Annotated in this window: 47 protein-coding genes (1 of these 47 running past the window's edge); 23 read left to right on the forward strand and 24 right to left on the reverse strand. The window is 43.1% G+C overall.

The window, feature by feature from the left end:
- Both R8N46_RS17335 and R8N46_RS17340 read right to left on the reverse strand, forming a co-directional pair.
- Positions 1 to 118 carry the beginning of a tripartite tricarboxylate transporter TctB family protein gene (locus tag R8N46_RS17335; protein WP_065274568.1) on the reverse strand. Its footprint begins 377 nt before the window's first position, so the window shows 118 of its 495 coding nt (coding positions 1-118); it begins with the start codon at positions 116 to 118; its stop codon lies beyond the left edge, outside the window.
- 238 nt (positions 119 to 356) lie between these two features.
- Positions 357 to 1,328, reverse strand: coding sequence for a tripartite tricarboxylate transporter substrate binding protein (locus R8N46_RS17340; RefSeq protein ID WP_005388181.1), 972 nt, complete (start codon positions 1,326 to 1,328; stop codon positions 357 to 359).
- Positions 1,329 to 1,594: 266 nt separating this feature from the next.
- On the opposite strand from R8N46_RS17340, the gene R8N46_RS17345 reads away from it, so the two are divergent.
- The 10 genes from R8N46_RS17345 to R8N46_RS17390 all read left to right on the forward strand — a co-directional run bounded on the left by R8N46_RS17345 (position 1,595) and on the right by R8N46_RS17390 (position 15,087).
- A complete protein-coding gene (locus R8N46_RS17345; RefSeq protein WP_005377278.1) occupies positions 1,595 to 1,993 on the forward strand; it encodes a GFA family protein in 399 nt (132 codons plus the stop codon).
- Between the two features lie 264 nt (positions 1,994 to 2,257).
- Positions 2,258 to 2,971, forward strand: coding sequence for a GntR family transcriptional regulator (locus tag R8N46_RS17350; protein ID WP_005377279.1), 714 nt, complete (start codon positions 2,258 to 2,260; stop codon positions 2,969 to 2,971).
- Positions 2,972 to 2,983: 12 nt separating this feature from the next.
- A complete protein-coding gene (gene prpB / locus R8N46_RS17355; RefSeq protein WP_005388185.1) occupies positions 2,984 to 3,880 on the forward strand; it encodes a methylisocitrate lyase in 897 nt (298 codons plus the stop codon).
- A 132-nt stretch (positions 3,881 to 4,012) separates the two neighbouring features.
- Complete coding sequence (prpC, locus tag R8N46_RS17360; protein ID WP_005377283.1) at positions 4,013 to 5,155, forward strand: 2-methylcitrate synthase; 1,143 nt, start codon at positions 4,013 to 4,015, stop codon at positions 5,153 to 5,155.
- A 156-nt stretch (positions 5,156 to 5,311) separates the two neighbouring features.
- Entirely contained in the window at positions 5,312 to 7,903 is a 2,592-nt protein-coding gene (gene acnD / locus R8N46_RS17365; RefSeq protein ID WP_161445865.1) for a Fe/S-dependent 2-methylisocitrate dehydratase AcnD, read from the forward strand.
- Between the two features lie 9 nt (positions 7,904 to 7,912).
- Complete coding sequence (prpF, locus tag R8N46_RS17370) at positions 7,913 to 9,109, forward strand: 2-methylaconitate cis-trans isomerase PrpF (protein WP_005377286.1); 1,197 nt, start codon at positions 7,913 to 7,915, stop codon at positions 9,107 to 9,109.
- A gap of 77 nt (positions 9,110 to 9,186) precedes the next feature.
- Positions 9,187 to 11,064, forward strand: coding sequence for a propionyl-CoA synthetase (locus R8N46_RS17375; RefSeq protein WP_085569999.1), 1,878 nt, complete (start codon positions 9,187 to 9,189; stop codon positions 11,062 to 11,064).
- 189 nt (positions 11,065 to 11,253) lie between these two features.
- Positions 11,254 to 11,733, forward strand: a complete 480-nt coding sequence (locus R8N46_RS17380) for a GNAT family N-acetyltransferase (RefSeq protein WP_005377290.1) — start codon at positions 11,254 to 11,256, stop codon at positions 11,731 to 11,733.
- 191 nt (positions 11,734 to 11,924) lie between these two features.
- Positions 11,925 to 13,256: a trypsin-like serine protease gene (locus tag R8N46_RS17385; protein ID WP_213972514.1), complete on the forward strand. Its 1,332-nt coding sequence runs from the start codon at positions 11,925 to 11,927 to the stop codon at positions 13,254 to 13,256.
- A gap of 385 nt (positions 13,257 to 13,641) precedes the next feature.
- Positions 13,642 to 15,087: a bifunctional NUDIX hydrolase/phosphatase PAP2 family protein gene (locus tag R8N46_RS17390; protein ID WP_005377292.1), complete on the forward strand. Its 1,446-nt coding sequence runs from the start codon at positions 13,642 to 13,644 to the stop codon at positions 15,085 to 15,087.
- Positions 15,088 to 15,247: 160 nt separating this feature from the next.
- Here the strand turns inward: R8N46_RS17390 and R8N46_RS17395 are convergent, their stop codons facing one another.
- Positions 15,248 to 16,057: a Cof-type HAD-IIB family hydrolase gene (locus R8N46_RS17395; RefSeq protein WP_005377294.1), complete on the reverse strand. Its 810-nt coding sequence runs from the start codon at positions 16,055 to 16,057 to the stop codon at positions 15,248 to 15,250.
- 216 nt (positions 16,058 to 16,273) lie between these two features.
- Here R8N46_RS17395 and queE point away from each other — a divergent pair, with 216 nt between their 5' ends.
- Positions 16,274 to 16,924 carry a 7-carboxy-7-deazaguanine synthase QueE gene (gene queE, locus R8N46_RS17400; protein ID WP_053307054.1) on the forward strand — a complete coding sequence of 217 codons (651 nt, stop codon included), beginning with the start codon at positions 16,274 to 16,276 and terminating at the stop codon, positions 16,922 to 16,924.
- Positions 16,925 to 17,234: 310 nt separating this feature from the next.
- On the opposite strand, the gene queC is transcribed toward queE, so the two are convergent.
- From queC to eamB, 3 genes are all read right to left on the reverse strand, one after another.
- Entirely contained in the window at positions 17,235 to 17,891 is a 657-nt protein-coding gene (gene queC, locus R8N46_RS17405) for a 7-cyano-7-deazaguanine synthase QueC (protein WP_005377298.1), read from the reverse strand.
- 67 nt (positions 17,892 to 17,958) lie between these two features.
- Positions 17,959 to 18,297: a helix-turn-helix domain-containing protein gene (locus R8N46_RS17410; protein ID WP_005388200.1), complete on the reverse strand. Its 339-nt coding sequence runs from the start codon at positions 18,295 to 18,297 to the stop codon at positions 17,959 to 17,961.
- Between the two features lie 307 nt (positions 18,298 to 18,604).
- Complete coding sequence (gene eamB / locus R8N46_RS17415) at positions 18,605 to 19,189, reverse strand: cysteine/O-acetylserine transporter (RefSeq protein WP_115386016.1); 585 nt, start codon at positions 19,187 to 19,189, stop codon at positions 18,605 to 18,607.
- Positions 19,190 to 19,301: 112 nt separating this feature from the next.
- On the opposite strand from eamB, the gene R8N46_RS17420 reads away from it, so the two are divergent.
- Complete coding sequence (locus R8N46_RS17420; protein WP_033906147.1) at positions 19,302 to 20,201, forward strand: LysR family transcriptional regulator; 900 nt, start codon at positions 19,302 to 19,304, stop codon at positions 20,199 to 20,201.
- Between the two features lie 1,231 nt (positions 20,202 to 21,432).
- Here the strand turns inward: R8N46_RS17420 and R8N46_RS17425 are convergent.
- From R8N46_RS17425 to R8N46_RS17435, 3 genes are all read right to left on the reverse strand, one after another.
- The gene (locus R8N46_RS17425; RefSeq protein ID WP_025768139.1) at positions 21,433 to 22,362 is read right to left on the reverse strand and encodes a LysR family transcriptional regulator; all 930 of its coding nucleotides are present in this window, start codon (positions 22,360 to 22,362) and stop codon (positions 21,433 to 21,435) included.
- A 145-nt stretch (positions 22,363 to 22,507) separates the two neighbouring features.
- Positions 22,508 to 25,648, reverse strand: a complete 3,141-nt coding sequence (locus R8N46_RS17430; RefSeq protein ID WP_025768140.1) for an efflux RND transporter permease subunit — start codon at positions 25,646 to 25,648, stop codon at positions 22,508 to 22,510.
- Between the two features lie 12 nt (positions 25,649 to 25,660).
- Positions 25,661 to 26,830, reverse strand: coding sequence for an efflux RND transporter periplasmic adaptor subunit (locus tag R8N46_RS17435; RefSeq protein WP_025768141.1), 1,170 nt, complete (start codon positions 26,828 to 26,830; stop codon positions 25,661 to 25,663).
- A gap of 378 nt (positions 26,831 to 27,208) precedes the next feature.
- Between R8N46_RS17435 and R8N46_RS17440 the strand changes: the two genes are divergently transcribed.
- Both R8N46_RS17440 and R8N46_RS17445 read left to right on the forward strand, forming a co-directional pair.
- Positions 27,209 to 28,132, forward strand: a complete 924-nt coding sequence (locus R8N46_RS17440) for a LysR family transcriptional regulator (protein ID WP_005377321.1) — start codon at positions 27,209 to 27,211, stop codon at positions 28,130 to 28,132.
- A 140-nt stretch (positions 28,133 to 28,272) separates the two neighbouring features.
- A complete protein-coding gene (locus tag R8N46_RS17445) occupies positions 28,273 to 29,247 on the forward strand; it encodes a porin (RefSeq protein ID WP_025768142.1) in 975 nt (324 codons plus the stop codon).
- A gap of 610 nt (positions 29,248 to 29,857) precedes the next feature.
- On the opposite strand, the gene R8N46_RS17450 is transcribed toward R8N46_RS17445, so the two are convergent.
- Positions 29,858 to 30,202, reverse strand: coding sequence for a DUF3316 domain-containing protein (locus tag R8N46_RS17450; RefSeq protein ID WP_005377323.1), 345 nt, complete (start codon positions 30,200 to 30,202; stop codon positions 29,858 to 29,860).
- A gap of 461 nt (positions 30,203 to 30,663) precedes the next feature.
- Between R8N46_RS17450 and R8N46_RS17455 the strand changes: the two genes are divergently transcribed.
- The 4 genes from R8N46_RS17455 to R8N46_RS17470 all read left to right on the forward strand — a co-directional run bounded on the left by R8N46_RS17455 (position 30,664) and on the right by R8N46_RS17470 (position 34,463).
- A complete protein-coding gene (locus tag R8N46_RS17455; RefSeq protein WP_115386014.1) occupies positions 30,664 to 31,452 on the forward strand; it encodes a transporter substrate-binding domain-containing protein in 789 nt (262 codons plus the stop codon).
- A 135-nt stretch (positions 31,453 to 31,587) separates the two neighbouring features.
- Complete coding sequence (locus tag R8N46_RS17460; protein ID WP_318098484.1) at positions 31,588 to 32,535, forward strand: amino acid ABC transporter permease; 948 nt, start codon at positions 31,588 to 31,590, stop codon at positions 32,533 to 32,535.
- A gap of 14 nt (positions 32,536 to 32,549) precedes the next feature.
- Positions 32,550 to 33,284, forward strand: a complete 735-nt coding sequence (locus R8N46_RS17465) for an amino acid ABC transporter ATP-binding protein (protein WP_005377326.1) — start codon at positions 32,550 to 32,552, stop codon at positions 33,282 to 33,284.
- Positions 33,285 to 33,560: 276 nt separating this feature from the next.
- The gene (locus tag R8N46_RS17470) at positions 33,561 to 34,463 is read left to right on the forward strand and encodes a homocysteine S-methyltransferase family protein (protein WP_033906141.1); all 903 of its coding nucleotides are present in this window, start codon (positions 33,561 to 33,563) and stop codon (positions 34,461 to 34,463) included.
- Positions 34,464 to 34,610: 147 nt separating this feature from the next.
- Here R8N46_RS17470 and R8N46_RS17475 read toward each other — a convergent pair whose 3' ends face one another.
- Complete coding sequence (locus tag R8N46_RS17475; RefSeq protein ID WP_104975339.1) at positions 34,611 to 35,603, reverse strand: zinc-binding dehydrogenase; 993 nt, start codon at positions 35,601 to 35,603, stop codon at positions 34,611 to 34,613.
- 337 nt (positions 35,604 to 35,940) lie between these two features.
- Here R8N46_RS17475 and R8N46_RS17480 point away from each other — a divergent pair, with 337 nt between their 5' ends.
- A complete protein-coding gene (locus tag R8N46_RS17480) occupies positions 35,941 to 37,014 on the forward strand; it encodes a permease (RefSeq protein ID WP_250156743.1) in 1,074 nt (357 codons plus the stop codon).
- A 98-nt stretch (positions 37,015 to 37,112) separates the two neighbouring features.
- On the opposite strand, the gene R8N46_RS17485 is transcribed toward R8N46_RS17480, so the two are convergent.
- Positions 37,113 to 37,874: a transporter substrate-binding domain-containing protein gene (locus R8N46_RS17485; RefSeq protein WP_115386012.1), complete on the reverse strand. Its 762-nt coding sequence runs from the start codon at positions 37,872 to 37,874 to the stop codon at positions 37,113 to 37,115.
- A gap of 120 nt (positions 37,875 to 37,994) precedes the next feature.
- The gene (locus R8N46_RS17490; protein ID WP_115386011.1) at positions 37,995 to 38,513 is read right to left on the reverse strand and encodes a cysteine hydrolase family protein; all 519 of its coding nucleotides are present in this window, start codon (positions 38,511 to 38,513) and stop codon (positions 37,995 to 37,997) included.
- 114 nt (positions 38,514 to 38,627) lie between these two features.
- Between R8N46_RS17490 and R8N46_RS17495 the strand changes: the two genes are divergently transcribed.
- A complete protein-coding gene (locus R8N46_RS17495; RefSeq protein ID WP_115386010.1) occupies positions 38,628 to 39,539 on the forward strand; it encodes a GlxA family transcriptional regulator in 912 nt (303 codons plus the stop codon).
- Positions 39,540 to 39,744: 205 nt separating this feature from the next.
- Here the strand turns inward: R8N46_RS17495 and R8N46_RS17500 are convergent, their stop codons facing one another.
- The 3 genes from R8N46_RS17500 to R8N46_RS17510 all read right to left on the reverse strand — a co-directional run bounded on the left by R8N46_RS17500 (position 39,745) and on the right by R8N46_RS17510 (position 42,637).
- Positions 39,745 to 40,794 carry an alcohol dehydrogenase family protein gene (locus tag R8N46_RS17500; protein WP_182039736.1) on the reverse strand — a complete coding sequence of 350 codons (1,050 nt, stop codon included), beginning with the start codon at positions 40,792 to 40,794 and terminating at the stop codon, positions 39,745 to 39,747.
- The gene (locus tag R8N46_RS17505) at positions 40,791 to 41,312 is read right to left on the reverse strand and encodes a TetR/AcrR family transcriptional regulator (RefSeq protein WP_031777252.1); all 522 of its coding nucleotides are present in this window, start codon (positions 41,310 to 41,312) and stop codon (positions 40,791 to 40,793) included. Before R8N46_RS17505 ends, R8N46_RS17500 begins: the two co-directional genes overlap by 4 nt.
- A gap of 143 nt (positions 41,313 to 41,455) precedes the next feature.
- Entirely contained in the window at positions 41,456 to 42,637 is a 1,182-nt protein-coding gene (locus R8N46_RS17510; protein ID WP_017635963.1) for an MFS transporter, read from the reverse strand.
- A 159-nt stretch (positions 42,638 to 42,796) separates the two neighbouring features.
- On the opposite strand from R8N46_RS17510, the gene R8N46_RS17515 reads away from it, so the two are divergent.
- Positions 42,797 to 43,681 (forward strand): LysR family transcriptional regulator, encoded by an 885-nt coding sequence (locus R8N46_RS17515; protein WP_005377338.1) that lies wholly within the window; start codon positions 42,797 to 42,799, stop codon positions 43,679 to 43,681.
- 115 nt (positions 43,682 to 43,796) lie between these two features.
- Here R8N46_RS17515 and R8N46_RS17520 read toward each other — a convergent pair whose 3' ends face one another.
- Both R8N46_RS17520 and R8N46_RS17525 read right to left on the reverse strand, forming a co-directional pair.
- The gene (locus R8N46_RS17520; protein WP_086046771.1) at positions 43,797 to 44,702 is read right to left on the reverse strand and encodes a TIGR03571 family LLM class oxidoreductase; all 906 of its coding nucleotides are present in this window, start codon (positions 44,700 to 44,702) and stop codon (positions 43,797 to 43,799) included.
- Between the two features lie 132 nt (positions 44,703 to 44,834).
- Entirely contained in the window at positions 44,835 to 45,740 is a 906-nt protein-coding gene (locus tag R8N46_RS17525; protein WP_005377343.1) for a LysR family transcriptional regulator, read from the reverse strand.
- Between the two features lie 112 nt (positions 45,741 to 45,852).
- On the opposite strand from R8N46_RS17525, the gene dkgB reads away from it, so the two are divergent.
- Positions 45,853 to 46,653: a 2,5-didehydrogluconate reductase DkgB gene (gene dkgB, locus R8N46_RS17530; protein WP_017821668.1), complete on the forward strand. Its 801-nt coding sequence runs from the start codon at positions 45,853 to 45,855 to the stop codon at positions 46,651 to 46,653.
- A 198-nt stretch (positions 46,654 to 46,851) separates the two neighbouring features.
- Here dkgB and R8N46_RS17535 read toward each other — a convergent pair whose 3' ends face one another.
- From R8N46_RS17535 to R8N46_RS17560, 6 genes are all read right to left on the reverse strand, one after another.
- Entirely contained in the window at positions 46,852 to 47,544 is a 693-nt protein-coding gene (locus R8N46_RS17535; RefSeq protein ID WP_033906133.1) for an SDR family oxidoreductase, read from the reverse strand.
- A 106-nt stretch (positions 47,545 to 47,650) separates the two neighbouring features.
- On the reverse strand, positions 47,651 to 48,349 hold the full coding sequence (locus tag R8N46_RS17540) for an IclR family transcriptional regulator (protein ID WP_017635969.1): 699 nt from the start codon (positions 48,347 to 48,349) through the stop codon (positions 47,651 to 47,653).
- Between the two features lie 87 nt (positions 48,350 to 48,436).
- Positions 48,437 to 50,407: a tetratricopeptide repeat-containing diguanylate cyclase gene (locus R8N46_RS17545; RefSeq protein WP_318098483.1), complete on the reverse strand. Its 1,971-nt coding sequence runs from the start codon at positions 50,405 to 50,407 to the stop codon at positions 48,437 to 48,439.
- Between the two features lie 187 nt (positions 50,408 to 50,594).
- The gene (locus tag R8N46_RS17550) at positions 50,595 to 50,948 is read right to left on the reverse strand and encodes a DUF2750 domain-containing protein (protein ID WP_005377352.1); all 354 of its coding nucleotides are present in this window, start codon (positions 50,946 to 50,948) and stop codon (positions 50,595 to 50,597) included.
- 175 nt (positions 50,949 to 51,123) lie between these two features.
- Positions 51,124 to 51,738: an OmpA family protein gene (locus R8N46_RS17555; protein WP_005377354.1), complete on the reverse strand. Its 615-nt coding sequence runs from the start codon at positions 51,736 to 51,738 to the stop codon at positions 51,124 to 51,126.
- Between the two features lie 2 nt (positions 51,739 to 51,740).
- A complete protein-coding gene (locus tag R8N46_RS17560) occupies positions 51,741 to 53,051 on the reverse strand; it encodes a TolC family outer membrane protein (RefSeq protein WP_213972517.1) in 1,311 nt (436 codons plus the stop codon).
- A 400-nt stretch (positions 53,052 to 53,451) separates the two neighbouring features.
- Here R8N46_RS17560 and R8N46_RS17565 point away from each other — a divergent pair.
- On the forward strand, positions 53,452 to 55,766 hold a 2,315-nt coding region (locus R8N46_RS17565), incomplete at its 3' end, for a tandem-95 repeat protein (RefSeq protein WP_318189659.1).

Here is a 55,766-nt window from a genome sequence, read left to right on the forward strand (position 1 = left end):
ATGGAATCTGCGAGGTTTGATAACCGTAGCAAAGACAGAAGAGTAGAAAGATCATTGCGCCGACGCGGTCACGACAGAGCAAATACTCTTTGGTGAAAAAGTTGGTTGAACGAGGCATATTCAACTCCTAACAAAAGTAAAAAAGACCGCATATGGACGTCAATGAATAAACTAAACCATTAACAATTAAGCATTTCGCTGCTAGTCGAGCCGCTTTGGGTATATAAACAAAGGAGTGTGCATGCCGATTGTCGACAATGTCCAGATGCGGTGAAACTTAGAGTGCAAATACAATGGGGAAATACCAACCTACGTTATTCATTGAGGTTGGTATCTGAGGGACCCCAATTCGACTGTTACTTCAGGAAGCCTAACTCGCGCATTAAGTCACCCATCTGTTGCTCTTGATCTTCAAGAAACGCGAAGAATGCTTTATCCGCTTTATAGTTGTCGATCCAACCATTGCGGTCTCGAACGACTTGCCATTCGTCGGTGTTATACATTTTAGTAAATGCGGCATTCCATTCATCTAGCTTTTCTTGGCTTGTGCCTGGTGCTGCAAAGAATCCACGCCAGTTAGCAAAGACAGTTTCATTACCATATTCGGTGAGAGTTGGAATGTTAGGCGCAGCTTCTAAACGTTTTGGTGCTGTAATCGCTAACACTTTCACTTGCCCAGACTTAGACATTTCGAGTACTTCACCTAGCCCTGTAGAGAGCAGTTGTGTTTCGCCTGAAAGTAGGGCTGCCATGGCTTTTCCACCTGCATCATAGGCAATGTAACGAACTTTACGCGCATCAAAACCTTCACCTTTGAAAGCCGCTGCTATAACCAAATGATCCATAGAACCACGAGCAGAGCCACCAGCAACCTTCACCTTACGTGGGTTTTCTTTAAAAGCTTTAACGACATCTTCCCAAGAGCTATAAGGAGAATCGGCTGATGTAACAATGGCGCCATAATCGGCAACCGTTGCGGCAACAGGAGTCAAGTCGCGGAAAGATTGTGGGAAGATCCCACTGAGCGAGCGAACGACGATCGGTGTTGAGTTCACCATGAGTGTATCTTCTTGACGATCAGCCGTTTCAATCAAATGTGCGATTGCTTTGCCACCGCCACCACCAGATAGGTTTTGAAATGATACGGTTTCGACGATGTCTGATTTTATTAATACATCACCAGTACCTCGGGCGGTCATGTCCCAACCGCCACCGGCACCTCCAGGGATAAGAAAGTGCATTTTTTCAATATCTGCAGCAAGAGCGTTGAATGAAAATGAAGCTGCGATGATTGAAGCGGCGAGCGTTGGTTTGAGTACCTTTAACATGTTCACGTTCCTTATGTTAGCGACTCTATTTAGTTGAGCCTTATTGTTTTTGCTCAGTTGTCATGCCTTGTAAGCGTTAAAGCTGAACTTGGTGTAAAGGTTAATTAAGTGTTAAATATCTGTCTGTAAAAGAGATATAAAGAGAATATTGAGCATTTCGGTTATTTTGTTCATAAAGTTCACGGCGAGAAGTTGGTGTTAGGTCACGCGGCTTTACGCTTTGGTAGGCCATAATAAAATGACGGAAAATGAACGAGGAAAAGAGAATGAAAGGGACGTGTTTGTGCGGCGCAATTGAAGTCATCGCTGAGGTTAAAAATGAGGTTAGCCTGTGCCATTGCTCTATGTGTCGAAAATGGTCGAGTGGCGCACTCCATGCGGTGCATTGTGGTCCTAACGTAACGTTTAAGGGGGCCGAGCCAAAGCGTTATCAATCGTCTGACTGGGCGGTGAGAGGTTTTTGTGGCGAATGCGGCACAAACCTTTTCTATCATTTGTTGCCGACAGGTGAGTACATTCTTTCCGCTGGTTTGTTCGATAACCCAGATTTCAAACTCACTTTAGAGATTTTTACCGATGAAAAGCCTGCTTATTATGACCTCAATTCCGCTTCACAAAAGATGACTTCGCAACAAGTCTTTGATCAATTTGTACCTAAAGAATAGTTTTTTATCCGATTATTGTTCGACAGCTGAGCTTTTAGTTTTTAGATCATAAGCTTAAAGGTTTATAAGTTGTCGACAATATGAATTCCCCATTCTTGATTTCTGCTAAAAACGGCACTTAATAGGCATTTTTGGCCCATTTAAATTACGACCTTAGTCTAAATTGTCGACAATTTACTTGATTGTCGACACTTTGATCGACTACTTTATATTCAGGTTAAGAAATTGTAGACATTTCGATGTCGGTAACAAGAGTATCTGAATATGAACTCTGAGTTGAAAGCTCGTTATAAAGTGCTGGGTTCTGAGAAAGAACACACCAAATCCGAAACGCTGACCGAAACACTGATTGAAGTCATTGTTAATGGCGACGTGAAGCCTGGCCATAAGATATCAGAGCCAGAGCTAGCAAAGAAATATCAAGTCAGTCGTGGGCCTTTGCGTGAAGCATTGATGCGCTTAGAGGGGCTAGGGCTCATCGAGCGAATTCCTCATGTTGGGGCTAGAGTGACCACTTTTTCTCCGGAAAAGCTGATAGAACTTTATGCCGTTCGAGAAGCATTGGAAGGCATGGCGGCAAGGTTAGCTGCGCGACACATTACGCAAGAAGAGCTCTTAAGCTTGGAAATGCTATTGTCGACACATTCCAAGCATATAGACCAAATGGAAGGCGCGTCTTACTTCCATCAACATGGTGACTTTGATTTTCACTATCGCATCATCCAAGCGAGCAGAAACAGTAAGTTAATATCTCTGCTGTGTGATGAACTCTATCACTTATTACGGATGTATCGTTACCAGTCGCCACGTGCACAATCTCGCCCGAATGAGGCGCTCACCGAACACAAATTCATTTTGGAAGCCATTCGCAATCGCGATGAAGAGCTTGCAGAAATGTTGATGAGAAGACACATATCAGGAAGTCGAAAGCTCATCCAATCTCAAATTATACATACAGAAAGTTTAGACAAAGACTAGAAGGAATTCGTCATGAGCTTAACACCGGGAGCGAAATTCAGACTCGCCATTGAACAAAATAATCCACTACAAATTGTCGGCACTATAAACCCGTATTGCGCCATGATGGCAAAAAACTTGGGTCACCAAGCGATCTACTTGTCTGGTGGTGGTATCGCAAATGCGTCATACGGATTGCCGGATCTCGGTATCACAACATTAAACGACGTTTTGGTTGATGTTGACCGTATTACTAACGCATGTGATTTGCCTCTTTTGGTTGATATCGACACGGGCTTTGGCGGTGCATTTAACATTGCTCGCACGATCAAAGCGATGGAAAAAGCGGGCGCGGCAGCGGTGCACATGGAAGACCAAGTCGCACAGAAACGTTGTGGTCATCGTCCGAACAAAGCAATAGTCAGCCAGCAAGAGATGGTTGATCGTGTAAAAGCCGCGGTTGATGCACGCAATGATGAAAGTTTCGTGATTATGGCTCGTACTGACGCGTTAGCTGTTGAAGGCATGGACAGCGCAATCGAGCGCGCGATTGCGTGTGTGGAAGCTGGCGCAGACATGATCTTCCCAGAAGCGATGAACAAGCTGGACCAGTACCTTCAGTTTTCAAATGCGCTTGAGCAAGCGACCGGAAAGCACGTTCCTATTCTGGCGAATATTACAGAATTTGGCGCGACACCGCTGTATGGCTGCGATGAGCTAGCGAAAGCAAAAGTGGACATGGTGCTTTATCCATTAAGTGCGTTCCGTGCCATGAACAAAGCTGCTGAAACGGTCTACAAACATTTGCTAGAAGTGGGTAATCAGGAAGCACTGGTTGATTCGATGCAAACACGTAAAGAGTTGTATCAGCACCTGAATTACCACGACTACGAAGACAAACTTGACCAGTTATTCTCTGAAGGGAAATAGCGGGGGAAAAGCAAAAATAAACGGAAGCCCAAGAAAAAGATAATCGGAATTTATCTCATCTAATAACGTGAAATTCGTTTGGCTAAAAACACCCCAGAGAGGGAAAAGTCAGACAGAAAAGGAGTTCAAACAATGTCTCAAACTGCAGAAAAGAAAGCAGAATTAGGTGGCGCAGGCCTTCGTGGTCAAAGCGCAGGAAGCACAGCTTTATGTACTGTCGGAAAAACGGGAACTGGTTTAACTTATCGTGGATACGATATTACTGATCTTGCGAACAACGCACAGTTTGAAGAAGTGGCTCACCTTCTGTTACGCGGTCACTTGCCGAATCAACAAGAACTCGATGCATACAAGACACACCTACTCAGCCTTAGAGGTTTGCCAGCCGAGCTAAAACAAGCTTTAGAGTTAATTCCTGCAAGCGCACACCCAATGGACGTAATGCGCACGGGTTGTTCTGTATTGGGTAACCTAGAGCAAGAAATGAGCTTCGAGGAGCAACTGAAAGCAACCGAACGTATGCTAGCCTTGTTCCCTGCCATCATCTGTTACTGGTACCGCTTTAGTCATGATGGCGTGCGTATCAACACCGAGGATCAGACTGAAGATTGCATCGGTGGTTACTTCTTACGATTACTTACAGACAAAGCGCCATCTGCGCTGCACAAACAAGTGATGCATTGCTCGCTCATTCTTTATGCTGAACATGAGTTTAATGCTTCTACATTCGCAGCACGCGTTTGTGCATCAACGTTGTCAGACATCCATTCTTGTATCACGGCAGCAATCGGTACGCTTCGTGGGCCACTTCACGGTGGTGCGAACGAAGCGGCGATGGAAATGATTGAAGATTGGCAAACGCCCGACGAGGCGGAAGCGAACATCATGAAAATGCTAGCCAATAAAGACAAGATCATGGGATTTGGTCATGCGATTTATCGTGAAAGTGACCCTCGCAACGCCTTAATAAAACGCTGGTCCAAAGAGCTATCGAAACAAGTTGGTGATACACATCTATATGCGGTTTCTGAGCGTGTTGAATCAGTGATGAAACGAGAGAAAGGTCTGTTCTGTAATGCGGACTTCTTCCATGCATCGGCTTACCACTTCATGGACATTCCAACCAAACTATTTACCCCAATCTTTGTGATGAGTCGTTTAACGGGCTGGGCTGCACACGTTTATGAACAGCGTGCCAATAACCGTATTATTCGCCCAAGTGCCGATTATACGGGCCCAGATCATCAAGAATGGGTGCCTATCGAAAATCGCTAGCGCGAAGGTCAACGAGGGCATTATATGCTTTGGTTGACCACCTCCTTCCTTTGTCATTCTCTCTAACAGAGGAAGGAGATCCTCTCATCACTGTGTTTCTGGAGCAATGGAAAACCTTGATGAAGGCAAGATGTAAAGACTGAATGGAAGCAAACCATGAACACAAATATTAATACTCAATATCGTAAGCCGCTTCCGGGAACTCAACTGGATTATTTTGATGCACGCGAAGCCGTCAATGCCATTTCTCCTGGAGCCTATGAAACACTCCCTTATACCTCTCGCGTGCTAGCTGAGCAACTGGTCCGCCGCTGTGACCCGAACACATTGACAGATAGCCTGAAACAGTTAATTGAACGCAAACGCGATCTTGATTTTCCTTGGTATCCAGCACGCGTTGTTTGTCATGACATTCTTGGTCAGACCGCTCTAGTCGATTTAGCGGGTCTGCGCGATGCCATTTCAGATCAGGGCGGCGATCCTGCAAAAGTGAACCCAGTGGTTGAGACACAATTGATCGTTGACCACTCTTTAGCGGTTGAACATGCGGGCTTTGATCCTGATGCCTTCGACAAAAACCGCGCGATTGAAGAGCGCCGTAATGAAGACCGATTCCACTTTATCGAGTGGTGCAAAACAGCGTTTGAAAACGTCAGCGTGATTCCAGCTGGGAATGGCATCATGCACCAAATCAACTTGGAAAAAATGTCTCCTGTGGTACAAGCAAAGCAGGGCATTGCCTACCCAGACACCTGTGTGGGTACGGACAGTCACACACCTCACGTAGACGCTCTTGGTGTTATTGCGATAGGTGTCGGTGGTCTGGAAGCAGAAACCGTCATGCTTGGCCGACCATCAATGATGCGTCTACCAGATATTGTCGGTGTCAAACTGACGGGTAAACGTCAACCGGGCATTACCGCAACGGATATTGTCCTCGCGATTACTGAGTTTCTGCGTAATGAGCGTGTGGTATCTTCATATCTTGAATTCTTCGGAGAAGGCGCACGTGATCTAACGATCGGAGACCGCGCAACGATTTCAAACATGACACCAGAATACGGCGCAACAGCTGGCATGTTTTATATTGATGAGCAGACCATCAATTACTTGAAACTAACTGGTCGAGATGAAGAACAAGTTGCTCTAGTAGAAAATTACGCAAAACAAACCGGTCTTTGGGCAGACGATCTTGATAGCGCCGTTTACGAGCGCGTACTTGAGTTCGATTTATCATCAGTTAGCCGTAACTTGGCTGGTCCGTCAAACCCTCATCGTCGTTTACCAACTTCTGAGTTGGCACAGCGCGGCATTTCTGGAGCGTGGGAAGAGAAAGAAGGCGAGTTGCCAGATGGTGCAGTGATCATCGCTGCTATTACCTCATGTACGAATACCAGTAACCCAAGAAACGTGGTTGCTGCTGGCCTTGTGGCGAAGAAAGCCAACGAACTTGGTCTTGTACGTAAACCTTGGGTGAAATCGTCTTTTGCTCCGGGTTCTAAAGTTGCACGCTTGTATCTGGAAGAAGCGGGCTTATTACCAGAGCTAGAGAAGCTTGGCTTTGGCATTGTTGGTTACGCATGTACAACTTGTAACGGTATGAGTGGTGCGCTGGATCCAAAAATCCAACAAGAGATCATCGACCGTGATTTATATGCGACAGCGGTGCTTTCTGGTAACCGTAACTTTGATGGTCGAATCCATCCGTACGCCAAACAAGCTTTCTTGGCTTCACCACCATTGGTTGTCGCTTATGCGCTGGCCGGTACCATTCGTTTTGATATCGAGCGCGATGCACTGGGCACTGACCAACATGGCAAACCAATTTACTTAAATGATTTGTGGCCAAGCGATGAAGAGATCGATGCAGTTGTCGGTACTCATGTTAAACCTGAGCAGTTTAAGCAAGTTTACATTCAGATGTTTAAGCTGAATGATCAAGAGCAAAATCCCAACCCGCTGTACGACTGGCGTCCGATGAGTACCTATATCCGCCGACCACCGTACTGGGAAGGTGCGCTAGCGGGAGAAAGAACATTGTCTGGTATGCGTCCATTGGCGATTCTGGGCGACAACATCACCACTGATCACTTATCACCATCCAACGCGATTCTCGCAAGCAGCGCAGCAGGTGAATACTTAGCGAAAATGGGTGTGCCAGAAGAAGATTTCAACTCTTACGCGACTCACCGTGGTGACCACTTAACGGCGCAACGCGCGACCTTCGCTAACCCAAAGTTGTTCAATGAAATGGTGAAGGAAAACGGCGAAGTCGTGCAGGGATCTCTGGCGCGTGTAGAGCCAGAAGGGCAGGTGGTTCGTATGTGGGAAGCGATTGAAACCTACATGAATCGTAAACAACCATTGATCGTGGTGGCTGGCGCGGATTACGGTCAGGGGTCATCCCGTGACTGGGCAGCAAAAGGCGTTCGACTGGCAGGCGTAGAAGCCATTGTTGCTGAAGGCTTTGAGCGTATTCACCGTACTAACTTGGTTGGCATGGGCGTACTACCACTGCAATTTAAGCCAGGCGTTAACCGCAATACGCTAGAGCTGGATGGTACGGAACTTTACGACGTGGTTGGAGAAATCAAGCCGGGCGCTGATTTAGCGCTGGTTATCACACGCAGCAACGGCGATAAAGTCGATGTTCCGGTTACTTGTCGCTTAGATACCGCTGACGAAGTTCACGTGTACAACGCAGGCGGTGTTCTGCAGCGTTTCGCGCAAGATTTCTTGGCACAATAAGGAGTGCGTATGTCAAATAATACTCCGAATCAAACAAGCCAAATAAAAGTGCCCGCGACGTACATGCGTGGCGGCACGAGTAAAGGTGTCTTTTTCAACCTAGAGGATTTGCCTCAAGAAGCGCAAGTGGCTGGAGCCGCACGTGACAAACTGTTGCTACGCGTTATTGGCAGCCCTGATCCGTACGCGAAGCAAATTGATGGTATGGGGGGCGCGACGTCAAGCACCAGTAAAACAGTGATTGTTTCGCGCAGCAGCAGAGCCGATCACGATGTTGACTACTTATTTGGTCAAGTGTCGATCGACAAACCATTCGTCGATTGGAGCGGTAACTGCGGCAACTTGTCTGCCGCTGTCGGTCCTTTCGCCATTCATGCTGGTCTGATCCCACAAGACCGTATTCCAGAAAATGGCATTGTGACGGTGCGTGTTTGGCAAGTGAACATAAGCAAAACGATTTTGATTCACGTGCCAATCGTCAATGGTTTCGTCCAAGAAACCGGAGAGTTTGAACTCGATGGTGTCACGTTTCCAGCGGCAGAGATTCAAGTGGATTTTGTTGATCCTTCCGATGGCGAAGGAAGTATGTTCCCAACGGGCAACTTAGTTGATGATTTAGTGGTGCCGGATGTGGGTACGTTCAACGCGACCTTTATTAACGCGGGCATACCAACCATTTTTATTGATGCTGAATCGATAGGATATCAGGGCACCGAGCTGCAAGACGATATCAACAACGATGACACAGCATTAGCAATGTTCGAATCCATCCGTGCATATGGCGCGTTAAAAATGGGCCTGATTTCTGATTTAGAAGAAGCTCAAACACGCCAACATACGCCGAAAATAGCGTTTGTTTCTAAACCGAAAAGTTACCTGTCTTCAAGTGGTAAAGCCGTTAATGAGTCGGATATTGATGTGCTCGTTCGCGCGCTGTCGATGGGCAAACTTCACCATGCAATGATGGGAACAGCAGCCGTTGCTATCGCTTCTGCTGCGTGTGTGCCCGGAACGTTAGTGAATTTAGCCGCTGGTGGCGGTGAAAAAGAGTCCGTGACTTTTGGTCACCCGTCAGGAACGTTAAAAGTTGGGGCACAAGCGAAGCAAACTGAGCAGGGCTGGGTGGTGCAAAAAGCCATTATGAGCCGAAGTGCGAGAATACTGATGGAGGGATTTGTGCGTGTACCCTTCTATGTCTTCGATTAAAAGAGACGATCTTTGGATTAAAAGAGCGATCTTTGAGTAGAACGAGAGCAATGTCAGGACATACTGGAGGAAGCAATATGTCTTCATACGAAAAAGAATACTTATGGGCGAAGAATGAACCGGAGAGTTTTTGGCGCGCTCAAGCGGAGAATATCGATTGGTTCGAATCTCCTAAAACTATCTTGAAATCTGATGAAAACGGCATAGAACGTTGGTTTCCAGATGGTGTAATGAATACGTGCTGGTTAGCATTAGATTACCATTGCGAGCAAGGACGCGGTGATAATACTGCACTCATTTATGACTCGCCAGTGACAGGTCGTAAAGCCACGTACACCTATAGCGACCTACGTGACCAAGTAGCAAAAATTGCTGGCATGCTGTCTGCTCAAGGTGTTGAAAAAGGAGACCGAGTCGTTATTTACATGCCGATGATCCCAGAAGCCGCAATGGCGATGCTTGCCTGCGCGCGTTTGGGGGCGATTCATTCCGTAGTATTCGGCGGTTTTGCTCCTAATGAGCTTGCTGTACGAATTGAAGATGCAGAGCCGAAAGTGATCATGACGGCGTCGTGCGGGATTGAGATCAACAAAGTCATTCCATACAAACCAATGGTAGACAAAGCCATTATGGACAGCCGTTGGAAGCCTGAGAAAGTGTTTGTTTTCCAACGTCCAGAGTGCGACGCTGAGCTAAACCAAGATAGAGACTTAGATTGGCAGCGAGAGTACAACCAAGCGCTGCCACATGGTTGTGTTCCGGTGTTAGCAACCGATCCGCTCTACATACTTTATACATCGGGTACGACAGGTAAGCCGAAAGGCGTTGTGCGTGATAACGGTGGCCATGCTGTCGCGATGAAGTACTCCATGAGCGCAATCTATAACATTCCTCAAGATGGCGTCTTTTGGGCGGCATCTGATGTGGGCTGGGTAGTAGGGCACTCTTACATTGTTTACGCTCCACTGATTCACGGTTGCACTACTATCCTATTCGAAGGCAAGCCTGTTCGAACACCGGATCCTGGCGCATTTTGGCGAGTGTGTGATGAATATAAAGTAGATGCGTTGTTCTCTGCACCAACGGCGTTTCGTGCGATTAAGAAAGAGGACCCGGAAGGCGAGCACTTAAAACAGTACGACTTGTCGAATCTGAAAACCATCTTTATGGCGGGAGAACGCCTTGACCCTCCGACACTGGAGTGGGTTCAGAGCAAAGCGGACAAGCCCGTTATTGACCACTGGTGGCAAACCGAGACGGGCTGGGCCATCGCTGGCAACCCGACAGGTGTCGAAATGATGCCAGTTAAAGCTGGTTCTTCGACGAAGCCCATTCCGGGTTATCAGGTCGAAATTCTGAATGAACTTGGAGAGGCTGTCGGGCCTAACCAACAAGGCTTTGTCGCATTAAAACGTCCGCTACCACCAAGTTGTCTGCCAACGGTTTGGCGTAATCATGACCGTTTTGAAACTGGTTATCTTAGCCAGTTCCCAGGCTACTACGTGTCAGGTGATGGTGGCTATCTGGATGAAGACGGTTACCTGTTTATTATGGGACGTATTGATGACGTGATTAATGTCGCGGGACATCGATTGTCGACAGGTGAAATGGAAGAAATAGTAGGAGGCCACCCAGCGATTGCAGAATGTGCGGTGGTTGGTATCCACGATGATCTAAAAGGTCAGCTTCCACTTGGTTTTGTTGTACTGAAAGACGGCGTCAAAGTGGATGAGCTAGACCTTGAAGGTGAGCTTGTTGGCAAAGTGCGTAGTGAGATAGGTGCAGTTGCTTGCTTCAAGCATGCGTTGGTTGTAGACCGTTTACCGAAAACACGTTCAGGTAAAATTTTGCGTCGAACTATACGTCAAATAGCTGATGGTGAAAAATACACCGTTCCGTCAACGATTGATGACCCAAGTAGCTTGAACGAAATTGAGCGAGTGCTACGACGCTGAGAAAAACTCAATTCTAACTAACCCCTGATCCTCGAACTCTGTTGGTTGGTTCTGCCTCTGTACGTTTATTAAGTGCAGGGGCCTTTTTGTTGTTCAAACAGTACAAACGTATCGTGAAAGCATTTGTGACTTGCCAATACGACGTTTTCCTCACAAACTACAGCCATTCCGTTTTTAGTGACCCTTTGTATGACCACGTTTGCGATTAAACCTGCGTGTTTTAGCGACCTAGAGTTGCTCAACGATCTTATGTTCGAGCTTCATGATGAGCATCATCTTCAATCTCCTGAGCTTTTCAAAACGGCAGAGGAGATAGAACAAGAAAAAAGCATTGCTCGATATATTGACGACCCTGAGTGCCTTGTTTACGTAGCAAAACAAGGAGATGAAATTATTGGCTTTATCTCTGGTCACTTCTGTGAACTTATTTCTACCGTCAGCCAGCCAGTTATGATGGGAAGTGTGGATGAGCTCTATGTGCTGCCTGAATATCGAAAACAAGGTACGGCGCAGGCATTGATTAATAAAATTGAGTCAACGTTCTCTGATTACGGTGCAAAACAGATGTTTGTTGAAGTATGGCATTTTAACCAGGGCGCAATATCTTTGTATGAAAAACAAGGATTTGCACATCATATCCACTATTTAAGAAAACCGCTGAACGAATAATCGTATTTAACTTTAATATTGTGATTTAGGTTCTATCGAATTGAAATCATTCAGTTCGTCAATAGACTTTTCTCTATAAGTTGCTCGCAATGTTAACAAATTGATATGCACCCACATTGGTATCGGCGTTTTTGTCTGCTTGTTTATTAGTAGCACGAGGATCGTGCTTACAAAAACAAGAGGACAATATTTTGAAACTAACAAAATCGTTACTTGCTTTAGCCGTTTTGCCAATGTTCGCAAGTGCTGATGATTTGTCTCAGACGCAAAATCACACTATCCAACCCCAGATCGTAGGCGGAGTAACTGCCGACCCACGTGACTGGAAATTCTACACCCAAATTGTTAGTCGTTATGGTAACCGATCGTATTGTGGGGCCAGTTATATCGGGAATGGTTACGTCCTGACTGCTGCACATTGTGTTGAGGGTGATTCTCCGAGTCAGATTGCGGTTAAAATCGGTGGCGTTGTTTATAACGGTAGTGATGGTGTTCGTGCAAACGTCAGTGAGATCCATATGCACCCGGCATATCGCCGCGCGACGCTTTCTCATGACCTCGCGGTATTGAAGCTCGACTCTGTGCCTCAAGGTGTTTCTTCAGTTGAGATTGCGAATGGTAGTCTAACGCAATACGCGAGCATCGGAGATTGGCTTAGTGTTGCTGGCTTAGGGCGAACTTCTGAAGGAGAAAGCTCTCCGTCTCGATTGCAGGAGGTTGACGTCCCACTTGTGTCGGATATGACTTGCCGTCAAGCCGGTGGCAACTACACAACGGTTGGAGAAGTGTCATTCTGTGCGGGTATTCCTCAAGGTGGGATAGATTCTTGTCAGGGAGATAGTGGTGGTCCAATCGTTATTAATCGCAGTGGTGTAATTACTCAACTTGGTGTGGTCAGTTGGGGAATAGGTTGTGCTCGTCCTGGTATGTATGGGGTTTATAGCGATATCGCTGCTATGCGCAATTTTGTCGATGGTGTTATCGGAACAGCAACACCACAAAAAGAAAATGTTTCTGTTGGATACACCACCGAACAGACACTGGCATCATTTAATGTTGGGGAGTTACAGCAACATAGCTTTGTTATCCAGAATTCAGGGAACACCACGTTCACTGTGGAAAATGTTCGCGCGTTTGCTTCGGGTGTTACTGATGCAGCTGTTATTGCCAATGATCAGTGCTCTCAGGCGACGTTAGCAATGAATGCAAGTTGTCGTGTTGATGTTGAATTTGGTGCTACTCAGAGCGGAGAAGCAAGAGTGGCTTTGAACTTCAACGTTGATAAGACCAGCACACAATACCAAGCGTTAGTATCCGCTCAAGCGAAAACGGTGACAACGCCTCCCACAGATAGCTGTAAAACTGTATGGCAAGCCAGCTTAGTGTATCTCAAAGGAGATACGGTTACTTGGAATGGTAAAGTTTGGCAAGCGCAGTGGTGGACTCAAGGTGATAATCCAGCAGACTCAGGGCCTTGGGGTGTTTGGCAAAAAGTAGGCGATGCGAATTGCACGTCTAACTAACTATCGGGCCAGTGAACTTGATTCGTTGACCATGAGATAAGATTCATTCTTGGTTTCAACGATCAGTACATAGTTATCATAACTAGGGTTTATTGTTTGCGAATAATAAGCCCTTTTTTATTGTGTCAACTATGAGAACCCACAAAATGTGTATGACTTTGTCCTGACGTTATCTTTATATAACTGGCAGAATTGCGATCAACATTTTATGTTTTGTCTGATTTTTGTCAGGTTTGCATTAAATTATTCTCCAGTGAGCGTTGAGATCAGGTTTTACGCGATCAACTCAGTTTGGCATAACTCGTTACTTAATTTTTGTCGAAAAAGATAAGATTAACTGCCATGATTCATTGGTTATCATTATGTTTATTTAAGGTCATATTTTGTGTTGAGACAGCTGTTATTACTCATCCTTTGTTTTATTTTGTTACCTGTTTCACCGATCTCTACGGCTAAAGCCACTGCGAGCGAAGTTAAAGGAGCGCTCTGTATTGTTCGCGCTGATGACAAGTTAGTGTTAGTTCATGAAGTATTAACGGATAAGATTTCTCTACCTGGCGGAACCATTATTGATGGTGAGTCTCCACAAGTTGCTGCTCAACGAGAAACGTGGGAAGAAACCGGTATAGTGGTTACGGTTGGAGAGGAGCTTGGCAGAACGGACACTGCGGTTTTTTACGACTGTATATCAGACTCTGACATTATCGCTTTTTCTATGAATAATTCTTTAGGTGGAAATGAACTGCCTATTTGGTTTGCCCCTCATTATGGAGTAGAAGTTGCGTCAGCGATGTTGCTTAGCCCATCTGAATTACCATCATCTTTATATCGTTATCCTGAGCAATGGCCACAAGCCACTCAGTTTTTTGATCAAGCTACCAAGCAATCAGTATCTTATGTGACTCAGTTGATCGAATCCGCGCCTTCATTTCGTCAGGTTGAATTGGCGTGGCTGATAGATTTACAGAGTTGGGTAGGGGCGTTGTCAGAAACGAGTTACGAGGTAGCTAGTCAGATCTCGAAACTCGTTATAGATCTGACAGAACCGACGGTACTACTCTTTCTATTTCCTTTTGCCATGATGCGCTTTGGTAGCCGGTTTGTGTACCGACTCTTTTTCGCAATTAGTGCAACGTCGCTTATGGTGCTTGTCGCTCAACAAGGCTTTTCGCTACCGCGCCCACATGTCTATATACCAATGATGGAGTTAACGCACAGCTTTGGCTTTAGTTTTCCTAGCTTGCCTATCGCTGTGTGGTTTTGTGTGCTGACGTTCTTGTTTCATAGAACCCAGTATTTTGGTTTGAATGGAACAACGGCAGTCTTCGTGTTCATCACTCTTACTGTGGTGTTAGGTAAGTTTTTCCTCGGCAGTGCCTTTATTTTAGATATGTTATTTGGCGCGCTGTTAGGCAGCTTGGTGGCTTGGCATGTTCTTCGACTGGAAACAAATCAAGATGTGAACGTTGATCAAGTTCTAAGCTCAAAAGGCGTCTGGTTCATTATGACTGCGGCAACAGCGGTCATCTCCGTCATCTGGCCATTACCTGTGTTTGGTCGCTGGCTAGCAATTTTAATCACTGCATCAGCGTTGGTCATGACATTTAAAGAGTCGAAAGCACATTTAGATACTCGGCAGATGATCTTTGTAACGCTGGCATTGTTGCTTGTTGATCAACTCTATTTGTACTCGGCTATTATCGTATCGTTTAGCGGTTTGTGGTCATTAGTCTTGTCGACGTTACATTATCCATTATTAATGTTGTTATTTATGCTGCTTGCAAGGAAGCTGACTTGTGAAAACCAACCGAGCAAAACGTTGCTAGATTGATGGCTGTATTTGTTATCTATTAGTATTTGAGTAAAAACAAAGCCTTGCATTACAGCAAGGCTTTTACACGTTTAGTCCACGAAAAACGCCGCTTGCCTATCTTGGACGGCTAGGGGTGTTAAACGTAAGAAGCTTAACGCAACAGACATGGCGGAAAGGGCTATGCATTGAGCACGAACTTTTCTATAGCTTTAGCGACACCGTGCTCATCATTACTTGCCGTAATGTAGTCAGCGATTTGCTTGGTTTCTTCCATTGCATTTGCCATCGCGATACCAAGGCCAGCGTATTTCAGCATGTGGTGGTCATTTTCTGCGTCACCCATACAGATAACTTCTTCCGGTTTAATTCCCAGATACTCGGCAATTGCGGCAACACCAATACCTTTGTTGCTCGCAGGGTTAAGAAACTCAAGGAAAAACGGAGCGCTTTGAACAACCGTAAACGCTTCGCGCATTTCAGCTGGCAGTGCTGCTATAACTTCTGTTAGTTTGCTTGGCTCTGCAACCATCATAGCTTTGATGATTGGATGATCGTCTTCTAGTGATTCGAAGTTCATCTCGGTGACATTTAAGCCATTTATCTTTGCTTCAATATCGGTGTAAGAGTTGTGCTCGTTGGTGATTAAACCATGAACTTGACTAAAAGCATGGACGTACGCACCTAGCTCTTCGGCTTTTCGCGCCACCAATTTTGCAGCTTTACCATCTATGATTTGCTGGTGGATGATGTCGTTTGTGCCTACGTTCTTGACCATCGAACCGTTATAGTAAAGAACAAAATCTCGATCGGAATGGATATTCAGTTCGTCGAGCTTGTCTTGCATTCCTTCTAATGGGCGACCAGAAGCGAGAACGACAGTAACGCCTGCTTCTCGAGCTCTTGCGATCGCTTGTTTGTTTTCTTCAGAAATGGCTTTATCACTATTGAGTAGCGTGCCATCCATATCTAGTGCGATCAGTTTATACATCATTTCTTACCTTAAAGTTTTTTGGGAGCTGTCAGTGAATAAGGCTTGGTTTAACGTTAACCAGAAACCTATATTCATTACGCTATGAAACTACAAAATGGTCTATTTTAACAATTAATTTTTGGTTTAAATTGACCTAGACACGCGTGTCCATTATGGTCTTCGCCTCGAAATGTTATGAGTTGAGTGAGTTCTGCGTTGTATAAGCTAAATGAGATGTTTGAAACCATCCAAGGGGAAGGGGTTTTCACTGGAGTCCCTGCTGTTTTTGTTCGGCTTCAAGAGTGTCCGGTTGGTTGCTCATGGTGCGATACCAAACAAACGTGGTATGCAGATGAGAATGATCAACGTCAAATAGGCGATATTCTGGTGAAAACGGAAGATTCTCCGACGTGGTGTGTTGCATCTGCCGAGAACATCGTAGAGCAATATCAACAGCAAGGCTTTAATGCTAAGCATATCGTGATTACTGGTGGAGAGCCTTGTATTTATGATCTGCGCCCTTTAACAAAGGCGTTTGAAGATATGGGGTGCCAATGCCAAATTGAAACCAGTGGCACATCAGAAGTGATTACTTCAGAAAATACGTGGGTGACAGTGTCACCAAAAGTAGCAATGAAAGGTAAATTACCAGTGCTTAATAGCGCATTAGAGCGGGCAAATGAGATTAAGCATCCAGTCGGCACCCAGAAAGACATCGACCACCTTGATGAGCTTTTAGCAAATGCGAACGTAGCGGCTGAGACTATCATTGCACTACAACCAATTAGCCAGAAGCTTCGTGCTACGCAATTGTGTATTGATACGTGTATTGCCCGCAATTGGCGTTTGTCTGTTCAAACTCATAAATATTTGAGTATTGCTTAGACGAGAGGCTCGTCATCATTCGAAGTGGCTTTTCTATCTAATCCCGGTTTCGCGAGTAATGCAGTTGGTAGCTTTGCTATGGAATCATTGTCGATGTATCTAAACAATTTATAGCGTTGTAAAAGCTAAGCAGTGTTGGCTGCTGTGGTGTGGTGCTATCTTTGGTTCGACAATCGTTTCGCATTTAATTGATGCCACCAATCTGGCGGCATCAAAATGAAGCTCTGTTGGCTGGAGTTTCACGCTGAGATAAAACGTTTAGAAGCTAACGCAAAAGGTTTTATCCCAGCGCTATTACCGCTAACAAAGACTATTTGCTCGCTAAGTATTCTTCTAAGCCGCTTTGTCGCAGTAGGCACGCTGGGCATTCACCACAGCCTTTACCAACGATTCCGTTGTAACATGTTAAAGTATTGTTTTGGACAAACTCCAACATATTGTGCTTATCAGCTAGAGCCCAGGTCTCGGCTTTAGTAAGCCACATTAAAGGAGTCTTAATGTTGAAGGCTTTATCCATACCTAAATTGCAAGAGAGATTTAGAGAGCGAATAAAGTTGTCTCGGCAGTCAGGGTAACCACTAAAGTCTGTTTCGCAGACTCCCGTAATGATGTCTTGAATGCCAAGCTGGTAAGCATGGATACATGCGTAAGTAAGAAAGAGAATGTTTCTCCCTGGAACGAATGTATTGGGTACGTTAGCGTCGCTTAAGTCATTAGATACCGGAATGTTGTCTCTTGTCAGCGAGCTTATCGCTAACTCATTAATTGATTTTACATCCAGGACTTTGTGGCTTTTGATGTTAAGTTGCTTACCTAATTCGATAGCGATATCTATTTCATCTGAATGACGCTGGCCATAATCAAACGTTATAGCATGAACTTCATCATATGTATTTAATGCATCGATTAAGCAGGTCGTAGAGTCCTGCCCACCGGAAAAAACCACAAGTGCTTTTGTTGTAGCCATGTTGAACCCTTAGTTATGCTCTTTGATTCTTTGGTATTGATACGTATTCTTAGGCGTTTAATCCCAATTACGTACTCGACTTCGTGGCGATTGCGTCCGCAATCAGCTGGGCTGTGCTCTCAAGCACTCTTTGCTTGTCATCATTTGACAGCTTGTGGAGATTCACAGCAAGTTCAGCGGTGATTTCATCTTCACAAAAAAAATAGTTTAGAGGCACGTTTAGCTCATCTGCGATAAGTTTGAGCGTTTTTACGTCGGGAGTATGGCGCTCCCTTTCGTATTGATTCATCCTTGCACTTGCAGAACTATCATCCATGCCGATACGGATGCCCAGTGCTTTTTGGGACAGATTCGCTTGTTTACGCGCATGCTTAAGGCGAGCTGGGAGTGGATTATTAAACAACACTTAATGTTCATACGAAGGACTTGGATGACTAAGATTATCTTAGTTTTTCTGATTTGTGTATACTAAGTAATGCTTAGTTATTGCCGAGGTCGCCAAGGCCGTGTATGTATAGCTAAACAAGATTTCGTATCTTTAGGTTGATTAAGTGACGTTGAATCTACTTCTTCAAAAACTGCCGTATGAAGCAGTGGGAGGAGCGAGTAAGGCACGAGAAACCGCAGCGATTTGTAGAGCAGAATTTGCTCTTCCCATAAACGTAGTCGTCTAAGTTGAAGAGCAATATTGTTCTTGATGATCAACTATATACTTAAGTAAATAACTGTGTCGCACAATAGATCAGAGCTGCTGCTAAGCTCATATTGATGACTTTGCCATATCTCTGGAAATGCGATTGAAGTAGCTTTCCTGCAACGGCCCAAACTACGTTGCTAAGAAGTGCGATCAAAGCAAGAATGAGGCTAGTCGCTAAGATCCAGTAGATATTCTGAGTGTGGGGCAGTACGAACGTAGAAATAGAGGTAATTCCATAAAGAATGATTTTCACATTAACGAACTGCAAACCGAAACCTGTTAAGAAACTGATACCTTTAGAATTATCCGATGAAGTTTTGATCTCACTCGTAGCAAGCCCCCAAGCCAACCAAACAATATAAGCTGCTCCAATCCATGTTAGCCAAGGTGTAATCACGGGCAAGAGGCTGATCATGTTATACGTGAAAGCGCCACAAAGTAGCATCAAAACAACATAACCACAAAACATCCCCGAAATCACTTTTGTTGAGCGTTTTAGTCCATATTGCGTCGCGATGCTGAGCGATAAAATGTTGTTTGGCCCTGGTGTAATTGAAGTAATGATTACGTAAGTAAAAAATGCGGTGTAGATGGCGGTCATCTCTATCTCTCCTGTTTTTACTGCACTATACTTCGCTACAATTGATTAAAAAATTGAATAAATTAAAACTTAGACTTTTAATTTATTGAACTGTTGGTTGTGGAGTCTAGTCATGAATCTAAAACGCTTTCTTACTTTTAAAGCTATTGTTGAAGAAGGATCGTTTCTAAAAGCGTCACAGAAGCTTTATTGCACGCAATCAACCGTCACCTTTCAAATCAAGCAGTTGGAACAAGATCTGTCTTTGCAGCTGTTCGAAAAAATAGGGCGTAAGATGGTTTTGACTCAAGCAGGAGAAAAGATACTGCCTTACGTCTATGAACTGGCGCGAGTGATGGAAAATATTGAGGGAACAGCACAGCAAGAAAACTCGGAGCCGACCGGTGAATTGAAAGTGCTGGTTGCTGAGACTCAACTTGCTTATAAGATGGCTAATGTTTTAAAAGAGTTCAGGATCAGAGCGCCCAATGTCAGACTCTCTCTGCAATCACAAAATTGCTATCAGATTCGAGATGAGTTGATAGCGGATAAAGCTGATTTAGGTGTGTTTTATCGAGTAGGTAATGACGATACGCTCAAGGTCCACGAGTTTGAGCAGGAGCCACTGGTATTGGTTGCTTCGCCGCTTTTAAAAGGGCTAGATTTAAAGAAGAGAGAGCAACATATTGATTTAGGGTTTATAAGCAATGGCCCTAAGTGCCTTTTTCGACAGATGTTTGAGAGCATTATTCAAGAGCGTGATATTAGCATCGACAACATGATCGAACTTAGCAGTATTAATACGATCAAAAATTGCGTTGAGAGTAATATTGGTATCTCTTACTTACCTCGTTTTACGGTTGAAAAAGAGTTGCAAGAGGGCAGTTTACAAGAGCTTGAGTTCACCGAGTTTTCACAGATGATCAAGCCACTCTGTGCTTATCATGCTGGGAAGTGTGTGACGCCGGCGATGGAAGTCTTTATTGATTGTATGCGTAACGAGTATGAACGGCTTTCTACTCAGAGTCGGTGATCTTTAATATGTTCTATCTGACATAGTTTCGTTTTTACTCCTTTTTATTTTTAAGTGGCTACTTCTAATTTATTGATTTTTATTGCTTTATTTTGAATCCGACTGTTGTGGGATGATAAATGGGATCTGATGCGAAGAGCTATTTATTGACGGAAAGAGATAAGATATAAAAACGACGGCGTGTGATAACTAGATTAGATAAGGTTACATAATTAACAGTGTAATAAATTCCATTCTTTATGGATTATTTTCAACGAGACTTAATTGTTACGGTTCGTTATTATTAACTCGTTAACGCATCCATTGCTAGGAAGTTAACTTACGCATATTGTTTTTTTCATCATTTGCAGCAAATATAATTTGCTGCTTTTTTTAGCCAAAAAAGTTCAAAGCTTGAACTACAAGCTATGAACTTTTATTTATACTTAGTGGTTTTCTACTTTAATAAGTAAAACACCGTTTAAAAGTATCGCGTAACCTAGTAACTCTAAGCTTTCTTCGACCAAGTTTTTCACGTCTCTATTGTATGAGTTCCCCATAAACTCGACCCAAAAATCACCATACCCTGCAAAGCGTGAGAATAAGAAAACAATGAAAAAGCCAATCGTTAATGTCGTGAAGCTAGAATGAGAAATGAAAAGTTTGACCTCATTTTTTATGTTGACTATGTTGTTAAAACAAAAATAACAGACCGATACTATTATAATCCAAGCAGGGTACTTCCATGAACCGTGAGAGAAATACTGCTCTATGTGGTAGTCCATTTCTCTAACGAATATAACCATAAAAAATGAAGACATTATTACTAATATGTGTTTGAGTTCAAGATATTCCTTAGATTTATACAAACACATTAACGATGAAAAAAGCACAAATGCTATTTGAGTAATTTCTATAAGAGAGTTCTCCGATGTGCTTTTGTCCATTTGTACGCTAAAATAAATCGTTGCTAACGTGTAAATAACCAAAAAAATAAGATATGATATTTTATATACTAACAAACTAGTGACCGAGGTGTGTTTTTCTTTAATATACATCGTAACTTGTATAGGTGATGGATTTGTTAGTATTATAAATCAAGAATGTTTTATATTTAGTGAATTAAGCGCCATTTAGAATGGAACTTAATTCACCTAACATTAAACTTCTATGAATCTTAAATTTTCCTGTTTTAAATTATTGATTTTATTTGATGTTTTATTTGCTGTTAATTTTGGTTAAATAGAATCACCTAGCTTTTATTGAAATGCTTTTCCCATATTGGTGGTATGCCAATTTCTTCTTGAACGATATCAATGAATGCCCTAACCAATGGTGATTGCTGACGGTGTGAGTACATGGCATAAATATCACCAAAATCTTGAGTTTCATATTCTGGTAAAAGTTGAACTAAATTAGAAGACTCTAGGTTGTTAGGGAGCATAAATTGACCTATAAGTGCTGCGCCCAGACCTGACTTTACGCTTTCAATTATTAGCTCAGCTTCATTTACCATGTATGACCCTGATATTGGGTATGTATCTAAACCATCTGATTTTGCTTTGTCGTAGAATTTAAGTTTATCGACAATAAAATTACCATTTGAATAAATAATAAAAGGTAGCTTAACTAACTCATCAGGCGTTTCTGGGTTACCATGTTTTTCAATTAAATTTCGAGAAGCAATGATTGCAGTCGTATTTTTTGCTAATTTTCTTGCTACCATTGATGAATCCCTCATAGGTCCGATTCGAAAAGCAATATCAAAATTACTTCTAATCACGTCTACATGAAGATCATCTAGCATTAGTTCAACACTTGCTTTTGGGTACTTATGTAAAAACTTCTCTATCGAAGGTTGTAGATAGAGTTTTCCAAATAATGTTGAGCTTGAAATTCGTACTTTCCCTGAAGGCTCAGTCTGAAAGTTCTCCGCTATTTGTTGAGTATCATCAAGGAGTTGAGATATTTGGTCTGCTTTTTCTACTATTTGCTTGCCGACTTGTGTTAATGAAAGAGAGCGAGTCGTTCTGTTTAATAGCCTAACGCCTAAGTGCTCTTCTAACTGCTTGATGTGTTTAGACAAAACAGAGCGGTCGATATTCATCCCATCTGCTGCTTTTGCAAAAGATCCAGCTTTAGAGACTTCTAAAAGCAGGTGTAGTTTATTTGCTAAATCCACAATGTTTATCCACGTTAGATATTAGCGTATTAGTTTCATGTATAACTTCTGCTCTGTCTAGAAATTATTAATATACTTAATAACCAAAAGAAAAGGGAGCAATAGCTCCCTTTAGTATGAATTTAAATGAGTATTTATATTATGGTTATAGTGTTTGACGTTTTTTGTTTCGACTCACTAACATGTAAAAAACAGGTGTGAGTAGTAATCCAAATACCGTTACGCCTACCATACCCGAGAATACAGCAATACCCATTGCTTGTCGCATTTCCGCTCCGGCCCCTGTACCAATCATTAATGGAATAACACCAGCGGTAAATGCAATTGATGTCATTAGAATCGGTCGAAGACGTAAACGACATGCTTCCAAAATCGCTGATAAGGTATCTTGGCCATTGTCTTTAAGTTCTTTAGCGAACTCCACCATCAAGATGGCATTTTTACACGCTAGAGCCACAAGGACAATCAAAGCAATTTGTGTGAATATATTGTTGTCACCACCAATGAACCAAACACCTGCTAGTGCAGAAAAAATGGTCATAGGAACGATCAAAATGATAGCGAATGGCAGTTTTAAACTCTCGTACTGCGAAGCTAGCACCATGAAAACTAACAAAACAACAAGTGGGAATATATACACCATCGTGTTACCAGCCAAAATCTGCTGGTAGGTTACATCAGTCCATTCATAAACCATTCCCTCTGCTAGGTTTTGATCCAGTACTTCCTCAATAGCCGTTTGGGCTTGGTCAGAACTGTAACCAAAAGCAGGACTGCCGTTTAGTTCTGCACTAGGGTAGCCGTTATAGTGCATCACGCGGTCAGGCCCAATCGTGGGTATGATCTCCAGTACAGCGCCGAGAGGAACCATTTGTCCGGCAGCATTTCTTACTTTGTAGTTAAGTATTTGGTCAGGTTCGAGACGATAGTTCATGTCTGCCTGGGCATTCACTTTGTATGTTCTACCAAACATATTGAAGTCATTGACGTATAATGATCCTAAATAAACTTGAAGCGCATCAAAAACCTGCTCTAGAGGAACACCTTGCAGCATCGCTTGTTCACGATCTATTTGGATGTCCATCTGCGGCACTTGTATACGAAATGTGGAATATAATCCCATCAGCTCGGGTCTTGTTGATGCCTCACTTATTACCAAGTTCAATTGCTTGAAGAGCTCATCAAACCCCTTGTTCGCTCGGTCTTCGATTTGAAGTTTAAAGCCGCCAGTAGAGCCAAGTCCTTGGATTGGTGGTGGTGGAAAAATCGCAACGAAGGCTTCATCAATGATTGAAAAGCTCTTATTCAAAGATGCAACAATCGCATTTGCTCCGAGAGTTGGATCATTTCGTTTATCGAAGTCCTCAAGCGTAACAAAAACGATGCCACTATTCGGACTGTTAGTAAAACCATTGACCGATAAGCCTGGGAAAGAAATGGTTTGTGCTACGCCAGGTGTTGCCAGCGCGAGGTTTTCCATTTCTTTAATAACGGACTCTGTTCGATCTAAACTTGCTGCATCTGGAAGTTGGGCGATCGCAACTAAATACTGCTTATCTTGTTGAGGAATGAATCCTCCAGGAACTGCTTTGAATAGAGAAGCCGTTCCCCCGAGTAACGCAATGTATACCACCACAACAACAAGGCTAAAGCGAATCAGCTTCTTGACCAGAGCTTGATATTGGTTCGAGCTGTACTCAAAAATTCTATTGAATGGCGCAAAAACATACTTACCAAAAACCGCATCCAATAGCTTGGTTAGCCGATCGGGTTTTGCGTTCTTATCTTGTAATAGCAGTGCTGATAAAGCAGGCGATAACGTCAACGAGTTAATTGCTGAAATAATCGTCGAGATCGTAATTGTTAGTGCGAACTGCTTATAAAACTGACCGGATAACCCTGTAATAAAGGTCGTCGGGATGAACACCGCACATAACACTAAAGCAATTGCAATAATTGGCCCGGTAACTTCGGTCATTGCTTGTTTCGTTGCTTCTAGTGGTGCAAGGCCATTATGGATGTTCCGTTCCACGTTTTCGACGACGACAATGGCGTCATCGACGACGATGCCTATGGCGAGAACAAGTCCAAACAACGAAAGTGTGTTAATCGATACTCCGAGCATTTGCATTACAGCGAACGTACCGATTAATGAAACAGGCACCGCAATGATAGGGATGATAGACGCGCGCCATGTTTGCAAAAACAAAATGACTACGACAACAACAAGTACAATTGCCTCTAGCAGAGTATGAACCACCGCGTCTATCGAACCACGAACAAAGACGGTCGGGTCGTAGGCTATTTCATATGAAACTCCAGCTGGAAAGGCTGTTTGTAAACGGTCCATGGTTGAACGAACCTGATTAGATAGCTCAATAGCATTAGCACCAGGGCGCTGGAATACGGGCATCGCCACCGCTGGTTTACCATTTAACAAGGCGCGCAGTGCATAAGAGTTTTGACCTAGCTCTACGCGTGCAACGTCTTTAAGACGTGTCAAAGCCCCTGTTTCGTCAACTTTTACTACAATGTCGTTGAATTCATCAATATTCTCCAAGCGGCCTTTTACGTTCAACAAAACTTGGAATTGGTTTTCATTAGCGGCTGGTTGCGCACCTAATGAGCCTGCTGCCACCTGTTGGTTTTGAGATCGGACGGCGGAGACAACGTCCATTACGGTTAGATTTCTAGAAGCGAGCTCATCTGGATTTAACCACAAGCGCATTGAGTACTCGTCACCACCGAAAAGGCGCACATCACCAACGCCTCCGAGCCGAGCTATCTCATCTTTCAAGTTTAAATTAGCGTAGTTAGCTAAATAACTGACTTCACGGCTAGAATCTGGAGAATATATATGCACAACCATGGTGAGATCAGGAGAGGCTTTTTCGGCAACAACTCCTAACCGTTGGACGGCTTCTGGTAACCGGGGCAAAGCTGTAGTGACGCGATTTTGAATTTGAACCTGAGCTTTGTCCAAGTCCGTACCTAAAGCAAAGGTTACGGTCAATGTCATTCTGCCGTCACTGGTTGCCTGTGAAAACATATATAACATGTTTTCTGTACCATTAATTTCTTGCTCCAGAGGCGTAGCAACTGTTTCTGCGATTACTTTTGGGTTCGCACCAGGATAGTTTGCTGTAACTACTACTGTAGGAGGGACAACCTCTGGATATTCACTCACAGGCAACTGCAAAAGTGAAATTGCGCCTACTATTAATATCAATAGCGATAACATAGAGGCAAATATGGGTCTTTGAATAAAAAAGTGTGCAAATTTCATTCGGTTGTCTTCTTAGTCTTGAGCTAAACGTTTGTTTGGCAACGATGTTGAGTTTGAAGCCATAATCAATGAAGTATTGCTAATATCTAGCGTGACATTTTTTGGTGTGACTTTGCTATTTGGGCCAACTTTTGCTGGGCCATTTACCGCAATAATTGAGTCGGCGTTCAAGCCATTCTCGATAGCACGAAATGTTCCGTAACGTTCGCCTAAGGTTACGATGCTGTATTGCAACGTATTCTCTTCATTGAGTGTTAATACAAAGCGGTTTTCTAGATCTGTGCCAATAGAACGCTCTGGAACGAGAACTCGTTCAACTGGTTTGGTTGTTGATATCTGAACTCGGCCAAACGATCCCACTTTTAAGTTTGATTTTGTTGCATCGAATACCGCTCGAACCTGCAAAGTACCGGTGTTTTCGTTGATGGAGTTGTCGACAAAGTCAACGCGTCCAAAAAACACCTGCCCATTTTGTCCAGATAGTTCAAGACGAGTTGGTAAGTTAGAGTCGGCATTGATTGTCGAGAAGTAACGGTTCCAAGTTCGCTCATCGACATCAAAGTATGCATATACCTGATCGTTAGAGACAATGTTTGATATAACGCTTTGATTTGCGTTTACATTGTTTCCTTTAGTAATGAATGCTCTTGAAATAGTGCCGCTAATAGGGGCATATATCTTCGTAAACTCAAGATCTAACTTTGCGGATTCTAACTGAGCACGCAAGGCCATTAGTTCTGCAGAGCGTTGCTTTACTGCGGTATCTCGGGCCTCTGCTTGTTCCGCTGAGATGGCTTTTCGCTTAACCAGTTGGGCGGCTCTCTTTTGTTCGTTTGCTGCTTGCTCTAGCGCAGCTCGAGCACTCTTAACTTGCGCTTCAAGTCGTGAGACCTGAGCTTTGAAGGTTCGATCATCAAGAGTGACGAGTAAGTCACCTTTGTTGACACTCTGTCCGTCTTTGAATTCTACCGTTTCAATAACTCCGGAAACGCGTGGCATTAAAGAAACTTTCTCTGGGGCTTGAAGCCTTGTTGTAAAGGTGAACCACGATTGAACGGGCTCATAGATGACTTTGGAGACGTCTATCGTAGGTAAGGGAGTATTAGGTTGTTTGGTTATCTCTTCGTCTGCACAAGCAGCTAAAACGGATAAAAGGCCAATGCCGAAAACTTTCTTTAACATTTGTCGCGCCCTAAATGATTCTGTTCATACTAAAAGGAACGGCATTGTATTCATTGTACCTATGGGTAAATAGGCCCTCAGCGAACATAGAGTAGTGATAAAAATGCACGATTAAATATTGGTCAAAATGCTCACTTTTTGGTTTGAAAAAGGTCAGTTTAGGGTTTTAAAGACGTGGAGTATTGTTAAATGTAATAAGCCATAATAGATAGGAATAACTAAACAGAAGCTAAAGATAGCGACGAAAATTAAAGCGTTTTTAATTCGTGCATTATTTGCAATTCACTGATGCAATTTGAACCATAAAAAATTGAAATTAATTTTGTAAAATCCATTTCCCATCACATAAAGAATAAAAACTAAATAAGGAATTGTGCAGTGGATCTCGCAAGCCAACTTGAATTACTACTGGATGTCTCTGAATACGGAACTTTTGCTAAGGCTGCTGACAGAAATCATATAGATCGTTCAGCTTTGTCAAAACAGATCAAAAAGCTAGAGGATGAATTGGGCTTACGGCTGTTAAACCGTTCCACGCGTTCGCTATCCCTGACCAATGCAGGTGTTGAGATGGTGGCGCAAGCCAAGAAAGTAAGAGAGGTTCTAACCGAAACTCGTAGTATTGCTGCTACATTTCAGGATGAACCGAAGGGTAACTTGAAAATATCAAGCTCCACTTTCTTTGGCAGAGCATACTTAAATCAGGCAGTTAAAGAGTTTATAAAACAGTACCCAAACATTACTGTAGAGCTGCTGCTCGATGATAATCGAGTCGATGTTATCCACGAAGGTTTTGATGTTGTGTTTCGTATCGGACCAATCCGAGAGTCCAACATGATAGTACGTAAGTTGGCAAGTAATAATATGGCACTGGTTGCATCGAAGAGTTTTATTGACAAGTATGGAACCCCGAGCTCTCCAGAAGAGCTTATAAAAATGCCAGCAGTAATATACTCTAATGCTAACTTTAAGGCGGATAAGCTACGTATAGCGCCAAGCCAGTCATCAAGCGACGTTAGAACGTATAATATCAATGGGCAGTACTTCGTTAATGAAACTGAGTTAATGCTCGATGCCGTAAAATCTGATTTAGGGTATGCTTTAATTGGGCAGTTCTTTCTTCAGGAGAGTTTGAGTAAACAAGATCTTGTACAGTTGCTTCCTGATTATAATCTTCCCGCAATAGGGGAAATATATGCAATGTATACTCACCGAAATCAACAACCATTAGCCAAACTGTTCATTGATACTGTTCAAAAAATAATAGGGACGCCTCCTGTTTGGATGGATTATCTCAACTAATATGAGTACTAGGACATAATGTTTTAGATTGAGGGCTTGTTTATATTTATCCATAGAATATGGTTGAATTTGCACTTTAAAAATAATTGCCACTGTTCATAATTTCACTCGATTCAAACAACACAAGTAGTGGTAATTAAATGAAAATGACAAGAACGTCGATCGCAATCGCTGCACTTTTTTCTGCAAGTGCTGCAAATTCAGCCGTAGTTTATGAAGATCAAGAATCAGTATTAAATATTCATGGCCGAGCGCAAGGGATGTATTATTTCTCTGATGATAAAAATGCAGACGGAGATAATAGCTACATTCGTGTAGGACTTGCAGGTGAGTCTAAAATAAATGAAGATCTTTATGCCTTCGGCTTATATGAGTTGGAATTTAAGTCTAATCGCAGAGATGCTGATGGGATTGAAGATGATGAATTTGATATCCGAAAAGGCTATGTAGGAGTTGGTGCAGATTACGGAACAGTAAGTTATGGACGTCAATACGGTGCGGTCACTTTAGTATCTGACTACACGGATATTTTCCCGGAGTTTGGTAATGAAGCTGCTGGCGTAAGTGCGGATCTATATGGTACCGGTCGCTCCGATTCAGTATTTAAGCTAACGACAAGCTATGAAGGTTTGAATATTCATGTTAGCTATCAGGCTGAAAACGATGAAGTGTCAACAGATGCAGCCTCTTATGGTGCGGCGGCGGACTACAAGTTGCCATATGGCTTCAAAGTTGCGCTTGGTTACAACGAAGGTGAAGGGCAATCGGGTGCAGAAGATGCAGAGCTGCTAACGGGTGCTATTGCATTTGAATACGACAAGTTTTATGCCTCTGTTTTATACAGTGATGGTGAAAACTGGGCTAAAGATGGTTCTGAAAGTAATATTGATTACACCGGTATTGAAGCAGTTGCCACTTATGAAATAACAGATAAGCTTTGGGCACTTGTTGGCTATAACAATCTAGAGCGTGATGATGAAGACGTCGTCGATTACTACTCACTAGGTGCAGAGTACGATTTGACTTCTAATTTTAAAGCACTAGCAGAATACAGAATTACAGATGTAGACAATGAAGACGATATTCTTGCAATAGCTGCGAGATATTCATTCTAAAAAATTAATAAATATAAAAAGCCTGAAACTATTTTCAGGCTTTTTTATTTATCGGTGTAATTTTATAAGTGCTGATTTTCATCCATATATAATGGATTATATTGATCGTTACTTGTTAAAGTGTTTTGGATATAATTGTTTTGTTAGCTAGTCCACTGCTAGTTTTCATTTTCATATTTTTTGAATGATGATTTTTTTCTTTGGCAACAAGAAGTATCTTGTTGCCTTTTTTTATTTTTACGTCTTATGGTTAATTAAAACAAAAAGAGTTTTTTATATATTGCTATAAACGAGAAAAATATAACGACAATTGTCAATCTTAGGTTGAGTTAATCTTCATAAAAAAGTGAACTCAATTTCAAGGGTCTTTTTCATTTAAGTGATGTGGAATCCATATGGCGAACCAAGTGAATGATAAAGCGCCAAACGACGAAATGTATCTCAATGAAGATTGGAAAAATTATTTTTATGTAAACGATAGAGGTAGGGATTGATACTGTTTATGTAAGGAGAGAGCGATTTATGAAAAGCCGTCGTTTCAATGTGATTAGACACCTTTACTTTCTTAAAATAGGAAGGGCTCTAAGAAAGTAAAGGTGCAGATGATTTTTTAGTTTTTACCGCCGTCACTTGTTCTGAAGTGATAATCGAAGTTTATGATTGCACGATATTTAACTTCATCACGGTTAAGTGCGTATTCTTCAACTCTCACCTTACTATCATCGATTGCAATATCACGAGGGAAACCGCTTCCAATGATGTTTAGACGATTTCTAAGTTCATGTTTTGATAGCGTTTGGTATTCATCGACAAGATCAAACGCAGAGCTATAAGCGGCATCTTTTGTCGTAAAGTCATTGAGAACAACTTTGTTTGTAGAGTGTTCGACATGAATACCAGCAGTAGCAGATAAACTGAATAATAATAGTGATGAGAGCGTCATTAGTTTTTTCATATAGTCACCTTTTTATTTGTATTACAAAGTCAAGATGTCCAACGAATCCTTGTTAATATCTCTCGACAAAGGTGATAGTGCCATTATAGAAATGTGCTGTACATCACATTTGTGACCATTGACTATGGAAGAATTGTCAACAATAAAACTCAAGCACTTTTGACATTACGGTCAATGTGAAAAAGCGAATATCTGTATGGTTTCGTTAATAATTAAACCACTTTCGGAAACGCTGACTATTCAGTCAAAGCGTATGTTTGTTGTCGTTATAGTGACCTGCCTACAACTTAATCACTTAATGCATGCAATTCAATTGCAATGCCTTGGTATAGATTTTCATTCAGATCTTCCGTCTTAGTGACGATTCTACAAATTCTAGTGATTAAAAAGTCATTATTTGTGGTTTTTTATTCTATTGTCGTGTATAAAAAAACTTTACAACAAATGATAAAGGAATATCCATGAAAAAGTTATTGTGTTTTGCTGCACTGGGGTTAGCTGTTTCGACGACGGTTAATGCAGACTCAATTTTAGACGACATCAAAAGTACAGGGGAGCTAAAAGTCTGCTTTGATTCTGGGTATATGCCTTTTGAAATGACAGCAAAAAATGGGCAGTACATCGGGTTTGATATCGATTTGGGTAAACAAATGGCGCGTGCCATGGATGTTAAGTTTGTGCCGGTAAACACTTCATGGGATGGCATTATCCCAACACTGTTGACTGGTAAGTGTCACATGATTATGGGCGGGATGACGATCACACCTATGCGAAATACTCAGGTGAATTTCGCTGATCCCTATGTGGTTATTGGCCAATCCATTCTCGTAGATCTCAAACATGAAGGTAAAGTGTCTAGTTACCGTGATCTCAATAGTCCAGAATATGTTGTTGCAACTAAGCTTGGGACAACGGGTGAGCAAGCGGTAAAACGATACCTTCCGAAAGCTAAGATAAATCTATACGAAACCCAGTCTGAAGCGGTACTTGAGGTTGCCAACGGAAAGGTAGATGCGTTTGTTTATGACTTTCCTTACAACTCTATTTATGTGGCGGAAAACAAAGGGCAGTTAATGCACTTGGCTAAACCGTTTACTTACGAGCCTTTGGGTTGGGCTGTGCCGCAAGGAAATCCAGATACGCTTAACTTCTTAAACAACTATTTACGTCAAATTAAGGGCGATGGAACTTACGATCGCATTTACGATAAGTGGTTTAACGACGATAAATGGTTAAAGCAAGTTAAGTAATCATTTTGTTATTGTAGAGGAGCGGTTAGCTTCTGGCTCGGTTCATCGCCAACCAAACGGTTCGTGCTGTGAAGCTAACGCTTTTCTTTATTCAAATACCCAACCAACTTTAATCAAAGTCATTCTCGGAATCACATGCAAAATAACTTTAAATCCCAATTGTGGAACGCTGTTTTTGTTCTTGTTTTGCTATCAATTTGCGGTCTTGTCTATCTGTCAGGTAAGCGAATCGATTACAGCTGGAATTGGGAGCGTGTCCTTCCTTATATTGCCACTAACGCTGCTTCATCCATTACCGCGCCTGTCGATGGGAACATCATTCTCGACGAGAATAACCAACTGGCTCTGGAGAGTATTCATGGTGATATTGTTCTTGAACTAAGCCAATATAAGTCTGTGGACGTCTATGAAGGTGATCTTATTTTTGAAGGAGATACCTTAGCAACTATAAAAGAGTGGCGCTCTGGCCCAATTTTAGATGGTGTTGTGACGACCATTAAAATCTCGCTCTGGTCACTTATCATTGCTCTAGCGTTGGGCTTAGTTGTCGGACTAATGCGTATATCCAGCAATCCGGCATTAAAAAAGCTGGCGCTTGTGTATGTCGAGGTCATTCGTGGAACGCCTCTTTTAGTACAGATTTTTATCGTTTACTTCTTTATTGGTACTGTGCTTGACCTTGAGCGTTTTACTGCGGGAGTGATAGCGCTCTCCGTGTTTACCGCCGCTTATGTCGCAGAAATTGTGCGGTCAGGAATCCAGTCAATCCCAAGAGGACAAATGGAAGCGGCGCGTTCACTAGGAATGAATTATCCCAAAGCGATGATTTATGTCATTTTACCTCAAGCGTTTAAGCAGACATTACCTCCCTTAGCCGGGCAGTTTATCAACCTGATAAAAGATTCCTCACTTGTCTCCGTGATTTCGATTACTGATCTGACAAAAGCGGGCAGGGAAGTCGTAAGTGGTAGTTTTGCCCCATTTGAAGTTTGGTTTACCGTAGCGGCCCTTTATTTGCTTCTGACTAGTACCTTATCTTGGGCAATACAAACGTTAGAAAAGAAATTGGCAGCAAGTGATTAATGGTGGAGTCATTAATGGAATACATTATTTCAGCAAAAACAATTAATAAAATTTACCCTAATGGCTGCCATGCGCTCAAGGACGTATCGGTAAATGTAGAAAAAGGGGAAGTGATTGTCATCGTAGGACCGTCAGGTTCTGGTAAGTCAACATTCTTACGGACGATCAATCAATTAGAGACAATAAATAGTGGGTCTATTATCGTAGATGGTATCGATATGTACCACAAATCTACGGATATCAATAAACTACGCGCTGATGTGGGCATGGTATTTCAAGGCTTCAACCTTTTTCCACATAAAACGGCGATAGAGAACGTCATGTTAGCACCTTTAAAGGTTTCTAAACGTGACCCTGAATCGGTGAAGAAAGAAGCAAAAGATTTGCTTTATAAAGTTGGTCTGTCGGAGAGAATGGATAATTATCCTAATCATTTATCAGGCGGACAGCAGCAGCGCGTCGCAATCGCTCGTGCGTTAGCAATGAAGCCCAACATTATGTTGTTTGATGAACCCACATCAGCACTAGACCCTGAAATGGTTGGAGAAGTTCTTGATGTGATGAAAGATTTGGCCAAGGACGGAATGACCATGGTCGTGGTTACTCATGAAATGGGTTTCGCAAAAGAGGTCGCTGATAGGGTGTTGTTTATGGAAGATGGTGAGCTTTTGGTTTCTGACTCTCCTGAGCGATTTTTTGATAACCCCTCCAATCCTAGATTACAGAAGTTTTTATCTAAGGTCTTATAATAAAAAGAAAATTTGATTGAGGGTTAGTCCCTCAATCACTTCATGCACTATTGTGGCTCGTAACGCCCGCCTCGCCGAGAGACATAGATAATGGGCTTTTTACTCTAAGTTAATGGCGATAACATTATCTTGGTCCGAATGAAAGGTCTGGTAAATACTAGAGTGTTTAATCAGCCATTAAGTTTTTGTTCACTTTAAACATAACAATTTCATTTTGAATTGATAAAAATTGTGTTTGAATAGAGCTTATGGATGTTTGGCGGTATGGATGTCTAAATGAAGAAAGTAACAATTTTAGATGGTGGCATGGGGCGAGAGTTAAAACGTATTGGCGCCCCTTTTTCTCAGCCGCTTTGGAGTGCACAAGCGCTAATTGAATCACCACAATATGTAAAAATGGCACATGAGAATTTCATAGACGCTGGCGCAGAGATTATCACTGTCAACAGTTATGCATGTGTTCCATTTCACTTAGGCGAGGAACTCTATGCAAAACGGGGGACTGAGTTAGCAAAATCTGCAGCTAAAATTGCCAGAGATGTAGTCACCAGCTCTAACGATAGAGTGCTCGTTGCGGGGTCTCTTCCTCCTGTAATGGGGTCTTACAGGCCTGAATTATTCGAGCCGAAAAGGGCACTGGAAGTGGCTTCTGAGTTATTTGAAGCTCAAGATCAATATGTTGATATTTGGTTAGCTGAGACCGTGTCTAGCCTCGCTGAAGTTGAAGTTCTATCAATAATTTTAGCCAAAACAGATAAGCCCAATTATATTGCTTTCACCTTAATGGACGAGCCTAACTCTTTGCCTCGCCTTCGCTCAGGGGAATCTCTTAAAGTCGCGGTTAATACGCTGTTGAAAACAAATGTTTCAGGTATCTTTTTCAATTGCTCTATTCCTGAAGTTGTCGAGCAAGCGATCATTGATACACAAGCAGTATTGTGTGAGTCAGGTAGAGAATTGACGATAGGTGTTTTCGCAAATAGCTTTGCTCCGATAAAGCAAGCGCACCAAGCCAACGAGACCATTCAGGAAGTTCGTCATTTCTCTCCGACTGAATATCTTGAGTATGCTAAAAAGTGGCATGCGCAGGGAGCGAGCATTATTGGTGGTTGCTGTGGGATTGAACCACGTCATATTAAATTGCTAGCGACTTGGAGAGACACTCTCGAAAACGCTTAATTTTGGTGAAGCGCAGGGAAGTATGGCAAGAGGTTTTGTTTTTCATTCATCGTTATAGGCAAAATAAAGGTCTTTCATATCTGGCAAAGTAACAAGATGCTTTAACTTGCTCATTACTTTGCCAGTTTTCCTCGAGATCTTTATTAATTATTTTTGGTTCAGATTAACGACAATCTTTCCAACTGTTCTCTGATTTCGCATGTCCAAGAGTGCGTTACCTACATCCTCTAAGCCGATGATCTTCAGTTTCGGTACTTCCAATTCTCCATTTTCTAATAGCTCAGACACTTCCTTTCCGGCATTAACGATACTTGCAAACCCTCTCTCGCCAAAGACATGACCAGAGCCCAAACTTATTTGGTGGAAGCCCAAGCCTTTTAAGAAGGCATCTGGATATTGAGAAGGGTCGACAGTCTTGACGAGCTCCACCATTTCTCCCTCAAAGGTTAATACCGAGGCTGCAATTCGGTCGTTATCACCGCCTACACAATCGAGTGCAACCTCAACGCCATGATTTCCGGTAATGTCCATTACTCGTTGAACTACATCTTCATGATGATAATCAATCGTATGGGTTGCTCCTAACGAGGACAAATATGCGTGATTAGCTTCTGAACTAGTAGCAATGATCTGTTCAACACCAAATGTCTTTGCTAACTGAATAGCAAAGCTTCCAACGCCGCCAGCACCTCCGGCGATAAAAATGCTGCTTCGATTTGAAATATCGAGCTTGTCTACCAAAGCGCGATATGCGGTCCAGGCTGCGCAAGGTGTAGATGCTGCTACTTCAACCGGAACCTGAGGGTGTTTTATAAGCGTTCTTGAATCATGGATTGCAAATTCAGCGAATCCTCCGTGATGGCGTCTCATGTTTCCGTGATACAACACTTTATCGCCAACCTTCCAATCAACGACCGCATCGCCTACAGAGACTATTTCTCCTGATACGTCTAACCCGCCAACAAAATTGTTATCCATGTTAGTGACCATGTCTGACCAATAATGAATTTTTGCATCGACAGGGTTCAAACCAACAGCGTTAACTTTAACCAATACATCAAATTGGGTTTCTAGTTTTGGTGTAGGTAATTCGGATAAAGAGAAAGTATCTTTATCTCGTTGGTAAGTTATCGCTCTCATAGGTTTTCCTTATTATTAAGAATGGTCGAAAGTCATACTAGCTCAGAGCGTGGTGCTGCAATAATTATGGTTTTTTCTTATTTTGATAATTTTAGGTTATGTTTGATAAAAAGGATTCGAGATGCTCTGAAATTATCATCGACAACCAGTCTGCATAGCTAACGACATGTAACTTTTTGATAAGTATTGACTAGTCTTATTATTCCATTTTTATGGAAATATTTTGTTGATCTTTTGTTTTGTGATTCTAGAATCATCGAAATAAAAGCTTATCTATCAGGTAAGCTCGTTAGCGAAAATGACGAGGAGAGTAAATGTGAATACAGAAATTATAACTATGGCTAAAGAAGCGCTGGATATGTTTGCGTTTCTAGCAACCGAACTTATCATCTTATTTCTGGCAATTAGCTACATTGTCGGTGTGTTGCAAGATTTTCTAACGCCAGAAAAAATTCAATCTATTCTCAGCTCGAAAAAGGGTAAAGGTTACTTCATTGCTGCGTTGCTAGGTTCGATTACGCCTTTCTGTTCGTGTTCGACCATTCCTTTCTTAAAAGGCTTGTTGCGTGCAAGAGCAGGTTTTGGACCTATGATGGTGTTCCTATTTGCAAGCCCGTTGCTTAACCCAGTGATTATTGCCTTGTTTGTGGTGACTTTTGGTTGGAAAGTTGCGGTATTTTACTTTGCTATTGCGATGTCAGTATCAGTGGTAGCAGGTTATGTACTTGAAAAACTAGGGTTTGAGCGTTACGTCAAACCAGAAGCATATCAAGCGGTAGGTTCTTCTTCGTGCGGTACTTCTTGTGGCGATTCAAGCAAGAAAAAAGAAGAAGCGAGACCAGCATCAAGCTGTAGTACCAGCGCCTGCAATGAACCTACGCCAGTTGCGGCGAAAACATCTTGTTGTGGTGATGCACCAAAACCTGAACCTAAAGTGGAAGTGTCCTGCTGTTCATCAGACGGTAGTGCAACAGCGACAGTCGTGGAAGAGAAAGAGCCTAGCCGCTGGGTACGTATTTGGCAATCAACTTGGAAAGACTTTAAGCAAGTGTTCCCTTATCTCATGATGGGCATTGCGATTGGTTCATTTATCTATGGCTTCATCCCGACGGAGTTCATTGCGGAGTTCGCTGGTGAAGCGAAGTGGTACGCGATTCCGGTCGCAGCAATCATTGGTATTCCATTGTACATCCGTGCAGAGGCGGTCATTCCACTTAGCGCGGCACTAGTACAAAAAGGTATGGCTCTTGGATCTGTTATGGCGCTTATTATTGGTAGTGCTGGCGCAAGTCTTACAGAAGTAATTTTGTTGAAATCAATTTTTAAGAACCAGATGATTGCTGCCTTCCTAATCGTTATCTTAACGATGGCCATGGGAGCGGGTTACTTATATACCTGGGCTTTTTTATAAAAATAACCCTCGGGCGATTGCTCGAGGGCTCTGTTTTTGTCGCCATATAGGGAAAGGGAAGTTTCCTATACCGCGCAGGCTATAAAAAGATAAAGAGGTTACTCGTAAATACTATAGGAGAAATACTTGCTGGCGATGGTTTTATGCTTACCGCTCTGGATCAATTTTTGTATTCCGCTATCGAGTAATGCTTTTAATTCTTTGTCTTGTTTTCTCACTGCTACGCCAATGCCACGGCCGAACCACTTTTCCTCTGTAAACGCTGGTCCAGTAAAGTGATAGCCTTCACCTTGTGCAGTTTCAAGAAAACCAGCACTTAAACCGATTGAGCCGCCAAATACAGCATCTAACCGTCCATTGAGTAGATCAGTAAATGCCTCATCGAACGTACCATAACGACGAATATCAATATCTGGATACAAGGCCGAAAGGTACTTATCACCAATTGTGGCTCTTTGAACTCCAATAGATAAACGATTTAGGCTGCCGTTATCCATGTTGATTTCTCTATCATTTTTCATTACAAAACGAGTCGGTACTTTTGCATAAGGGACGGTGAAATCGACTTTCTTTTCTCGTTCTTCTGTGATTGTCATTGCAGCAATAATCGCATCGTTCTTGCGACTAAGGAGAGAAGGGATGATGCCATCCCAATCCATTTTTGAGATAACGCACTTTACTTCTAACTCTTTGCATAACGCGTTAGCGAGGTCGACTTCAAACCCTTCTAGCTTTCCCTCTTTTGTCGTCCAGCTAAATGGGGGGTAAGCCCCTTCAACAGTGAAGCGAATTTGTTTCCACTCTTTCGCATGGCTGAAAACTGAAAATAAGCTAATAAACAATACGACTATCCATTTCATAAACGTTTCCTTGTAACTATTTGGAAACCAATGTTTAACACAAAGTAAGCAAATATCAATGAAAGTGCATATATGTGTGACCTTTCGCCCGCATTGTGTGAGCGAAAGGTTTTACGTGTATTACAGCTTATCTTCAATAGTTACGAGGGGAACTCTCGTTGAGACAGCGTGAAGTGCAATGTTGTGAATCATTTCATCGACCGTGGTACAGCTATCCATTAAGATCGAAACATCATACTTGTCCGCAGATTTTGAGATAGCAGTATGTGTCACGCAGTTTTGTGTCATCATTCCGCATACAAGTAACTCCGTTACATTTTTGCTTGCCAATACTTCTTCTAAACGTGTTCCTTCAAAGCTATCTGCGAAGTGCTTTACCACGATTTCGGAATTCGGCGCTAAAGCAAGAACTTCTGGGTGAATATTGGCACCGTCGCTGCCTTCATTGAAGAATGGGGCAATACCCATGGCAGGGTCGGAAATATGCTGAATATGAATCACAGGAATGTTTTGCTCATTGGCTTTAGTTATTGCTCTCTTAACATTGTCTAAAGTCGATTCTGTATTCCATAAAGGAAACTTTCCTTCTGGGAAATAGTCGTTTTGCAAATCAATTACAAGTAGGGCTTTTTGAGTCATTTTCTTTTCCTTTTATTGAGGATCATTGCGGTACGAATAATATAAAGACTTTTAGCTACCTTCTTTAGAGTCTAAAATGACACAAAAGAGTCAAAAAGCGACACTTGAAGATAAATGAAAATAGCACTCGTTAATTACCCAGATAGCTCGCAAGCCTCCGTATATGGTTTAAGCGAACTCTTCGAGATGGCAAACCGTGCGGCGGCTAAATTGGGCGTTGATGTGCACTTTGAAGTAGAGATATTGGATCACTGGTCAAACACGCACTTCGATGTGAAAACAGCGGTAATGATTCCGCCTAGCGGCACTGGTCAATATTACTTAGAACCAGAGCCAGAGCTACTCGACTGGTTAAATGTCCAATATAGTAAAGGTGCGATTTTAGCCTCCGCCTGCGCTGGTACTTTTATTCTTGCTCAAACCCAGTTGTTGACCAATAAGTCTTGTACGACACACTGGGGCTTGGCTCCTTCATTAGCGAGTCAGTTTCCCGATATCCACGTAAGACAAGAAGCCATCCTTATTAACGAAGGAACGATCATTACGGCTGGGGGTATGATGTCATGGGTGGATTTAGGTTTGGAGTTGGTTTCCTTATTTGCGTCACCGGAAGTAATGCGCCTGTTAGGAAAAATGTTGGTTATTGATACTGGTCCGAGAGAGCAACGCTTTTATCAACAGTTTACTCCAAACTTCCAACATGGTGATGAGGTAATTGTTCAAATACAGCACTATATAAACGATCATTATCAAGGAAAACTGAGCAATAAAGAGCTTGCAGAGTTGAGTTGTTTAACAGAAAGGACATTGCAGCGACGCTTTAAAAAGGCGACAGGTTTCAATGTTAACCAATACATACAAAGCTTAAGAGTACAAAAAGCTTGTGATTTACTTGAGTCGACAACCCTAACATTTGACGCAATATCATTTAGAGTGGGTTACCAAGATGTGAGCGCGTTCAGGAAAATATTTAATAGAATCGTAGGTTTAACACCGAAGTCGTTCAGATCTCGGTTCTGTTCATGAACGCCAGAAGTAAGATAATGTTGGTATTAAACATTTATAACTCAGAAGCAAACACCGCATATTTTTACAAGCTGGCTTAGCGTGATGAAAAGGGATAACAAGCTAAGCCAACCGTAGCGCACTCATAATTACTGAACATTTTGTAGAATGCTTAAAGGGTTCTCAAATTACAATGACTTGTATAGGTCGTTGTTAATCACAAAAGCTATGTGATTTCCAAAACCAGTTTCCCAATATGTTGCTTGCGTGAAAATACTTCTTGCGCTTGACCTATCTGGTTCAAGGGAAATGACTCCGCGACTAAGGGACGAATTGCGTTCTGTTCGATATAGCGAACCAAGTTACCGAATACTTCTGGTGCCAAAACGGTACAACCAAATAACGCTAGGTCTTTAAGGTAAAGAGTTCTTACATCCAGCTCGACAATTGGGCCGCCTATGGCGCCGGAAACAGCGTATCTTGATCCTGGCTTTAGTACCTGAAGAAATTGTGGCCACTGCTCTCCTGCGACCAAATCAATCACTACGTCAACGCTGTTTTCTCCGAGAGTCGCTGTTAAATTTGCATCGCGAGGGATAACTTGGTTTGCTCCTAATGCCGTGATCTGTTCTTTCTTTTCTGGGCTGGCGATAGCAATGACGTATGCTCCACGCGCCTTCGCCAGTTGGATTGCGGCAGAGCCAACACCGCCGGATGCCCCTGAAATCAGTACGGTATCGCTCGCTGTGACATTAGAGCGGACAAGCATGTTCTCGGCAGTTGAATAAGAACAAGGGAAGGAGGCCAAATCGATATCCGATAAACTACTATTCACAGCATATGCATGTTTACTGTCAACAACAGTGAACTGAGCAAAGCCACCATCACATTCTGAACCGAAGTACCAAGGCGAGCTAAGTGCTTGACTGTTGAAGCGCGTAATACATGGTTCGATGAGCACACGCTGACCGATTCGTGATGGGCAGATATTCTCACCAACAGCGACGATGGTACCGCATACATCGGCACCTTGGATTCGAGGGAGAGATAGCGCGTCTCCTGACCAACTTGCATCCATGCTATTGGCGTCATTTTTAGAATACCATGCTGTTCGGGTATTGATGTCGGTGTTATTGACTCCGGCGGCGGCAACTTGGATCAATACATCATCAGGCGAGGGGACTGGCACAGGTATATCATCGCGGTAACGAAGCATATCTGGCCCACCATGACCGATAAGTTGGACGCCTTTCATGACTTTCGGGATTGTGGTCATTGATTGTTCTCCTTCATTAGTTCTAGCAGAGTGTGTTCAGCGGATGCAAAGGCAGCGTGACCGAGAACCGGCCATGCGTTGGATAGACCTTCATGTAACAAGAAGAGTGTGGTTGCGAGGTCTTCTCGCTGACTTAGTTGGACCATAAGCTGACGAACCGCCAATTTGTGTTGTTTTACTGCTTGATTAATAGATAGATTTTCTGGATAGGCTGCTAATGCATTGATGGACATGCAGCCATTCGGTGCAAACTCCTTCATCCAATCCTCGAGGCGAGTGAATAGGTGTAATACAGCCGGTGTTCCATTGGCAGGGGCGTCTTCGAGCAAAAAACTCAAATACCTTTGATGGCGATGCTCGAGAGCTGCAACAATCATCGCTTCCTTGGAGGGGTAGTATTTGTACAGGGTTCTCAGGCTGACTTCGCAGGCGTTTTTGAGTTGGGGTACGCTCGGCTCGGCGAAGCCATACTGACTGAATGCTTTTTCTAGGCTTGCTGCGATTTTTTCTTTCACTATTTGACATACCAGGTAGAACGTTTGTTTTACCTAAGGGTAGAATAAACTTTCTACCTCTGTCAATGGTGTATTTAAACTCTGTATTGAAAGCCCGACGTAATGCCGGGCTAACTTAAGTGATTTTTATCGATTCGGAACGTGAATCAGTGTGCCGTTGCGTGCTGCTCTCCACGCTTGTCTAGCATTCCGCTGAAACGGGTTAGTAGTAGAGCACCTAATACTACGATCGCGCCAATCCAAGGTGTGTGCATCAGCCCAGCATTGGCCACGATAAGGCCACCACCCCAAGAACCCAGTGCAATACCTACGTTAAATGCAGCAATGTTGAGACCAGAAGCGACGTCGACTGCATCAGGTGAATATTTCTCTGCTAGTTTGACAACATAAACTTGAAGTCCTGGAACGTTACCAAAGGCAAAGGCACCCCAGACAAGAATGGTCACTACTGCAGAAATTGGATTAAATGCTGTGACACTAAACACGAGCAATACCACAATTAGGCCCGAGAAAATCGCTGTCAGAGCTTTGATTGGCCCCATAGAGTCGGCCATCTTTCCGCCCCAGATGTTGCCGAATGCGACCGATACACCATAAACCAACATAATTAGGCTGATAGCGCTAGAGCCAAACCCCGAAACTTCTTCCAAAATAGGAGCCAAGTAAGTGAAGGCTGTGAACGTACCACCGTAACCGAGCGCGGTGATTGCGTACACCAAAAGTAGACGAGGCTGAGTCAAGACTTTTACTTGCGATGACAGCTTGGTTGCTGGTGGTTGTTTCAGATTACTCGGCACTAGTAGAGCGCTTCCTATCAGTGCGATGATTCCAAGGATCGCGACGATTAGGAAGGTTGCCTGCCAACCAAATGTCTGGCCAATCCAGGTGCCAAGTGGCACGCCCGTCACTAGAGCTACGGTGAGACCGGTAAACATAATAGCAATTGCGCTAGCGGCTTTTTCTTTTGACACTAGGCCAGTGGCGATAGTCGAGCCGATCGAAAAGAACACACCGTGTGCAAGCCCGGTCAGTATCCTTGCTGTAACTAGTGTGTTGTATCCAGGTGCTTGCCAGGCTAACAGATTGCCAAGAACAAACAGTGCCATAACAGAAAGCAGAACGTACTTTCTTTTCCAGTTACCAGTCAGCGCTGTTAAAACGGGAGCACCAACCGCGACACCAAGTGCGTACAGGCTAACTAAAAGACCCGCTGAAGGTAATGATACGTTGAGGTCGGAGGCCATAGTCGGTATCAGACCGACAATTACAAACTCCGTGGTTCCAATAGCAAAGGCGCTAAGCGTCAATGCAAGTAAAGCTAAAGGCATAACAACTCTCTCTTAAAATCATTGAATATGAATGGATAAACGAATAGCCCGTCTCCATGTCGTGTATTATTAAAGAGTTATTCGTTGCGAAAAATGGTGTTTATTACAAAATACTTTTGTTATAAATGATTAAAATGCGCAGTTAAGAAAGGGGATGAAATGTTAACCCGATCAGATGAATTAGAGATTCTCATGGCAGTTGTGGATAGTGGTGGATTTTCTTCCGCTGCTGATGCACTAGGTATTCAAGTCGCTAGGGTGTCTCGTGCGGTTAGTAAAGTTGAATCACAGTTGGGGGTAACCTTGCTGAATCGCACGACACGCAGAGTGGAAGTTACTGAGGAAGGGCATCAGTTTGTTGAAGCGGTTCGCTTAGGTTTACTACAAATACAGCAAGCTGAAGAAGAGATCATCACACGAGGTGAATTACCCAAGGGGCGCTTAAGAGTTGATGCCGCTAGCCCATTTGTTTTACATCAACTCGTGCCGTTAATTCAGCCATTTAAAGAGGCTTATCCTGATATTCAGCTCGATCTTACCTCTAATGAGGGTTTTGTGGATCTATTGGAAAAAAGAACCGATGTGGCGATACGTATTGGACGATTATCGGATTCAACACTGCATGCTAAACCTTTAGGAACAAGCCCACTATTTATCGTTGCCACGCCTGGTTATTTATCTAAACGAGGTTTCCCTGAAGCGGTGAGCGATTTGCGCAGTCATAACTTGATCGGTTTTTCTGGCGCTAAAGTGTTAAATCAGTGGCCATTACGAGGGTTTGAGATGATAGAGCCTGATATCCTATCCAGCAGTGGTGAAACGGTTAGACAGTTAGTGCTGGCAGGGAACGGCATTGCATGTTTATCTGGCTTTATGGTGAAAGATGATCTTGATTCTGGACGGTTAGTGGCATTGTTTGAATCGGAAAAAATCACAAATACTGGACGAGAACAGGTCAATGCTGTGTTCTACAAATCTTCTTCAGTCTCTAAGCGTATTTCCGCGTTCATCGACTTTATTCAACCAAGACTTACTTTAAAATAACACTATTATTGTTGTTTTAACAAAAGAGTTTTGTCGTTATTGCAGCTTTTGTTTTTCCAACTGCCAAGCCTAGCGTGCCACCCCTTAGTAAGGTGGCACATATTTTTATTTGCTCTTAGTTAAAGCGTGGCAACACGTACTGAGCGATCTGTTCCATTGATTTATCAATTGGTTGGCTATTACGACGGAAATGCAACCCGATGTGATTGACTCCTGCTTCTTGCATTTTTTCTAGCTCATCGCTCAAGCCATTGACTCCGGCCTGGATACCAAAATGATGCCGAACGACTGGTGCATTTGGGTTATCGACTAAATCAAGATGAATAAAGCTGGCGTAGGGTTTGTTTCCCGCTACGGAGCGCCAAAGTGCAACGCGGTGTTCATGATCATCAGGTGTGCCTGGGTAGGCGAGCCAGCCGTCTAGGTTTTCTCCTATCCATTGTGGACTTTGCTGCGCTAACCCTGCGACATAGATAGGAATATCAGCAAACTCGGGTAATAACTGTAGATCGTTACCCAGCTTATCATTTTGCGTATCTTTCAAAATCTCTACACTTTCTCGAAAAGCCGAGCCACGGCTGTCAAAGTTAGCGTTAAAAACGGGATATTCACTAGGACGGTCTCCACTAGCCACACCGAGTATCAGGCGGTCACCACTTAACTCGTTGATGGTCGCAGCGGCTTTTTTCACTAGCCAAGGTTGTCTTAACGGTAATACTATCGCTGCTGTCCCTAGTAGAATGTTGTCGGTGCACGCAGAGAGATAGCCAAGATAACTGAACGGTTCATAAATTTGTGCCGCGTCTCCAAAGTTAGGGTCGTACAACGGGACATCTCTCACCCACGCTACGTTAAAGCCTAACTTATCGGCTAACATAATACGCTGTTTATGTGCACTCATGTCTGGTACGCCGAACGGTTTTCGTTGGAGCAGGCGTTTTTTCTGGCCTTCTTGGGTCCAGTCATTATCTAGGGGGAGCTCAACCCCGATGGTGAATCTGTTACTTAAATCTTTATGCATTATGAAGCCTGACTATTACTGTGAGTACTAGGAGGCAAGGTGCCTCCCTGATATTCAGGACACTATGAGATTTTTGTTGTGAGAAAAAGCGGCAAAAAGACAAAAGTGTTTTGCCACAAACAGCGGTGGCCTTTAAAGGAACTGGTGGTTCTCTACCTTGATTTCTTGCTTGATGAAGTCAATAAAAGAGCTGATCCGGCGTGAGGTACTGGCATTTTTGTAATACACCGCATGAACGGGCTGTTCGACATTATGCGTGTGTTCACTAAGCACGCCCACTAAGCGACCAGCTTGTCGGTCAGAGTAGGTCATAAAGTCAGACAGGCAAGCTATCCCCGCACCATGTAAGGCTAAACATCTTAGCGTCTCGCCATTATCAGATCTTAGGCTACTCATAATACGCAGAAGTTTGTTCTTATCATCCATGATCGGCCATTCCTTAAGATACTCCGGCTTGTTGAACCCAAGTAGCTTGTGATTGAGTAACTGATCTATTGAGGTTGGAGTACCATGTTGTCTTAAATACTCTGGACTTGCGACGATTCGAATCCGACTTTTACCAAGAAATATCGCGCGCATGGTTGAGTTTTGTAGCTCACCGATACGAAAAGCAATATCGGTTTTTGTTCCCAAAAGGCTAATATTTTCCTCATTGGAATTGAGATCGATTTCGACTTCTGGATACAAGCTCTGATATTTAGCAATGTGCGGCGTTAGTACGTGCAGTAAGAAGGGGGTAGCTGCGTTTATTCGTAGGAGGCCAGAAGGCTTATATTTCTGGCTTTTCAGTTGTGCTTCGGCATTCTCTACTGCTTCTACAATATGTCTGACTTTATCGAGGTATATCGTTCCTTCATTAGTAACATCTAACTTACGGGTTGTGCGATTTAACAAGGTCGTTTCGAGTTTGGCTTCTAGCCGAGATACCGATCGACTCACCGCCGAGACGGTCATCGATAACAGTTCAGCCGCAGAGCTGATTGAACCCGTATCGACCACGGCCATAAAGGTGCGCATTTCATCTAGAGTAGCTTTCATTGTTGAATATATTTCAAATTAGATTTGAGTATTGTTAACTTTACGGAAAGTTTCTTGAGGCGTAAAGTTTTGCTTCGAATCAACTATAAAATCGATAATTCAGGAGATTTAGATGAAAGTACCATCATTTGGCGTCGGCACGTTTCGTTTAGAGGGTGAAGTAGTTAAGGATTCAGTCCGTAATGCGTTAGAAGTGGGTTACCGCGTAATTGATACTGCACAGATTTACGGTAATGAGGCAGAAATCGGTGAAGTATTGACACAGTCCGGTATTGCACGTGATGAGCTATTCATTACGACCAAGATCTGGGTTGATAACATGAACACGGAACAACTCATTCCAAGTCTAAAAGAGAGCTTAGAAAAGCTAAATACAGATTATGTGGATTTGACCTTGATCCACTGGCCTGGCAATAACAATAACTTGAACGAATACATGGCTTCATTACTTGAAGCTAAATCGCAAGGGTTAACCCGTAATATTGGCGTATCCAACTTTAATATTGACTTGTTGCAACAAGCGATAGAAGTGGTCGGTAAAGAGAATATTGTTACTAACCAAATCGAGCTTAGCCCTTATTTGCAAAATCGTAAGTTGGTCAGCTTCATGCAGGAAAACGATATTCAGGTAACGTCTTACATGACCTTGGCATATGGGAAAGTACTTGGGGACCCAACTATTGCAGGTATTGCTGAGGACTATCAGGCCACGCCCGCTCAAGTCGCGCTTGCTTGGGCTTTGTCAAAAGGTTACGCGGTGATCCCGTCTTCAACTAAACGAGAGAATTTGGCAAGTAACCTGAAAGCACTTGAACTTAATCTGAGTGAAGAGACGATTGCAAAGATAGATGCGTTGGAAAGAAATGGCCGCGAAGTAAACCCTGAAGGGCTAGCGCCTGAGTGGGATGATTGAGTGAGTTTCACGGGAAATCATTGTCTAAATGACACCTCTGCAATCGCTGACTTCCTCAGCGTTTGACGGTAGTACAACACCATAGACGATAACGGCTCGCTTGTCTGACGATAGTGCGAGCTTTTATCTTTTTGGCCTATTAGTTTACTGTATTCTCCCGGCCTTCAATTTGGCCGGGAGACGTCATTTAGAGAACAGTTACCATTCGATTGTAGAGCCATCAAATACGCGGAAGCTTCCGGATTGCTCAAGTGTTAGCTGTTCTGCGACCGAAACAATACCAGCAACACTTTCCTCGGCAGAAAAGGTTGCGTCCTCACCGCCCATATCGGTTTTTACCCAGCCGGGATGAACTGCGACAGTTTTTACTCCTCGCGATTCGAGATTGCGTGCTGCTGATACTAGAACCTGATTAAGCGCTGCTTTAGATGCTCGATAACTGTACATGTTACCTGAACTGTTATCGCTTAAACTCGCAACTCGGGTTGAGATTCCCACGATGGTTTTGTGCTGACTTTTCGCAACGTTGTCTTGTAGTGCTTGAATTAGCAGGGCAGGTGCGACGGTATTTATGTTTAGTACTTCTAGCCATTTTTTCTGGGTCATTTCGCCAAGCGTTGCACACTCTTCGCCTAATACACCTGCATTCAGAATTAAATGATCGAGCGGACGATCCGCTAATCGAGTGGCTAACTGATCGATATCTTGTTGGTTAGTGACGTCTAGAGCCATCAGTTGAAGTTGATTAGATTGGGTTACTAGTTCATTGAGCTGCTTAGCATTTTCTGGTGAACGACAAGTTGCGATAACTTGCCAACCTTTTCCAAGGTAGTGGCGGACAAATTGCAAGCCTAAGCCACGGTTAGCGCCAGTGATTAATACAGTAGACATCGCTTCTCCTACGTTGTTGAGTTGAACAACGACCATATTAGAGGCGACGTATAAGCATGTAATCAAAACAGTATAAAAATGGCCTAGAATTCGACATTGTCAAATCTTAAAGTTTGAGAAAGATGCTGGCAAAGTGTTTTAGCCTAGTGACCGTCAGTTCGGAGGCAGCACCGCTGACACCTGCAACAGCAACGACTTTACCATCCAAGTAAAGGGGGATCGCTAAGCAATTGAGGTTTGGCTCTGCCTCTTCTAAATCGAGTGCGTAACCTGATAATACAACCTGATTAAGTTCAGTTTCTAACGTGGGGGATATTTGGCTTTCAAGGCGCAATGTTCGGCGAAGCTCATCATCAAAACTAAGAAAAACCTTGCCGATCGCAGATGTTGTGAGTCCTTCTCGTTTCCCTCTCGGGCTACGGATAGTAAGAGGGTTATCCTGCTCTATAGCATCGATATACAAGTACTCTTTAGCGCCACTTTGTACAGCGAGGTAAGCAGTGTTGTTAGTCATTTGGGCCATTTTTTTCAGCAATGGAACAAAATGTTGTCGGATAGCTTCGTTTTTTTGTTCAATCGGCTTAGATAGTTCATAGCATCTAAACCCTAGGCTGTAGCTATGGTTGTGTTTGGATACATATCCAAGAGAGTGTAGAGTCGCAAGTAACCCGTGAACAGTCGTCTTATTTAACTGGATCGCATTACTGATCGTCTGTAATGATAGGGGAGACTCACTCATCGAGAGCAACTCGAGGATTAGAAAACCTCGCTCTAGAGACTGAATGTTTTTTCTTGCCTTGGGCACAAAGACTCCTTGATGATGGTGTTGCATCTGAATGGCTTACTGATGCTTCCACCTATAACAAACCACTACGCTGGTGGTTTGGTTTTATTAGAGAATATACTCAGCACTTAAACTGATCGGCTCGTTGTATGCGTCCACAAGGGAGTTTTTTCCTTGCTTCTTAGCATTGTATAACGCTTGGTCTAATATCGAATAGAGCTCATCAAAGTTGGTGAGTGGCATTGAGGTTGATAGATAGGCCAGACTCGCAGATATATTCAATTGATGGTCATTAAGCGAATGTACACTCTTTTCTGAAATTGTTTTATGCAGACTTTGTATTCTAAAGGGAACGTCAATCTCATCGACGTTTTTCAATAGCAAGATAAACTCTTCTCCACCTAAACGACCCAAGTAATCACCCTTATTAAGTTTAGCTTTAAGCGCTTTGCATACCTGTTGTAGTACTAAGTCGCCAGTCGGATGACCGTACTGATCATTAATCGCCTTAAAGTCATCTAGATCGATTAATGCTAGAACGTAGCGGAAGTCTCCTTCCGCTTTGGAGGTTTGGCTTTTAATCGTCTCTATAATTGCCGCTCTGTTTAATGCACACGTTAAGCTGTCTATTTTGGCTTTTAAGCGTGTTTGTCGCTGAACCATCAATGCCAGAGCGAGGAGAATCAATAAACAGAAAACAACAAAATTATAAGTGCGTTGTTGGTCTGTGAGTTTTTCAAACTGGTACTGACTTAGAAGAGTTTCGTTGTTCAACTGCGCGACTTGTAGATCATATTCATACTCTTTTTTAGTGAGATCTAGTGCCTCTAACGCCTTGATATTACTCGCGTCTCGGTTCGTTAGTTCAATCGTCGAGTAGGCCTTGTGATGCTCCAGCGCCTTTTTGTAATCATTTTGAGCTTGGTATGCTTTTGAGAGGAGTAATTGGGCTTGCGCTTGCAATAAGGGCCTAGCGTTTTTTACCGCTAATCTTAACGCAATTGTACCGTGTTCAATCGATTTTTCGGGTGTATGGTTCTTTAAATATGCCAATCCAGCAGCCAAATGACCCTCTGTTTCAAGGTGCGTATTCTCATAAGTTTGGGCAATGTTTAATGCTCTTCCAATGTAATCTACCGCGGTATCCAATTGCCCAGAATCGGCCAAAGCAGCAGATAACCCTAAATAGGTCAACCCTTGCCCGTATGGATAATGAAGTTGTTCGAGAATCGTTAATGCATTTTTGTAGTGGCTGATGGACTTATCGAGTTCTTTGGATTTTCTGTACATCGCTCCTAGACTATGTTCGACTTGCGCAACTTCAAGAGGTGTCCCTTCATCTTGGCGAACCAGTAAGGCTTGAATGAGATATTGCTCTGATTGTTCAAATTGCCCCAGCTCTGCAAGTAAATTGCCGACGTCATTGTAAATCCCTGAAGGATCGCTTTGCGTCGACATGTTGGCTATCAACTGTCGATACAAACTTAAGGCTTTTTCATAGTCACCACGGTAATTGTAGTTATTTGCTACCACGCGCAAAGCAAGATCAACAGGGAAGTTTTCTTGATGCTTATGATTTAAGTGGCTCTCTATGGATGAGCAATAAAAGTTTGCTTTGTGATAACGACCTTGTTGATTCAGCGTATAACAAAGTTGATAGTTCATCAGAGCCTTGCCTTCGGAATCGGATATTTTCTTCATTGTCTGTCGCAAAGAAGAAAAGCTATCTACTGAGGCCTCGTAACTACCATGCTTACGTTCATTTAAGGCAAGAATATATTCTGATTCTAATTGAGAAAAATGGTTGTCTAAGACTTGACTGCTGCCGTAGTAAGGCTGATTTATGTTTGACATATATTCATAAATCAATCCACTTACGTAGAGCTTTTCGCTGTCCGATTTCGCTGTATGGTAGCGATCTTGAAGCATGCTCAATGCCGACTCAGGGTTGCTTCGTAGTGTGGTTTGGTAGACAGAGTGCCACTGTGTGATATTTTGGTTTGGTTCAATATCTTGAGTGTCGCTTGCATATACTGGAGTGAGCAAAAGTGACGCAAGCAAGGGATAGAGCACGCGCATGTTTAAACGAGCCTTTAATTTAAGGTGCCTTTAAAGTTGAGTTATCATAGCGCTTTTAACGCATCAGCGTTGTGATTAAGTTGGGTGTACTAAGAAAAAGAGTAGTAAAACTATGCACTTGGTCGAGATATTGAAAGAAGAGGCATAAAAAAGAAAGACCTCAACATAAAGTTGAGGTCAGAAATCTTTAATCAATGTAAAGCTTTGCTAGATCTTGAGGCTCCATTTCTTTGCCTTCTAACTGATCGTTCCAGTTAGTTCCAACAAGAACACCATCTTCAGCAAGAGTCAAAAGCCAATCTTCAACAAAGATATCTAATGGGATTTCTAGTACAGTAAAATCTGCCCATTCTTCAACATTATGTGCTTCTGCATCTTCTTTAGAAGACCAGAAAGGCATGACTTCGCTGTTTTCGAATTCAGTTGAATCGCAAGATAGCCAACCTTCTTCATTGCGTAAACCCCAAACCAATTGGTTTTCTTTCGTTTCTGCAACAAAAAGGTCAAGGTTCGCTTGGATATCTGATGTAAGTTTGCTCATTTCAAAACTCTCGTTGTTATGACGTGGCTAGAGTAACACTAAAGTGCCGATTCCTAAAGCATAATACGGTTGTCGAAATGAGTAAAAATAAAGGAGCCGAAGCTCCTTTTCTGAGGTTAAGTATTCACTCGTTTTTGTTTGCTTTGTGCTTGCAGAGCAAACAAAAACAGGTGCTTTACCTTTCTGGAAGAGTTGTGAATATTGTCCACTCTCTTTTTATCTCGCCTTTGTAACCAACGACTGATGCGGTTACTCGACGATTTAAAGCATGGCTGACTTCATCGGTCCCTTGCTGTGCTAAGTGAGTGTCACCAAAACCAACAATGCGGACTCTACTCGGTTCGATGTCGTAGCTTAGTAGGGCTTCACGGACATTGCGTGCTCGTCTTTCAGAAAGATCTTGGTTATGCTTTGAACCACCAACTTTACTAGCATAGCCGTGCAGCTCTATCGAAGTAGTAGGGTACTCTTTTAAAAAGTCGGAAAGCTCTCGGACTTGTCTTCTGAAGACTGGATTGATCTCATCAGAGTCGTTAGCAAAAAGTATCCGCACTTGCATGTTATCTGATGCTTTAATGTATTCTCCACAACCGTCGTTGTCGACCTCTGAGCCTTCAGGTGTACCTGGGCACATATCTCGAGCATTGATGACACCATCGTTATCGTCATCTTGCAAATCTGCTATTTGTTCTGCATTTGGTACAGGACGATACTCATATTCGTCTTCAGCAACAACGTGTTGAGTGATGGCGAGCATACCCAATGCAAATAGAATCTTCACTGGTTTCATGATCAGTACTCCACCTTTTCATTCCATTCTGTAGGTACATCGACACGCAAGGCATTTAACAATTGGCCAGTCGCGTTCATAACGCGGTACTTGGCGTACTGCTCTGAGTATCGAGCATCCAAGTAGTTCTTTCTCGCTTCGAAAAGTTCGTTTTCAGTATTTAACAAGTCCAGCAGAGTGCGTTTTCCAATGCGATACTGCTTTTCGTAGGCGATGACAGTTTCTGAGGCCGAATCTACGTGATCCGCTAGGAACTCTTTTTGTTGAAGTGTTAAATCTAACGCACTCCAAGATAGACGAAGACCTTCTTCTACTTGGCGGTATGCACGTTCTCTTAGGTCTTTTGCTTTATTTAGTTGGTAGGCAAAACTTTCAGCGTTGGCTACGTCACTACCACCGTTAAAGAGGTTGTAACGCATACGTAACATTGCTGTTGTCTCTTCGCTGCTTCCTTCGATACCGCTTGCATCATCACGCCATGTTTGAGCCGCTTCTACCGATATCGTTGGGTAGTAAGTTCCCTTAGATTGCTTGTATTGGAACTTTGCAGAGTCCACATCAGCTACCGAAATTTTGATTACTGGATGTGACTCGAATGCCAAGTCAATCGCTTCATCGATGGTGTAGGGAATAAAGTTTTGGTCCGCTCTTGGGAAAATCAATCCTTGTGGTGACTGTCCGACAAGGCGTGTAAAGGTGGTGTGGCTGTCATATAAGTTGTTCTGAGCTGCCACCAAGTTACCATGAGCCTTTGCTAAACGAGCCTCTACCTGGGTTAGGTCTGCTGTAGAACCGATACCTGAGTTAACTCGCTTTTTAATGTCTTCATAGATCTTCTTATGCACTTTCAAGTTATTCTCGGAAAGTGTAAGAATTTCATAAGCTTTTACTGAGTCTAAATAAACTTTCGCGACCTTTAGAGCGGTGTCTTGGGCATCAGCTAGAAGTTGATAACGGACCGATTCAGCATCAGCTGCTGTTCGATCCATATCATTAAGTGTCGCTGAGCCATCCCATATTAGCTGGGTTAGTGTCACGGTGGCTTCTTTTCTTGTCAGATCGGTTGAATCTCGCCCTGACTCTGCGGGTTTGATTCCTTCGTAACCGATACCGGCATCTAAGTCTACGGATGGGAGGTAAGCACCACCAGATGCTTCATTCACATACTGCTTGCTAACGAATTCATTGAACGCACTTTTGATGTCAGGATTGGTTTTTAATGTGTTTTCAACCGCTTGCTCTAGCGTTTGCCCAAAAGCATGACTAGCGGTGAACATACCAATACAAAAGGCGTTGGCACGAGTCCACTTCACTGTGATTCTCCTAGATAATGGTAAAAATTCTCGAGGTGATAGGGCTTATAAGTGGAATACTTATAAGGGCGTCAATAATTTAGCGCACAATAACATTAATATGCGATGAAGTAACCTGTTGATTCGCTGTTCATTTGTTTCAATTTTGATAAATCAACCTACTAAATCTGCCTAAAACTTGAATTAAGATCTCAAATTAAAGATGGAGGTAATGGCTAGAAACGAGTGTCCAGATTTTAATAAAATAAAACACTTATGCGTCTGGATTCTTATTGATGTATGACACATAATTACTTCATTGAGCATCAAATTGCTGTTATTGCACTATATATTCGGGCAATATATAGCAAATTAGTATTATTAGTCAAAAACTTGACAGTTATTTAGGGTTAAGGTTTATATGGATCGTACAGCATTAGTGCCACTCGGTAATCAAGTCGTCGTAATAGGTTTGGATGGGCAGCTGAGAGTCCTTGCAGAAGGACAGCAGCCTCTACCAGGTGAAGTGATAGTGGCAATGACAGATGCTGCGCCTCAAGACCTGAAAATTCAGCTTGCTCAAGAGCAAGGTTTAAAAGATATTTCAGAGGATGTAGCACAGATTATTAGTGCTATTGAGCAAGGTCAAGACCCTTCTGCTATTGATGAAGAACTCGCACCTGCAGCGGGTGAAAATAGTGGCTCCAGTTTGCAAAATAGTGCCACGATTGTACGAGATGGTACTGAAGTGCTAGCCTCAACAAACTTTGAAACTATTGGCCTAGAATCCCTCGGCTTATCTGAAACACAAGCGTTGACCTTAAATGACTTCTTCACAACAGGTATCGAGACAAGTGGGGATGGCTCAAGTAAGCCACTTACTAATTCTCCAGTGACATTAAGCGCTGTTGAGGAAGATAGCGATCCAATCACGATAACTACTGAAGAATTACTATCTAATGTCAATATTGATGATGCCGATACTCTTGTCATTACAAACGTCACTATTGAGAGTGGGAATGGCACCTTAATTGATAACAGCGATGGATCTTGGACTTACATTCCAGAGGCTGATGATGACACTGAAGTGTCATTCTCCTATGACATTATTGATAACGATGGCGGTGTTATTAATGGCACTGCTAACTTAGATATTACGCCTGTTAATGACGCGCCAATAGCAACTAATGATGCGATTCAAACTGACGAGGATTCCCAGGTTGTAATTGATGTGCTCGCTAACGACAGTGATATTGAAGGTGATGATTTAATCATTACCTCTGCTTCTGTACCAGAAGAGCAAGGTATCGTTGAGATTATCGATGGTAAGCTTGTTTTCACTCCGGCTGAAAATTTCAACGGTAATGCAACGATTAGCTACACCATCTCAGATGGTGAGTTAGAGGATGAAGCCCAAGTTTCGGTAACAGTAAACTCAGTTAACGATGCGCCTATTGCCTCTAATGATACAACAATTACAGAGGAAGATAGTTCAGTAACGGTTGATGTCCTGCCAAACGACACCGACATTGATGGCGATACGCTGTCGATTGAATCAGCGTCTGTACCTGAAGCGCAAGGCACAGTCGAGATTGTTGATGGCAAGTTGGTCTTCACACCGGCTGAGAACTTCCATGGTGACGCCGAAATCACTTACACCGTGACCGATGGTTCGCTGACCGACCAAGCGACGGTCAACGTCACCGTGAATGCGGTGAACGACACGCCTGTGGTTGAAAGCAACATTGCAGACCAAACCTTGGCGGAAGATTTTACGCCATACACCATCAATCTGAATACCGCTTTCAGCGATGTGGATAACGTAGATGGCGAGCTGAGCTTCAGTGTCTCTGGCAACAGCAACGTGTTGGTGTCGATTGAAAATGGCATCGCGACCATTAGCCCAACGGCAGACTGGAACGGCTCAGAAATCCTAACCTTTACGGCTACCGATCCAAGCGGCGAAAGCGTTAGCCAAACGGTGAACTTCACAGTGGCGCCTGTGGCGGACATCGTGGCAGATAAAGCAACGGTCATGGAAGACACGCCAACCATCATCAAGGTCTTAGATAACGATACGTTTGAAGGCGACGATAAAGTGGTGTCGCTGGATACCAATAACGGTCCAGCGAACGGCACGGTCTCGGTCAACCCAGATGGCAGCGTAACCTACACGCCAAACGACAACTACCACGGTACAGACAGCTTTACCTACATCGTTACGTCTGGGGGCGTCAGTGAATCCACCACGGTGAACGTCGATGTCACACCAGTGAACGACGCGCCAGTGGCGACCAATGACAATGCCGTTACTGACGAAGACACGCCAGTGACGATTGATGTTCTGCCAAACGATACTGACATCGATGGTGATACGTTAAGCATTGATTCGGCGTCTGTGCCGAGTGACCAAGGTACAGTTGAAATTGTTGACGGCAAGTTGGTGTTCACACCGGCTGAGAACTTCCATGGTGACGCTGAAATCACTTACACCGTGACCGATGGTTCACTGACTGACCAAGCCACGGTCAACGTCACCGTGAATGCGGTGAACGACACGCCTGTGGTTGAAAGCAACATTGCAGACCAAACCTTGACGGAAGATTTTACGCCATACAGCATCGATCTAAATACCGCTTTCAGCGACGTGGATAACGTTGATGGTGAGTTAACGTTTAGCGTCTCTGGCAACAGCAACGTGTTGGTTTCGATTGAAAATGGCATCGCGACCATTAG

Origin of the sequence: Vibrio sp. 1874 (assembly GCF_033344395.1) — a bacterium.
GTDB lineage: Bacteria > Pseudomonadota > Gammaproteobacteria > Enterobacterales > Vibrionaceae > Vibrio > Vibrio alginolyticus.

Excerpts from the sequence above, each read along its gene's own strand:
- R8N46_RS17495 (WP_115386010.1), top strand. The coding sequence starts at position 38,628 with ATGAAAATAGCACTCGTTAATTACCCAGATAGCTCGCAAGCCTCCGTA.
- R8N46_RS17520 (WP_086046771.1), bottom strand. The coding sequence starts at position 44,702 with ATGCATAAAGATTTAAGTAACAGATTCACCATCGGGGTTGAGCTCCCC.
- eamB (WP_115386016.1), bottom strand. The coding sequence starts at position 19,189 with ATGACCGCCATCTACACCGCATTTTTTACTTACGTAATCATTACTTCA.
- R8N46_RS17420 (WP_033906147.1), top strand. The coding sequence starts at position 19,302 with ATGAATCTAAAACGCTTTCTTACTTTTAAAGCTATTGTTGAAGAAGGA.
- R8N46_RS17375 (WP_085569999.1), top strand. The coding sequence starts at position 9,187 with ATGTCTTCATACGAAAAAGAATACTTATGGGCGAAGAATGAACCGGAG.
- R8N46_RS17510 (WP_017635963.1), bottom strand. The coding sequence starts at position 42,637 with ATGCCTTTAGCTTTACTTGCATTGACGCTTAGCGCCTTTGCTATTGGA.
- R8N46_RS17480 (WP_250156743.1), top strand. The coding sequence starts at position 35,941 with ATGGCTAAAGAAGCGCTGGATATGTTTGCGTTTCTAGCAACCGAACTT.
- prpF (WP_005377286.1), top strand. The coding sequence starts at position 7,913 with ATGTCAAATAATACTCCGAATCAAACAAGCCAAATAAAAGTGCCCGCG.
- R8N46_RS17450 (WP_005377323.1), bottom strand. The coding sequence starts at position 30,202 with ATGAAAAAACTAATGACGCTCTCATCACTATTATTATTCAGTTTATCT.
- R8N46_RS17500 (WP_182039736.1), bottom strand. The coding sequence starts at position 40,794 with ATGACCACAATCCCGAAAGTCATGAAAGGCGTCCAACTTATCGGTCAT.
- R8N46_RS17555 (WP_005377354.1), bottom strand. The coding sequence starts at position 51,738 with ATGAAACCAGTGAAGATTCTATTTGCATTGGGTATGCTCGCCATCACT.
- R8N46_RS17475 (WP_104975339.1), bottom strand. The coding sequence starts at position 35,603 with ATGAGAGCGATAACTTACCAACGAGATAAAGATACTTTCTCTTTATCC.
- R8N46_RS17395 (WP_005377294.1), bottom strand. The coding sequence starts at position 16,057 with ATGTATAAACTGATCGCACTAGATATGGATGGCACGCTACTCAATAGT.
- R8N46_RS17535 (WP_033906133.1), bottom strand. The coding sequence starts at position 47,544 with ATGTCTACTGTATTAATCACTGGCGCTAACCGTGGCTTAGGCTTGCAA.
- R8N46_RS17550 (WP_005377352.1), bottom strand. The coding sequence starts at position 50,948 with ATGAGCAAACTTACATCAGATATCCAAGCGAACCTTGACCTTTTTGTT.
- R8N46_RS17525 (WP_005377343.1), bottom strand. The coding sequence starts at position 45,740 with ATGAAAGCTACTCTAGATGAAATGCGCACCTTTATGGCCGTGGTCGAT.
- R8N46_RS17445 (WP_025768142.1), top strand. The coding sequence starts at position 28,273 with ATGAAAATGACAAGAACGTCGATCGCAATCGCTGCACTTTTTTCTGCA.
- R8N46_RS17545 (WP_318098483.1), bottom strand. The coding sequence starts at position 50,407 with ATGCGCGTGCTCTATCCCTTGCTTGCGTCACTTTTGCTCACTCCAGTA.
- R8N46_RS17490 (WP_115386011.1), bottom strand. The coding sequence starts at position 38,513 with ATGACTCAAAAAGCCCTACTTGTAATTGATTTGCAAAACGACTATTTC.
- prpC (WP_005377283.1), top strand. The coding sequence starts at position 4,013 with ATGTCTCAAACTGCAGAAAAGAAAGCAGAATTAGGTGGCGCAGGCCTT.
- R8N46_RS17485 (WP_115386012.1), bottom strand. The coding sequence starts at position 37,874 with ATGAAATGGATAGTCGTATTGTTTATTAGCTTATTTTCAGTTTTCAGC.
- R8N46_RS17435 (WP_025768141.1), bottom strand. The coding sequence starts at position 26,830 with ATGTTAAAGAAAGTTTTCGGCATTGGCCTTTTATCCGTTTTAGCTGCT.
- dkgB (WP_017821668.1), top strand. The coding sequence starts at position 45,853 with ATGAAAGTACCATCATTTGGCGTCGGCACGTTTCGTTTAGAGGGTGAA.
- R8N46_RS17380 (WP_005377290.1), top strand. The coding sequence starts at position 11,254 with ATGACCACGTTTGCGATTAAACCTGCGTGTTTTAGCGACCTAGAGTTG.
- R8N46_RS17340 (WP_005388181.1), bottom strand. The coding sequence starts at position 1,328 with ATGTTAAAGGTACTCAAACCAACGCTCGCCGCTTCAATCATCGCAGCT.
- R8N46_RS17455 (WP_115386014.1), top strand. The coding sequence starts at position 30,664 with ATGAAAAAGTTATTGTGTTTTGCTGCACTGGGGTTAGCTGTTTCGACG.
- prpB (WP_005388185.1), top strand. The coding sequence starts at position 2,984 with ATGAGCTTAACACCGGGAGCGAAATTCAGACTCGCCATTGAACAAAAT.
- R8N46_RS17465 (WP_005377326.1), top strand. The coding sequence starts at position 32,550 with ATGGAATACATTATTTCAGCAAAAACAATTAATAAAATTTACCCTAAT.
- R8N46_RS17350 (WP_005377279.1), top strand. The coding sequence starts at position 2,258 with ATGAACTCTGAGTTGAAAGCTCGTTATAAAGTGCTGGGTTCTGAGAAA.
- R8N46_RS17470 (WP_033906141.1), top strand. The coding sequence starts at position 33,561 with ATGAAGAAAGTAACAATTTTAGATGGTGGCATGGGGCGAGAGTTAAAA.
- queE (WP_053307054.1), top strand. The coding sequence starts at position 16,274 with ATGTTTGAAACCATCCAAGGGGAAGGGGTTTTCACTGGAGTCCCTGCT.
- R8N46_RS17460 (WP_318098484.1), top strand. The coding sequence starts at position 31,588 with ATGCAAAATAACTTTAAATCCCAATTGTGGAACGCTGTTTTTGTTCTT.
- R8N46_RS17515 (WP_005377338.1), top strand. The coding sequence starts at position 42,797 with ATGTTAACCCGATCAGATGAATTAGAGATTCTCATGGCAGTTGTGGAT.
- R8N46_RS17430 (WP_025768140.1), bottom strand. The coding sequence starts at position 25,648 with ATGAAATTTGCACACTTTTTTATTCAAAGACCCATATTTGCCTCTATG.
- acnD (WP_161445865.1), top strand. The coding sequence starts at position 5,312 with ATGAACACAAATATTAATACTCAATATCGTAAGCCGCTTCCGGGAACT.
- queC (WP_005377298.1), bottom strand. The coding sequence starts at position 17,891 with ATGGCTACAACAAAAGCACTTGTGGTTTTTTCCGGTGGGCAGGACTCT.
- R8N46_RS17345 (WP_005377278.1), top strand. The coding sequence starts at position 1,595 with ATGAAAGGGACGTGTTTGTGCGGCGCAATTGAAGTCATCGCTGAGGTT.